General features: G+C 63.9%; 54 protein-coding genes (1 of these 54 running past the window's edge). 30 read left to right on the forward strand and 24 right to left on the reverse strand.

From position 1 onward, the window contains the following. Window positions 1-129 precede the first annotated feature (129 nt). From ACE3QM_RS13020 to ACE3QM_RS13030, 3 genes are all read right to left on the reverse strand, one after another. The gene (locus ACE3QM_RS13020) at window positions 130-1443 is read right to left on the reverse strand and encodes a sodium-dependent transporter (protein ID WP_048408372.1); all 1314 of its coding nucleotides are present in this window, start codon (window positions 1441-1443) and stop codon (window positions 130-132) included. 216 nt (window positions 1444-1659) lie between these two features. Continuing rightward, entirely contained in the window at window positions 1660-3036 is a 1377-nt protein-coding gene (locus ACE3QM_RS13025; RefSeq protein ID WP_374422415.1) for an amino acid permease, read from the reverse strand. A 352-nt stretch (window positions 3037-3388) separates the two neighbouring features. Then, window positions 3389-4765 (reverse strand): amino acid permease, encoded by a 1377-nt coding sequence (locus ACE3QM_RS13030; protein WP_374422417.1) that lies wholly within the window; start codon window positions 4763-4765, stop codon window positions 3389-3391. Window positions 4766-5277: 512 nt separating this feature from the next. Here ACE3QM_RS13030 and ACE3QM_RS13035 point away from each other — a divergent pair. Beyond that, the gene (locus ACE3QM_RS13035) at window positions 5278-6009 is read left to right on the forward strand and encodes a glycine zipper 2TM domain-containing protein (protein WP_374422419.1); all 732 of its coding nucleotides are present in this window, start codon (window positions 5278-5280) and stop codon (window positions 6007-6009) included. A 117-nt stretch (window positions 6010-6126) separates the two neighbouring features. Here ACE3QM_RS13035 and ACE3QM_RS13040 read toward each other — a convergent pair whose 3' ends face one another. The 10 genes from ACE3QM_RS13040 to bioB all read right to left on the reverse strand — a co-directional run bounded on the left by ACE3QM_RS13040 (window position 6127) and on the right by bioB (window position 16823). After that, on the reverse strand, window positions 6127-6984 hold the full coding sequence (locus ACE3QM_RS13040; RefSeq protein ID WP_048408374.1) for a sterol desaturase family protein: 858 nt from the start codon (window positions 6982-6984) through the stop codon (window positions 6127-6129). Between the two features lie 121 nt (window positions 6985-7105). Further along, window positions 7106-7759, reverse strand: a complete 654-nt coding sequence (locus ACE3QM_RS13045) for a glutathione S-transferase family protein (RefSeq protein ID WP_374422421.1) — start codon at window positions 7757-7759, stop codon at window positions 7106-7108. A gap of 90 nt (window positions 7760-7849) precedes the next feature. Then, a complete protein-coding gene (locus ACE3QM_RS13050) occupies window positions 7850-8749 on the reverse strand; it encodes a patatin-like phospholipase family protein (RefSeq protein ID WP_231461598.1) in 900 nt (299 codons plus the stop codon). A gap of 15 nt (window positions 8750-8764) precedes the next feature. Further along, entirely contained in the window at window positions 8765-9313 is a 549-nt protein-coding gene (locus ACE3QM_RS13055; RefSeq protein ID WP_374422424.1) for an N-acetyltransferase family protein, read from the reverse strand. Window positions 9314-9335: 22 nt separating this feature from the next. Next, the gene (bioC, locus tag ACE3QM_RS13060) at window positions 9336-10244 is read right to left on the reverse strand and encodes a malonyl-ACP O-methyltransferase BioC (protein ID WP_048408377.1); all 909 of its coding nucleotides are present in this window, start codon (window positions 10242-10244) and stop codon (window positions 9336-9338) included. Further along, window positions 10241-11005: a pimeloyl-ACP methyl ester esterase BioH gene (bioH, locus tag ACE3QM_RS13065; protein ID WP_231461596.1), complete on the reverse strand. Its 765-nt coding sequence runs from the start codon at window positions 11003-11005 to the stop codon at window positions 10241-10243. Before bioH ends, bioC begins: the two co-directional genes overlap by 4 nt. A 24-nt stretch (window positions 11006-11029) precedes the next feature. Further along, the gene (locus tag ACE3QM_RS13070) at window positions 11030-11659 is read right to left on the reverse strand and encodes a class I SAM-dependent methyltransferase (RefSeq protein ID WP_374422427.1); all 630 of its coding nucleotides are present in this window, start codon (window positions 11657-11659) and stop codon (window positions 11030-11032) included. Beyond that, window positions 11649-14498 carry an EAL domain-containing protein gene (locus ACE3QM_RS13075; protein WP_374422429.1) on the reverse strand — a complete coding sequence of 950 codons (2850 nt, stop codon included), beginning with the start codon at window positions 14496-14498 and terminating at the stop codon, window positions 11649-11651. The genes ACE3QM_RS13070 and ACE3QM_RS13075 overlap by 11 nt, the downstream gene beginning before the upstream one ends. A 72-nt stretch (window positions 14499-14570) precedes the next feature. Beyond that, window positions 14571-15725, reverse strand: coding sequence for an 8-amino-7-oxononanoate synthase (gene bioF / locus ACE3QM_RS13080; RefSeq protein ID WP_231461594.1), 1155 nt, complete (start codon window positions 15723-15725; stop codon window positions 14571-14573). Between the two features lie 114 nt (window positions 15726-15839). Then, window positions 15840-16823, reverse strand: a complete 984-nt coding sequence (bioB, locus tag ACE3QM_RS13085) for a biotin synthase BioB (protein WP_048408382.1) — start codon at window positions 16821-16823, stop codon at window positions 15840-15842. 144 nt (window positions 16824-16967) lie between these two features. Here bioB and ACE3QM_RS13090 point away from each other — a divergent pair, with 144 nt between their 5' ends. The 3 genes from ACE3QM_RS13090 to ACE3QM_RS13100 all read left to right on the forward strand — a co-directional run bounded on the left by ACE3QM_RS13090 (window position 16968) and on the right by ACE3QM_RS13100 (window position 19188). Continuing rightward, a complete protein-coding gene (locus ACE3QM_RS13090) occupies window positions 16968-17678 on the forward strand; it encodes a ComF family protein (RefSeq protein WP_374422432.1) in 711 nt (236 codons plus the stop codon). A gap of 40 nt (window positions 17679-17718) precedes the next feature. Further along, the gene (locus ACE3QM_RS13095) at window positions 17719-18183 is read left to right on the forward strand and encodes a tRNA (cytidine(34)-2'-O)-methyltransferase (protein WP_081555202.1); all 465 of its coding nucleotides are present in this window, start codon (window positions 17719-17721) and stop codon (window positions 18181-18183) included. Between the two features lie 132 nt (window positions 18184-18315). Further along, complete coding sequence (locus tag ACE3QM_RS13100; RefSeq protein WP_048408385.1) at window positions 18316-19188, forward strand: septal ring lytic transglycosylase RlpA family protein; 873 nt, start codon at window positions 18316-18318, stop codon at window positions 19186-19188. Between the two features lie 178 nt (window positions 19189-19366). On the opposite strand, the gene yihA is transcribed toward ACE3QM_RS13100, so the two are convergent. After that, on the reverse strand, window positions 19367-19999 hold the full coding sequence (yihA, locus tag ACE3QM_RS13105) for a ribosome biogenesis GTP-binding protein YihA/YsxC (RefSeq protein WP_048408386.1): 633 nt from the start codon (window positions 19997-19999) through the stop codon (window positions 19367-19369). Between the two features lie 91 nt (window positions 20000-20090). Here yihA and ACE3QM_RS13110 point away from each other — a divergent pair, with 91 nt between their 5' ends. The 6 genes from ACE3QM_RS13110 to ACE3QM_RS13135 all read left to right on the forward strand — a co-directional run bounded on the left by ACE3QM_RS13110 (window position 20091) and on the right by ACE3QM_RS13135 (window position 26552). After that, window positions 20091-20708, forward strand: a complete 618-nt coding sequence (locus ACE3QM_RS13110; RefSeq protein ID WP_048408387.1) for a cytochrome c — start codon at window positions 20091-20093, stop codon at window positions 20706-20708. Between the two features lie 199 nt (window positions 20709-20907). Further along, window positions 20908-22929: a cytochrome c biogenesis protein ResB gene (locus ACE3QM_RS13115; protein WP_231580950.1), complete on the forward strand. Its 2022-nt coding sequence runs from the start codon at window positions 20908-20910 to the stop codon at window positions 22927-22929. Continuing rightward, window positions 22929-24074 carry a c-type cytochrome biogenesis protein CcsB gene (gene ccsB, locus ACE3QM_RS13120; protein WP_374422437.1) on the forward strand — a complete coding sequence of 382 codons (1146 nt, stop codon included), beginning with the start codon at window positions 22929-22931 and terminating at the stop codon, window positions 24072-24074. Before ACE3QM_RS13115 ends, ccsB begins: the two co-directional genes overlap by 1 nt. Before the next feature lie 134 nt (window positions 24075-24208). Further along, window positions 24209-25789, forward strand: a complete 1581-nt coding sequence (locus ACE3QM_RS13125; protein ID WP_231461590.1) for a TerC family protein — start codon at window positions 24209-24211, stop codon at window positions 25787-25789. Beyond that, on the forward strand, window positions 25776-26135 hold the full coding sequence (locus ACE3QM_RS13130) for a GIY-YIG nuclease family protein (RefSeq protein ID WP_374422439.1): 360 nt from the start codon (window positions 25776-25778) through the stop codon (window positions 26133-26135). The genes ACE3QM_RS13125 and ACE3QM_RS13130 overlap by 14 nt, the downstream gene beginning before the upstream one ends. Window positions 26136-26210: 75 nt before the next feature. After that, window positions 26211-26552: a hypothetical protein gene (locus ACE3QM_RS13135; protein ID WP_048408390.1), complete on the forward strand. Its 342-nt coding sequence runs from the start codon at window positions 26211-26213 to the stop codon at window positions 26550-26552. A 203-nt stretch (window positions 26553-26755) separates the two neighbouring features. Here ACE3QM_RS13135 and ACE3QM_RS13140 read toward each other — a convergent pair whose 3' ends face one another. From ACE3QM_RS13140 to ACE3QM_RS13165, 6 genes are all read right to left on the reverse strand, one after another. Further along, window positions 26756-27490, reverse strand: a complete 735-nt coding sequence (locus tag ACE3QM_RS13140) for an amino acid ABC transporter ATP-binding protein (protein ID WP_048408391.1) — start codon at window positions 27488-27490, stop codon at window positions 26756-26758. 5 nt (window positions 27491-27495) lie between these two features. After that, window positions 27496-28167 carry an ABC transporter permease subunit gene (locus ACE3QM_RS13145; RefSeq protein WP_374422441.1) on the reverse strand — a complete coding sequence of 224 codons (672 nt, stop codon included), beginning with the start codon at window positions 28165-28167 and terminating at the stop codon, window positions 27496-27498. Beyond that, window positions 28167-28907, reverse strand: coding sequence for an amino acid ABC transporter permease (locus ACE3QM_RS13150; RefSeq protein WP_374422443.1), 741 nt, complete (start codon window positions 28905-28907; stop codon window positions 28167-28169). The genes ACE3QM_RS13145 and ACE3QM_RS13150 overlap by 1 nt, the downstream gene beginning before the upstream one ends. Before the next feature lie 150 nt (window positions 28908-29057). Then, window positions 29058-29963 (reverse strand): glutamate/aspartate ABC transporter substrate-binding protein, encoded by a 906-nt coding sequence (locus tag ACE3QM_RS13155; RefSeq protein WP_048408393.1) that lies wholly within the window; start codon window positions 29961-29963, stop codon window positions 29058-29060. 126 nt (window positions 29964-30089) lie between these two features. Continuing rightward, window positions 30090-30887, reverse strand: coding sequence for a 16S rRNA (adenine(1518)-N(6)/adenine(1519)-N(6))-dimethyltransferase RsmA (gene rsmA, locus ACE3QM_RS13160; protein WP_231461584.1), 798 nt, complete (start codon window positions 30885-30887; stop codon window positions 30090-30092). Between the two features lie 177 nt (window positions 30888-31064). Beyond that, entirely contained in the window at window positions 31065-32189 is a 1125-nt protein-coding gene (locus ACE3QM_RS13165) for a multidrug effflux MFS transporter (RefSeq protein WP_197081368.1), read from the reverse strand. Between the two features lie 302 nt (window positions 32190-32491). Here ACE3QM_RS13165 and ACE3QM_RS13170 point away from each other — a divergent pair, with 302 nt between their 5' ends. The 19 genes from ACE3QM_RS13170 (at window position 32492) to ACE3QM_RS13260 (ending at window position 52770) form a co-directional block, all read left to right on the forward strand. Then, window positions 32492-33088 (forward strand): nucleoside triphosphate pyrophosphatase, encoded by a 597-nt coding sequence (locus ACE3QM_RS13170; protein WP_231461583.1) that lies wholly within the window; start codon window positions 32492-32494, stop codon window positions 33086-33088. A 17-nt stretch (window positions 33089-33105) separates the two neighbouring features. Then, window positions 33106-34602, forward strand: coding sequence for a ribonuclease G (gene rng / locus ACE3QM_RS13175; protein WP_048408397.1), 1497 nt, complete (start codon window positions 33106-33108; stop codon window positions 34600-34602). Window positions 34603-34611: 9 nt separating this feature from the next. Further along, window positions 34612-35322, forward strand: coding sequence for a TIGR02117 family protein (locus ACE3QM_RS13180; RefSeq protein WP_374422448.1), 711 nt, complete (start codon window positions 34612-34614; stop codon window positions 35320-35322). 36 nt (window positions 35323-35358) lie between these two features. Continuing rightward, window positions 35359-36141 carry a serine O-acetyltransferase gene (cysE, locus tag ACE3QM_RS13185; protein WP_374422450.1) on the forward strand — a complete coding sequence of 261 codons (783 nt, stop codon included), beginning with the start codon at window positions 35359-35361 and terminating at the stop codon, window positions 36139-36141. Continuing rightward, entirely contained in the window at window positions 36138-36944 is an 807-nt protein-coding gene (locus ACE3QM_RS13190; RefSeq protein WP_374422453.1) for a DUF3658 domain-containing protein, read from the forward strand. Before cysE ends, ACE3QM_RS13190 begins: the two co-directional genes overlap by 4 nt. Window positions 36945-37089: 145 nt before the next feature. After that, complete coding sequence (locus ACE3QM_RS13195; protein WP_374422455.1) at window positions 37090-37932, forward strand: isopenicillin N synthase family dioxygenase; 843 nt, start codon at window positions 37090-37092, stop codon at window positions 37930-37932. Between the two features lie 290 nt (window positions 37933-38222). Then, a complete protein-coding gene (locus ACE3QM_RS13200) occupies window positions 38223-38453 on the forward strand; it encodes a DUF2061 domain-containing protein (RefSeq protein WP_231461580.1) in 231 nt (76 codons plus the stop codon). A gap of 116 nt (window positions 38454-38569) precedes the next feature. Further along, a complete protein-coding gene (locus ACE3QM_RS13205) occupies window positions 38570-39097 on the forward strand; it encodes a GbsR/MarR family transcriptional regulator (RefSeq protein WP_374422458.1) in 528 nt (175 codons plus the stop codon). A 114-nt stretch (window positions 39098-39211) separates the two neighbouring features. Next, entirely contained in the window at window positions 39212-39583 is a 372-nt protein-coding gene (locus ACE3QM_RS13210; protein WP_231461579.1) for a hypothetical protein, read from the forward strand. After that, window positions 39580-40419, forward strand: a complete 840-nt coding sequence (locus tag ACE3QM_RS13215; protein ID WP_374422460.1) for a complex I NDUFA9 subunit family protein — start codon at window positions 39580-39582, stop codon at window positions 40417-40419. The genes ACE3QM_RS13210 and ACE3QM_RS13215 overlap by 4 nt, the downstream gene beginning before the upstream one ends. After that, window positions 40416-40784: a DoxX-like family protein gene (locus ACE3QM_RS13220; protein WP_374422462.1), complete on the forward strand. Its 369-nt coding sequence runs from the start codon at window positions 40416-40418 to the stop codon at window positions 40782-40784. Before ACE3QM_RS13215 ends, ACE3QM_RS13220 begins: the two co-directional genes overlap by 4 nt. Continuing rightward, window positions 40781-41251: a DUF2269 family protein gene (locus ACE3QM_RS13225; protein WP_374422464.1), complete on the forward strand. Its 471-nt coding sequence runs from the start codon at window positions 40781-40783 to the stop codon at window positions 41249-41251. Before ACE3QM_RS13220 ends, ACE3QM_RS13225 begins: the two co-directional genes overlap by 4 nt. 70 nt (window positions 41252-41321) lie before the next feature. Beyond that, window positions 41322-43412 (forward strand): acyltransferase family protein, encoded by a 2091-nt coding sequence (locus ACE3QM_RS13230; protein WP_374422466.1) that lies wholly within the window; start codon window positions 41322-41324, stop codon window positions 43410-43412. A gap of 121 nt (window positions 43413-43533) precedes the next feature. Then, window positions 43534-45690, forward strand: coding sequence for a UvrD-helicase domain-containing protein (locus ACE3QM_RS13235; protein ID WP_374422468.1), 2157 nt, complete (start codon window positions 43534-43536; stop codon window positions 45688-45690). A gap of 75 nt (window positions 45691-45765) precedes the next feature. After that, window positions 45766-47481 carry a tetratricopeptide repeat-containing response regulator gene (locus ACE3QM_RS13240; RefSeq protein WP_048408409.1) on the forward strand — a complete coding sequence of 572 codons (1716 nt, stop codon included), beginning with the start codon at window positions 45766-45768 and terminating at the stop codon, window positions 47479-47481. Beyond that, on the forward strand, window positions 47469-48209 hold the full coding sequence (locus ACE3QM_RS13245; protein WP_374422471.1) for a LytR/AlgR family response regulator transcription factor: 741 nt from the start codon (window positions 47469-47471) through the stop codon (window positions 48207-48209). Before ACE3QM_RS13240 ends, ACE3QM_RS13245 begins: the two co-directional genes overlap by 13 nt. A gap of 222 nt (window positions 48210-48431) precedes the next feature. Beyond that, window positions 48432-50132, forward strand: a complete 1701-nt coding sequence (locus ACE3QM_RS13250; RefSeq protein WP_374422474.1) for a hydrogenase maturation protein — start codon at window positions 48432-48434, stop codon at window positions 50130-50132. 241 nt (window positions 50133-50373) lie between these two features. Beyond that, on the forward strand, window positions 50374-51828 hold the full coding sequence (locus ACE3QM_RS13255; RefSeq protein WP_053074208.1) for a sensor domain-containing diguanylate cyclase: 1455 nt from the start codon (window positions 50374-50376) through the stop codon (window positions 51826-51828). 492 nt (window positions 51829-52320) lie between these two features. Next, window positions 52321-52770: a hypothetical protein gene (locus ACE3QM_RS13260; protein WP_048408414.1), complete on the forward strand. Its 450-nt coding sequence runs from the start codon at window positions 52321-52323 to the stop codon at window positions 52768-52770. Here the strand turns inward: ACE3QM_RS13260 and ACE3QM_RS13265 are convergent. From ACE3QM_RS13265 to ACE3QM_RS13280, 4 genes are all read right to left on the reverse strand, one after another. Then, the gene (locus ACE3QM_RS13265) at window positions 52767-53393 is read right to left on the reverse strand and encodes a hypothetical protein (RefSeq protein WP_048408415.1); all 627 of its coding nucleotides are present in this window, start codon (window positions 53391-53393) and stop codon (window positions 52767-52769) included. The genes ACE3QM_RS13260 and ACE3QM_RS13265 overlap by 4 nt on opposite strands. A 181-nt stretch (window positions 53394-53574) precedes the next feature. Beyond that, window positions 53575-54036, reverse strand: coding sequence for a YiiD C-terminal domain-containing protein (locus tag ACE3QM_RS13270; RefSeq protein WP_048408416.1), 462 nt, complete (start codon window positions 54034-54036; stop codon window positions 53575-53577). Then, the gene (locus tag ACE3QM_RS13275; protein ID WP_374422477.1) at window positions 54017-55987 is read right to left on the reverse strand and encodes a prolyl oligopeptidase family serine peptidase; all 1971 of its coding nucleotides are present in this window, start codon (window positions 55985-55987) and stop codon (window positions 54017-54019) included. Before ACE3QM_RS13275 ends, ACE3QM_RS13270 begins: the two co-directional genes overlap by 20 nt. A 109-nt stretch (window positions 55988-56096) precedes the next feature. Continuing rightward, window positions 56097-56351 carry a hypothetical protein gene (locus ACE3QM_RS13280; RefSeq protein ID WP_369799189.1) on the reverse strand — a complete coding sequence of 85 codons (255 nt, stop codon included), beginning with the start codon at window positions 56349-56351 and terminating at the stop codon, window positions 56097-56099. On the opposite strand from ACE3QM_RS13280, the gene ACE3QM_RS13285 reads away from it, so the two are divergent. Continuing rightward, window positions 56253-56688 carry the 5' portion of a YcnI family protein gene (locus ACE3QM_RS13285; protein WP_374422480.1) on the forward strand. Its footprint extends 56 nt past the window's final position, so 436 of the gene's 492 nt are visible here — the first part of the coding sequence; the start codon lies at window positions 56253-56255; the stop codon falls past the right edge of the window. The two genes, ACE3QM_RS13280 and ACE3QM_RS13285, sit on opposite strands and share 99 nt — an antisense overlap.

Genomic DNA, 56688 nt, shown 5'->3' on the forward strand with positions numbered 1-56688 from the left:
CTCGCTTTTGTGTACAGATTCATCGTCTAGGGCTTGGGGCGGGGGCTGTGAGCCGCTGACCAGACCCCCCGTAACAACCCGCGCTCGCGGTGCGCCGTTGCGGGGCGCGCGGCAGGCATTGCCCTAGGCTCAGATATTGTAAATCAGCACCAGGCCGATCAAGGCGGGCGCGACCCAGCAGTAGATGAAGCGCACGCCGGCGCTCAGCGCCACGGGTAATTGCAGCTCGGCGCGCATGGTCGGCCAGATCACCCAGCCGGCGAAGCAGGCGGTGCCGATGCCGCCCAGCGGCAGCAGGATGTTGGACGCGGTGTAGTCCATCAACTCGAACACATTGCGACCGAACAGCTTCCAGTCCGCCAGCACGCCGAAGGACAGCGCCGCCGGAATGCCGGCGCAAAACACCAGCAGGCCGATCGCCAGCGTCGCCTTGCGGCGGCTGACGCCCCATTCATCGATGGGAAACACCGCCACCAGCTCCAGCAAGGATACCGACGAAGTCAGCGCCGCCATCAGCAGCAGCAGAAAGAAGGCCGCCGCCAAGCCTTGGCCGAAAGGCAGGTGATTGAACACCACCGGCATGGTCATATAGGTCAGGCCTGGTCCAGCCTGCGGATTCAGGCCGAAGGCGTAGATCGCCGGAAAAATCATCAAACCGGCCAGGACCGAGGTCAGCGTGGTCAGGCCGGTGACCCACAACGCGGCGCCGCCCAGCCGCGTGTCCGGGCCCAGGTAGGAGCCATAAGCGATCATGCAGCCGGCGCCCACCGACAAGGAGAAAAAGGCCAGGCCCAGTGCTTCCACCAGCATGCCCGGCGTCACCTTGGAGAAGTCCGGCGTCAGCAGCGCCGCCACGCCGGCCTCCGCGCCGGGCAGGGTCAGCGAGCGCGCGATCAGGCCCAGCATCAACAGGAACAATAAGGGCATCAACACCTTACCGGCGCGCTCAATCCCCTTCTGCACCCCGCACATCACCACCAACAGGGTCAGTCCGGCAAACAGCGCATGGGTCAGCAGGGATTCGAAGGGATCGGACACATAATCGCCGAACAAGCGCGCCAGCGCCGCTGGGTCATTGCTCATCACCCGGCCGTCCACCGCGCGCAGCAGATAACCCAGCGTCCAGCCGCCCACCACGCTGTAAAAGGAAAACACCAGGAAGCCGCACAGCACGCCGGCGTAGCCCACCAGCTTCCAATGACGCGAGCCCAGCCGCGCGAAAGCGCTCACCGCGCCGCAGGCCGCCGCGCGGCCGATGGCGATCTCGGCCATCAGCAAGGCGATGCCCAGGGTGAAGGTCAACAGCAGATAGATCAGCAGAAACGCGCCGCCGCCATTCATCGCGGTGACGTAGGGAAACTTCCAGATGGAGCCCAGGCCAACCGTGGCGCCGGCCGAAGCCAGAATGAAACCGAGGCGGGAACCCCATTGCGTGCGAGACATGACAACTCCTGAGTCAGAACGATTTGCCGCCGCACGGGGTAACGCTGGATACAACTAGGCCGCCCATGACGGCGGCCCGGAAAGCAGATACGAACATCCCTGGCGCGCCGATTAGCTGCGCCACCACCACGACTTGGTCTGGAAAGGGATGATCTGCTTCATAAGTTTGGAAGCATGCCGGTTTACGCACCAGTACGTCAAGCCCGGCATGCGCGCTCACGCCTTGTCGACGGCCAGACCGGCCGCGTCCGCCCCCATCCGCTTCAGCCGGAAACCCAGCCACAAAACCAGCAGCCAAGCCGGCAATACATACACCGATACCGCAATGCCCGGCGTGAACAGCATCACGCCCAGGATCATCAGCATGAAGGCCAGGCACAGCCAATTGGCGAACGGATGCCACAGCGAGGCGAACACCAGCTTGCGGCCGCCCTGGGCGCGGCGAAACTTCAGGTGGGTCAGGCTGATCAGCGCCCAATTGATCACCAGGGCGGTGACCACCAGCGACATCAACAAGGCCAGCGCGCCGCTGGGCAGCAGGTAGTTGAGCACCACGCCGGCGAAAGTCGCCAGCGCCGACAGCAAGGTGGCGTTGACCGGCACCCCGCGCTTGTCCAGCTTGGCCATGCCCTTGGGCGCATTGCCCTGCTGGGCCAGGCTGAACAGCATGCGGCTGGTGGCGTAGACGCCGCCGTTGTACACCGACAAGGCCGCGGTCAACACCACGAAATTAAGCCCGTGCGCGGCGAAGCCGGCGCCGATCTGCTCGAAAATCATCACGAAGGGGCTGCCGCCGGCGGCCACCTTGCTCCACGGGTACAGGGACAACAGCACCAACAGCGAGCCGATGTAGAAGATCAGCACGCGGTAGATCACCTGGTTCACCGCCCTGGGAATGGTTTTCTGCGGGTCTTGGGTCTCCGCCGCCGCCATGCCGATCAGCTCCAAGCCGCCGAAGGAGAACATGATCACCGCCATCGTCATGAACAGGCCGCCTACGCCATGCGGAAAGAAGCCGCCGTCGCTCCACAGATTACTCACCGAAGCCTGCGGGCCGCCGTTGCCGGACAAGAGCAGATAGCCGCCGAACACGATCATCGCGATCACCGCGCCCACCTTGATCAGCGCGAACCAGAACTCCGTCTCGCCATAGTATTTGACGCTGCTCAGATTGACGCCGGTGATCGCCACGAAGAAGACCAGCGCGGTGACCCAGGTGGGCACATCCGGCCACCAATAGCGCACGTACTCGCCGGCGGCGGTCAGTTCGGCCATGCCGGCCAGCACATACAGCGCCCAATAATTCCAACCGGACAGGAAGGCGGGGAACTTGCCCCAGTAGCGGTCGGCGAAATGGCTGAGCGAACCAGCCACCGGCTCCTCGGCCAGCATCTCGCCCAATTGGCGCATGATCAGGAAAATGATGAAGCCGGCGACGGCGTAGCCGAGAATCATCGCCGGTCCGGCCGCTTTCAACACGCTGGCCGAGCCCAGGAACAGACCGGTGCCGATCGCGCCGCCCAGCGCGATCAATTGGATATGGCGGTTTTTCAGCTCGCGCTTCAAACCGGTGGAAGTGGGGGTAACGCTCACCTTGGCGCCTCCTGCTGATTAGTGAATGGAACGGTGTTGCTTCATCAATGCAGCAAGGCCCTCACCACTCGCCAATTAGACAAAAAGTCCAATACAGCCTGTAAGACATTCCCAGCAGATACATCAACTTCAAACAAACCACGATCAGACTAAACAAAATACGACATAAGGTCAAAAGTCTTTTTCAATACATTTAGAATCCATCCAAAGATGACAGCCCTTGTCATGAACAAATAGACATTATGTCCAAAATCGCAACGCCAACTCAGTGTTCCACTCACCCAAAAAGGCAGGGCCGCCCAAATCAGGCGGCCCTGCCGATGCGCCCACTGCGTGAGCGCGGAAGCCCTACTCAGGGTGTCTGACGCGCGGGTTCCCCCGTCGGCGCGCCCTTGGCGCGATAGCCTACCCACAGCAGCCCCAGCCATATCGGCAACACATAGACCGATACCGCGGCGCCCGGAGTCAGCAGCAGGATCAACAGAATCATCGCCATGAAAGCCAGGCAGATCCAGTTGGTCAGCGGGAACCAGAACGATTTGAACACCAGTTGCTCGCCGGCCTCGACCTTGGCGCGGCGGAACTTCAGATGGGTCAGGCTGATCATCGCCCAGTTGGTCACCAGCGCAGCCACCACCAAGGACATCAGGATGCCCAAGGCCTCGCCCGGCAGCACATAGTTGAGGATCACGCAGGCGAAGGTCGCCAACGCCGACACCAGGATCGCCGACACCGGCACGCCGCGCTTGTCCACCTGCATCAAGGCCTTGGGCGCGTTGCCCTGTCTGGCCAGGCCGTACAGCATGCGGCTATTGGCGTAAACGCTGCTGTTGTACACCGACAGCGCCGCGGTCAACACCACGAAGTTGAGCAGATTGGCGGTGAGGCCAGAGCCGATCTGCTGGAAAATCATCACGAAGGGACTGCCGCCGGACGCGACCTTGCTCCACGGATACAGCGACAGCAGCACCACCAGCGAACCGATGTAGAAGATCAGGATGCGGTAGATCACCTGGTTCACCGCCTTGGGGATGGTGGTGCGCGGGTTATCCGCCTCGGCCGCGGTCAGGCCAATCAGTTCCAGACCGCCGAAGGAGAACATGATCACCGCCATCATCATGAACAAGCCGCTGAAGCCATGCGGGAAGAAACCGCCATCGCTCCACAGATTGCTGAACGAGGCCTGCGGACCGCCGGTGCCGGTCAGCAGCAAATAGCCGCCGAACAGAATCATCGCGATTACCGCCACTACCTTGATCAGCGCGAACCAGAACTCCGCCTCGCCATAGACCTTGACGTTGGCCAGGTTGATGCCGTTGATACAGACGAAGAACACCAGCGCCGATACCCAGGCGGGCACATGCGGCCACCAGTACTGCACATAGGCGCCGACGGCGGTGAGTTCCGCCATGCTGACCAGGATGTACAGCACCCAGTAGTTCCAGCCGGACAGGAAACCGGCGAAATCGCCCCAGTAGCGGTAGGCGAAGTGGCTGAACGAGCCGGCCACCGGCTCCTGCGCCACCATTTCGCCCAGTTGGCGCATGATCATGAAGGCGATCAGGCCGGCGATGGCATAGCCCAGGATCATCGATGGGCCAGCGGCCTTCAGCACGCTGGCGGAGCCCAGGAACAGCCCGGTGCCCACCGCGCCGCCTAGCGCGATCAATTGGATGTGGCGGTTTTTCAAACCGCGCTTCAAACCGGCTTCGGTTGATATCTCAGTCAAGGCAAGCCCCTCAATCATCATTTCCCAGCAACATTAATACCAACAGCATGACAATTCAGGCAAGCCGCGTCGATTCTGTTGCAAACATCGACAAGCAGAACATTAAGCACTCAAGCCGAGCTTGCGTCAAACCAAGCGATTGAAGTTTTATGCCTTATACGCGTCATAAATTGAACACAATGGAATTAAATTCGATTAATTGAACAAAAACTTTGCTCTAATTGCCGAAAATCCCCCAGACTACTGCGAACTTATGCCAAGCCGCCCGTCAGCCCTTTCATCCAGCCAAATCGCATAAAAGCAAGTGAATGCTCGCGCATATATTGATATAAATCAAATTCATACCCGGCATCACTTAGTCTCGAGGCCAGCGGAAACGCTAACGATTCGCCACTTTTAGTAACAAATGGAAAACATTTGATTTGCAACTGTCTGCCACTATGAAGTGTCTGAATTTCATCTCACTCATCATGATTACGGCCGCATAGACGGCCCCGTTTTGGAGACGAAGCATGAAACAATCCGTATTGATCGCCAGCGTGCTGGGCGGCGGCATCGCCCTAGGCGGCCTGGGCGTGGCCGGCTTCCAGGCCATCAAGTCCAACCCGCAAACCGCCGCCGCGCCGCAACAGCAAGTCGCCAGCGCGCCGGTCGCCGCTTCCGCTCCCGCGGCTAGCCTGCCCCCGGCCGTGGCTTCCGCGCCGGCGGTGCTTGCCGCAGCTGCGCCCGCAGCCGTGGCCGCCACGGACAAACCGGCGGCGAAACCCGCCGAACCCAGCGCGCCGGCCAAGCCCGCCGCTCCGGTCCACGCCACCCACGCCCGCATTCTGGCGGTGACGCCGATCAAGGAAACCGTCAACGCGCCCAAGCAGGTCTGCCACCAGGAGCAAGTGACGCATCAAGCGCCGGTCCAGGATCAGAACCGCATCGCCGGCTCGGTGATAGGCGGCGTGCTCGGCGGCGTGCTCGGCAACCAAGTAGGCGGCGGCAACGGCAAGAAAGCCGCCACCGTGATCGGCGCGCTGGCTGGCGGCCTGGCCGGCAACAAGGTGCAGGAAGGCATGCAGCAACGCGACCAGGTCAGCAGCACCCAGACCATCTGCAATGAGGTGAACGAAAGCAGCGAGAAAGTCGTTGGCTACGACGTCAAGTATTCGCTGGACGGCAAGACCGACACCGTGCGCATGAACCACAAGCCCAAGGGCAAAACCTTGCCGGCCAAGAACGGCAAGGTACTGGTTTAAAACCTGCCCACGATCTGTTGCGCATCGGCGATACCGCGTTGAAACGTTCTTCAAGCGACAAACCATCCTGATGCCACCACGCAAAAGCGGACCTCCCGGTCCGCTTTTTTCATGCCCTCAGCGCCAGCGCGCGGCCGCCGCTTCCGCCTCTTCCGGTGGGCCGAACAATACCGTCCAGCGGTCTTTCCAATTGGGCGCGCGCCAGGCCTCGCGCAGCATGTCGCGCCATTCCACCACGCTGACCCATAGCGGATTGAAGCTGTTCACCGGCTTGACCGTGCCGTAGTCGCAGGGATCGTCGGCGCTTTCCTCGACATAGCTGCCGAACAGGCGGTCCCAGATCACCAGCACGCCGGCGTAATTGTGGTCGATATAGCGCGGATTCTTGGCATGATGGCCGCGATGGATGGACGGGGTATTGAACACATATTCCAGCCAGCCCAGCTTGGGGCAGGCCTGGGTATGCACGAAGAACTGGAAGGCCAGGTTCAGCAATACCACTCCGACCACCTGTTCGGGCGGGAAACCCAGCCAGGCCAGCGGCAGCCAGAACACCCACATGCCGGCCAATGGATACATCAGGCTCTGGCGGAAGGCGGTGGTGAAATTCATGCGGGTGGAGCTGTGATGCACGCTGTGCGCAGCCCACAGCCAGCGCACGCGGTGGCTGACGCGATGGAACCAGTAATAGAGGAAATCCTGGCCGATGAACAACAGCAGGAAGCTGAGCCAGGAATCGGCGAACTGAAACAGCCGGTGCTGCTGGTAAATCCACGCGTACAAGGGCAGCACCAACACCCAGGCCAGCTTGTCCGCCCCCTGGTGCAGCAAGCCCAGGCAGGCGCAGCACACCGAGTCGCGCCAGTCGTAAAGGCTGAGCCGGCCCTGGCGACGCAAATACCACAGCTCGCCGGCGACGCAGGCCAGGAATACCGGCGCCAATGCCAGCAGCAGCAGCTGAATATCGAACTTCATCACCGCCTCCCGCTTGGGAATGGTGTTCGCGCTAACGCAAACACTTGATTGGAGTTTGAACTCTATAATTGCTCAAACGCCGCATTCCGGCAAGCGGCTCAGCGGTGCCCCACGCTCTATCCTACTGCTGTTGACGCGCGCGGAACGCGCTCAATGCCGCCTCGCGCTCGCTCCAGCAGCGGTTCACGCTCTTGCGGGCGGACAGTTGCTGCAGATAATTGTCACGCTCGGGGAAGGCTGCGGTGATGTCCTCGCCCAACAGCGCCTGGCTCATCTGCGCCAGCGCCGGCAGAATACAGGCGGCGCTGATGTCGGCGTGGCTGAAATCCTCGCCACAGGCCCAGGGGCCATAGTCCAGCATCTGGCCGGCGGCGGCCAGGCCGCGCGCCACCTGCTGGCGGGCCGTGTCCACGGCATTGGCTTCCAGCGGGCTGCCGAACAGCCAATGGCGGTACAAGGGCAGCGCCGGCATCAACACGTACAAATCCAATATCGCGCTCAATTGGCGCGCGTGAGCGCGGCCGTTCGGCGTCGGCGGCAGCAGGGAGGCGGTGGGATAGGCGTCTTCCAGCCATTCCAGGATCACCGATGATTCCGCCATCGCGTGGCCGCCCACTTCGACAAAGGGAATCTTGCCCATCGGGCTCTTCGCCAGCAGTTCTTCTTGCTGCGAAGGGGCGGTGAGGATTTCTTGGAAGTTGACGCCCTTTTCCAGCAAGGCGATTTTGACCTTGTTGTAATAAGGGGACAGCGCTGCGCCGTAAAGCTTGATCATCCAGGTCTCCAGGCGGGCCGGAGCCCGCGGTTGCTGATGGTGGCGGCCGGCCATGCTGCGGTGCAGGGCCGGCCCGGCAGCATTATGCCATTACTTATTCATGGCAACGGCTTTTTGCTGCAGCAATTGCCGGATTTGCGGCAAGGCCGCCTGCGCCGCGCGTTCCCCTTCCAGAATGGCCTGGTGGCGCGCGTCGAACTGGGCGGAGCCGATGTCCTGCACCTGCGGGCGGATCACCACGTCGGCCTGCTTCAGTTCCTGCGCCAGCGCCGGACCGTTCATGATGTTCAGGCTTTGGTCCAGCATGGACAGGAAACCGGTGGCGGCGCCCTTGCGCGGCCGCGCCGAGATGTCGACGGCGATGACGAAGTCGGCGCCCATCTCGCGCGCGGCGCTGACCGGCACCGGGCTGACCAGGCCGCCGTCCACATAGCTCTTGCTGCCTATCTTCACCGGCAGGAACACATTGGGGATGCTGGCCGAGGCGCGCACCGCCTGGCCGGTGTTGCCCAGGCGGAATACCACTTTGCGGCCGCTGTCCAGCTCGGTCGCCACCGCGCCGAACGGGCGCGGCAGCTGCTCTATGCTCTTGTTCGCCACTTGGGCGTTGATCCAGTTCTGCAGCTTCTCGCCCTTGATCACGCCCTTGCTCGACAAGGTCCAGTCGGTGAGGTTGGATTCGTCCAGCTGGATGGCGCGGCTCTGCAGCTGCATGCCGCTGAGGCCGGACGCGTACAGGCTGCCGACCACGCTGCCGGCGCTGGTGCCGGTGATCAGGTCCGGCTTGATGCCGGCCGCTTCCAGCACCTTGATCACGCCGACATGGGCGAAGCCCTTGGCCGCGCCGCCGCCTAGCGCCAGCCCGATCCTGGGTTTTTGCAGCGGCTTGGGCGGCTGTGCCGCCGGCGGAGGGGACAAGGTGGAGCAGGCAGCCAGCAGCGCGGCCATGCTCGCCAGCAACCAGGGCCGGAGTATGTGTTTGCTAATCATGATTCCATCAGGCTTTCAGACATCGGCGGCAATCAGCGCCGCCCCAACGGACGCGGAATCCAGCATCACATAGTTCAGATGCCGCGCGCCCTCCAATTCGAAATAGCATTCGCCGTGGACGTCCATCTCCAGCCGGCGGTAGAACGCGATCGCGCGCTCATTGCCGTGCCACACCGTCAGCCACAGGCGAGCGGGTTCCGCCAGGGCGAGCGCCCAACGCCGCGCCGCTTCCAGCAAGCGCCGGCCCAGGCCTTCGCCGCTACGGCTTTCCACCAGATAGAGCCGCTCGACTTCCACGGTGGCGAAGTCGCAGCCCTGACAGCGGCTGTCCCGCTTCAACAGCGCGTAGCCGATCAGGAAATCATCCTGTTCCATCACCAGCAGATGATGCACGGGATCGGCGATCAAGGCCTCGAAATTCGCCGGCGTGAATTCGCTCAACACATAGTTGGCCATGTCCCGACGCACGCCATCGGTGACATAGGTACTGAGCCACACCTGGATGGACAGGGCGGCGAGACAACTCGCGTCCCCTGGGCGCGCTGCGCGGATTTCCACTCCCATTCAGGGCTCCTGATTGCGCCGTCTATTCGGCGCGCGGCGGTTTCTTGACGAACTCGATCACCTGGCGGCCATCGTCGCTGACCTTGGCCAGCTTCTTGCCGCTGCCCTTCCACGCATGGCCGTACACCACTTCGTAGGTGGCCGGCAGCTTGCCGTCGCGGCGCCGGTCCTCATAAGCCGCCTCCACCCGCTGCCAGGCATGCTTGCCCATCAGGCCGCGGCCGCGGCCGCTGGTGGCGTTGTGCGCGCCTATCGCTTTCAGGTCGGCCATCACATCGCGCGCGCGGCCATAGGTCAGCACGATTTTTTCCATGTCCATCACCGGCTCGGCGAAACCGGCGCGCATCAGCGCGTCGCCCAAGTCATGCATGTCGATGAACTGGTTGACGTGGGTGGCGCGGTCGATGCCGGCGAAGGCATCGCGCAGCTCGTGCAGGGTGTCCGGCCCCAGCGTGGAGAACATCAGCATGCCTTCCGGCTTCAGCACGCGGCGGAATTCGGCGAACACCTTGTCCGGCACATTGACCCACTGTATCGCCAGGCTGGACCAGATCATGTCCACGCTGGCGTCGGCCAGCGGCAGCCGTTCGATGTCGGCCACCACCTGCCACGGCAGGCTGGGGCGGAACAGCTTCTTCAGCAAGCCGTCGCCGCTTTGCTGCTTGGCGCGCGAGGCCTGCAGCATCGCCCGCGCCAGGTCCAGTTCCAGTACCCGCGCCTCCGGATACTGGCTGCGCAATTGCGCCGCGCCGTAGCCGGTGCCGGCGCCGGCGTCCAGCACCACTTGCGGCTGGAACTTGATGTACTGCAGCCGTTCGGCCATCCGGTCGGAGACTTCGCGCTGCAACACCGCGGCGGAATCGTAGCTGGCCGCGGCCTTCTCGAATGAGGCGCGCACCCGCGCCTTGTCGGTGTAGAACGCTTCTGTCATGCGTGGGCATCCAAATGCTGGGCAAGCGCGGCGAGGAACTCGGCCTCGTGCGACAAGAACGGCGCATGCGACGCTTGCGGGAATTCATAAAGCCGGGCGTCGGCCAGCTCGGCGGCCAGCCAACGGCCGGCGCCGATCGGGGTAATGGCGTCGCGGACGCCGTAGAACAAGCCCACCGGGCAGCGGATGCGGCCAGCCAGCGCGCGCGCATCGGCTTCCAGCAGCAATTCCAGCGCCGGCAGCAGGCCTTGCGGCCGGCCATGGGAGAACAACTCCGCGCGCAAGGCCTTCAAGGTGTCGCGCGCCGACGGCGCGCCCATCATCTGCAAGGCGAGAAAACGCTCCAGCGTTTGCTCGAAGGCGCCGTCCAGGCTGGCGGCCACCGCCTCGATGGATTTGCGCTCCTGCGCGTGCGGCCAACTCTCGTCGCGCACGAAGCGCGGGCTGGTCGCCACCAAGGCCAGGCTCTTTATCTTGTCCGGATGGCGAGCGGCCCAATGCTGGGCGACCAGGCCGCCCAACGACCAGCCCACCACCTGCGCCGGCAGCGGAAAGGCCTGGTCCAGCAGATCGGCCACCGCGTCGGCGTCGAAGGAGGCCAGCGGGGCGGAAGCGCCGTGGCCCGGCAGGTCGACCAGATGCACGCAATGGCTGGCGGCCAAGCGCTCCGCCACGCGGCTGAACACGCCGCCGTGCAAACCCCAGCCGTGCAGCATCACCACGTCCGGGCCCTGGCCCAGCGTTTCAACAAACAGACTCATGGACGATTAAATGAGGGGAAACCGTCATTTTCGCAAGATCGCGATGCGAAAGAAACCTCCAAGGCCGGCATCTTCGTCATGAACCTTGCGCAAGCGACACCCCGCCAGGATATCCGCCAGCCTCCGGTTGATATCGGTGGCGATCACGCGCGACAGCAGATTGCCGGCGCTGCGCAATAGCGAGGGCCGCTGATCGTCGTGCAGGAACTTGTCGAACACCGCCACCCGGCCGCCGGGCTTGAGCACGCGCTCCACTTCGCGAATGCAGGCCCGCGGGTCCGGCACCACCGCCAGCGCCAGGTGCAGCACCACCGCGTCGAAGCTGGCGTCGGCGAACTCCAGCGCCTGCGCGTCCATCACCCGGGCATCCACCTCCATGCCCAGCGTCGCGGCGTGGGCGCGCAAGCGCGCCAGCATGCCGTCGGAGATATCGATGGCGACCAGGTGGCGACAACGCACCATGAAGTCCAGGTCCAGGCCGGTGCCGGCCGCCACCAGCAGGATGCGCTCCTCCGGTTGGGGATTGAGCAGCGCGATGGAACGGCGCCGGCGCGCGGCGAAAGCCTGCGCCAGCCGGTCGTAAACCGGCGCGTACAGATTGTAGCGCCAGCGGTTGAAAACCTGCGGCCAGCGCCGCCAGCGGCTAGGCTCCATGCTGGAACTCCCGACGGAAGCGCGCCAGCCGCTCCCAGTCCATGCCCTGGGCCGGCGCCGGGGCGGCGAAATAGAAACCCTGCAGCTTGCCGCAGCCCATCTCCTTGAGCATGGCCAGCTGGGCGGCGGTTTCCACGCCCTCGGCCACCACGTCCAGGTCCAGCGCCTTGGCCAGCGCCAGAATCGCGCGCACGATGGCCACCGATTCCTGCTGACGGTCGAGATCGAAGACAAAGGACTGGTCTATCTTCAACACGTCGAAACGAAAGCGGTGCAGATAAGACAGCGCGGAATAGCCGGTGCCGAAGTCGTCCAGCGCCAGCCTCACGCCCAATTCATGCAGCGCGTGCATCACCGTGGCCGCGATCTCGGGCTGGTCTATCAGCGCGCTCTCGGTGATTTCAAGATGCAGCATCGCCGGCGGCAGGCCGTAATGGCGGATGCGCTCGCCTATCCAGCCGGCCAGTTCCGGATCGTGGAAATGCGCCGAGGACAGATTGATGTGCAAGGCCACTTCCGGGCCCACCCTGCCTTGGGCGCGCCACAGTCCCATCTGCGCGCAGGCGGCGTTCAGGATGTAGCGGTCCAGCCGGGTGATCAGCCCGCTTTCCTCGGCGATGGGCAGGAACAAGCCGGGCGAGATCAGGCCGCGCAGCGGATGCTGCCAGCGCGCCAGCGCCTCGAAGCCGACCAGTTCACCGCTGTGACCGTCGATGAAAGGCTGGAAATACGGCTGCAACTGCCCTTCCTCTTCCAACGCGCGACGCAGTTCGCTCTCCAGCGCCAGTTGGTCCGCCTGGTTGATGCGCAGCTCGTGATTGAACAGGGTATAGCCCTGCCGCCCCTGCTGCTTGGTGCAGTACATCGCGTGATCGGCGTCGCGCAGCAGGTCGTCGGCCTTGTGATAATGCTCGAGATCGGCCAGCACCACGCCGACGCTGGCGGTGGAAAACACCTCGCGGCCGGCCAGAATCACCGGCCGATCGAACTCGTTGACGATGCGCTGCGCGATGCGCTCGCAGTCGCCGCCGCCATCCATGCCGAACATCAGCACCGCGAACTCGTCGCCGCCCAGCCGCGCCAGAAAGTCGTAATGGCGCAGGCAGGTACGGATGCGCGCGCCGGCCTCGAACAAAAGATGGTCGCCGGCCAGGTGACCAAGGGTGTCGTTGACCAGCTTGAAACGGTCCAGATCGATGAACAGCACCGCGAAGCGCTCGCCGCTGCCATGGATATACGCGTCCCAGGCCCGGCGCAGGGTCTTGGAGAAATAGCTGCGGTTGGGCAACTTGGTCAGCGGATCGTGCAGGCTGTCGAACTCCAGCTGGGCGTTGACCGCGTCCAGCTCGCTGGTGCGTTCGCGCACCCGCTGCTCCAGTTCGGCGTAGGCCGCTTGCAGGCTCTCCAAGGCCTTGACCCGGGTCAGCGCCGCGCCGATATGGTTGGCGACGAACTCCAGCACTTCCTGATCGCGGAAGTTATAGCTCACGTCCTCGTCGTAACTCTGCACCGCCAACACACCCAAGAGATCGGTGCCGCAATACAGCGGCACGCCCAGCCAGCTCTTGGGCCGCGGCAAATCGGCGCTGGCTTCCGATTGGCGGTTCTGTTGCGAATAGGGGTCGATCAGCAAGGGGCGGCCGCTATGCAGCACCTGCTCGATAAAGCCCTTGCCCGGACGGTGCGGCTGTAACGGCGGCGCGTACTCATCTGCGCAATAGGGAAAGCTGATGCGGTCTTCCAATTGATCGTACAAGGCCACCAGGCAGTTGCGCGCCGGCACCATCTCCGCCAGCAAGCGGTGCAGGCCGCCGAGGAAGGCTTCCAGCGACAGACTGGTATTCGACAACTCGGCGATGCTGAACAAGGCGCCCTGGAAACGCTCGGCGCGCTGGCGCTCGGCCACTTCGGCGCGCAGCCTCGCGTTGGCGCCTTCCAGCTCGCTGGTGCGCAGCCAGACCTGGCGCTCCAATTGGCTGCGGTGCAGCACCCGTTCCAACACGAAGCCGACATGGCGGGCGGCGAACAGGAACAGCTGCTGCTCGGCCGAGGTCAATTGCGTCTGATTTTCGTACAGCTGCAGCACCACCGCGCCTATCACATGGCCGCCGGCATTGAGCAAGGGCGCGCCCATCCAGCTGGCCGGCAGCAGCCCTTGCCGGCTCAGTCCCTCCTGCTGACACACTTCCAGCAAACGCTCCCGGCTCAGCACCACCGGCTTGCCACCGCGTATCAGCCAGGCGGTCAGCGACGGCGCCTGGCCGGCCAGCGGGAAGACGGCATCGCTGGCGGGAGGAGCGGGATCGCGCTGGTCGACATAGAACGGGAAGTGGATGACTTGGGCCTCGTCATCGTACAAGGCAATGTAGAAATTGCTGGCGTCCATCAGCCGCATCATCTGCCGATGCAGGCAGGGCAGCACTTGATCGATGGTGCCGCACTCCTCGGCCAGTTGCGAGATATCGAGCAAGGCGTCGTTGGCCGCGCGCGACGCCGCCTGTTCCGCGCCCAGCCGCGCGCACAGCAAATGGGCGCACAGCAGCGCGGCGGCCTCGTTCAACGCCGGCCCGGCATCGCCGCGCCACACCAGCCAGCCCAGCAATTGCTCGCCGGCGCGCAAAGGCATCGCCTCGCAGCCGGCTTCCAGCCGGCCGCCGCCGGCCAGCGTTTCGGCACTGGGCAGCGCATCGGTGGCGCCGATGGCGGCCAGCAATTGCCAGGCCTCGCCCAGCTGCCGCCACACCGCGGCAATGCGCACCCCGCCCTGCCCTTGCAGCAGAGACAGCGCCATCGCGGCGGCCTGCTCAGGCGTCGCCAGATATTCAGCCATGCTCTTCATGTGATTATCGTAGTATGAGTTAGCTGGAAAATCCGGCCATGCCGGCGCGCCCCTCCCCATGGGCGCGCGGACTCAGGGCGCCGCGTCGCCCCGAATACAGGACAACAAGCGCTGCAAGTGCTCCGGCTCATGCATGGCCGACAAGGACAGGCGCAAACGCGCCGCGCCTTCCGGCACCGTGGGCGGGCGAATCGCCGGCACCCACAGCCCGTGATCGCGCAGGCGGCCGGCCAACGCCAGCGCCTGTTCATCGCTACCTATGATAAGTGGCTGAATCGGCGTCCGGGAAGCCCCTACGGAGTATTCTCCTCCGGATAGTCCGCATCTAATGGTTTCGATCGACGCCCTCAAGCGCGCGCGCCTGTCGTCGGCCGCCTCTATCAAACGCAGGCTGGCCAAGATCGCACAGGCCAACGCTGGCGGCTGGGAGGTGGTGTAGATATAGCTGCGCGCCGAATTGATCAGCCAATCGATCAGCTCGCCGCCGCCGGCGATGAAGGCGCCGGCCACGCCGGCGGCCTTGCCCAGTGTCGCCATATAGATCAGCCGCGGGCTGGATAGGCCGTGCTCGGCCAGCGCGCCGCGCCCCTCGCCCAGCACGCCGAAACCATGCGCGTCATCCACGTACAGCCAGGCATCGTAACGCTCGGCCAAGGCCAGCAGCGCTGCCAGCGGCGCCTCGTCGCCATCCATGCTGTATACCGACTCCACCGCGATCAGCTTGGTTTTGGCGTCGGACTCGGCCAGCAGCCGCTCCAGCTGCGCCAAGTCGTTGTGATGGAAACGCTTGAACTCGGCGCGGCTCAGCCGGCAGGCGTCGTTCAGCGACGCATGGTTCAGACGGTCGGCGAACACCGCGTCGCCGCGGTCCAGCAGGCTGCTGACAATCGCCAGATTGGCCGCGTAGCCGGAGCCGAACAATAATGCCGCCTCTTGGCCGACGAATTCCGCCAGCGCCTCTTCGGCCTCTTGCTGCACGCTGAAATGACCGGCCAGCAGATGGGAAGATCCCCCGCCCACGCCCCAGCGCTCAAGGCCCTGCTGCGCGGCGCGCACCAGCGCGGGATGGTCGGCCAGTCCCAGATAGTCGTTGCTGGCGAAAGAAAGATAGGAACGTCCGTCCACCACCACCTCGACCCCTTGTGGGCTATCGATGACCGCGCGTTGGCGGCGGCGGTGGGTGGCGGAAAGGTCCAACAGGGCGGCAGGCAGGTCTTGAAGGCGCATATCGGCTCAAATATCCCGTGAAAAGGGCTTGGCGGCGGCCGGCAGGCCGAGCGCCGAAGCTACTCCTTATATATACATTTTTTACATCGCCCGCGAATCCGCCGCCCAAACCACTCAAAGCGGCGCCAGATCAAGCTTTTCCAGCAGTTGCCGGTCGGCGTCCACTTCGGGGTTGCCGGTGGTCAGCAGCTTGTCGCCGTAGAAGATGGAATTGGCTCCGGCGAGGAAGCACAAAGCCTGGGTGGACTCGTCCATTTCACGGCGACCGGCGGACAAGCGCACATAGGTTTTGGGCATCACGATGCGGGCTACGGCGATGGTGCGCACAAACTCGGTCCAGTCCAGCGGCGCGGCGCCTTCCAGCGGCGTGCCCTCTACCTTGACCAACTTGTTGATCGGCACCGATTCCGGCTGCGGCTCTAGATTCGCTAGCTGTGCAATCAGACCCGCGCGATCGTTGCGGGTTTCATTCATGCCAACAATACCACCGCAGCACACCGACAAACCGGCATTGCGTACTTTTCCCAAAGTGTCGAGTCTGTCCTCGTAGTCGCGCGTGGCTATGATATCGGAATATTTGTCCGGTGAGGTATCCAGATTGTGATTGTAATAATCCAGGCCCGCAGCCTTCAGCTGTTCGGCCTGGCCCTCCCTCAGCAAACCGAAGGTGGCGCAGGTTTCCAGACCCAGTGCCTTGACCTCCTTCACCATTTCCAGCGTTTTCTGCAGGTCCGCGTCCTTGGGGCCGCGCCAGGCGGCGCCCATGCAGAAACGGCCGGCGCCATTGGCCTTGGCCGCGCGCGCGGCGCTCAATACCTCGTCCACGGTCAGCATCGGCTGATTGGGTACCGGGGTGTCGTGATGCGCCGACTGCGGACAATAACCGCAGTCCTCGGGACAGCCACCGGTCTTGATGGAAATCAGCGTCGACAGCTGCACCTTGGTCGGGTCGAAGAACTGGCGGTGGATCTCGGCGGCGCGAAACACCAGCTCCATGAAGGGCAGCGCCAACAGCGCCTCGATTTCCGCCACAGCCCAGCTGGCGGACTCGCGGTGCGGGGTGGCGGAAGGCTTGAATTCGATAGCGGAAGAATGCATGGTCAATCCTGGCAGTGGTCTCGTCCCGACGGAGGAAGCCCTTGATCGATCAAAGGAATTCCGGATTGCGCCGCCGGGATCGTCGGAATGCCACGCCCGGCCGGGCGTGGAGCGAATCAGCCGCATCTTGCTGGGGAGGGACGGATGCTGTCAAACCTAACGCAGCTCATAATTGACAAGTGCACAATATTTAATCAACCCTGCCTGCTCTGCGGCGACTGGCGCGCTCGGCTTGGTTTTTGCACCGCTTGCCGCGAACAACTGCCGCGGCTGCCCGTCACCCAATGCGCGCGTTGCGCCGAGCCCCTGGCCGCGGCCGGCCTGTGCGGGCAGTGCCAACGCCGCCCTCCCGCCTTCGACGCGCTGCACGCGCCCTATTTGTTCGACTACCCGATCGCTGCGCTGATCCATGCGTTCAAGTACGGCAAGCAACTGCAAATGGGCGTGGCGCTGAGCAGTCTATTGGCTGATTTCGCCGCCGGCCACGCCCATGAATATCACTTTGTCATTCCCGTTCCATTGGCAAAAGAACGACTTGCCGAACGCGGTTTCAACCAAAGCCATGAGCTGGCGAAAGCAATCACTGTTACAATGGCAAGCCGTTTGAGCGCGGACTTGTGTTGGCGAAAATACAACACTCGGCCGCAAGCCTCGCTCGGGCGCGCCGAACGCCGGAAAAACCTCCGCCATGCTTTCGGCGTAAATTGCCGCTGTGACGGGCTTTCCATCGCCATTGTCGATGACGTCGCCACCAGCGGCGCCACCCTGTCGGCACTGGCCGAAATTTTGAAAAAACAGGGGGCAAAACGGGTCGATGGCTGGGTGCTCGCCAGGGCCTTTTCTCCTAAAACTTGACCAAGATTTTGATTCTTTGGAACAATCCAGCCTGCCAACGATGTTCACTGTAATTCTTTTTCAGCCGGAAATACCGCCCAACACGGGCAATGTGATTCGTTTATGTGCCAACACCGGCTGTGAACTGCATCTGGTCAAGCCCATGGGCTTCCCTTTGGAGGATGCCAAGCTGCGACGCGCGGGACTCGATTATCACGAGTACGCTCGCGTTGTGGTTCATGAGGATTGGGCGGCTTGTCAAGAGACTTTGCGCGGACGGCGGATTTTCGCCGCCACCACCAAGGGCTCCGAGCGCCATGACCGGATTTCCTATCAACCTGGGGACGTTTTTTTGTTCGGTCCCGAATCCCGCGGTCTGCCGCCTGAAGTGCTGGAGTCATTGCCTCCGCAGCAGAGGATTCGTTTGCCGATGCGTCCCGAATCAAGAAGTCTCAATCTTTCGAACGCGGTCGCGGTGACAGTGTTCGAGGCTTGGCGACAGCTCGATTTCGCAGGGGGAAGCTGAAGCGGTTCGCAGATCGGCCCAACAAGGGACTCTGGAAAGCCTAGCCCAAGCGCTTGCGGGCAAGCGTTTAGCGTCATGATGTTCAACGGCGCGCAAGGTTTTGCAGTGGTTCCGACAGCATAAGGGAGATCTATGCAATCAGTACTCCGATGGCTGTGGCTTGTGTTCGTCAGTCTCGTACTCGTGGCCTGTTCCACCGTGAAGACGGCCAGCGCCACCAACCAGTCGGCGTCCTCGTCGACCGGCAACAAGAAAACCGTTGCCAAGAATGGAGCTTATTTCCAGAACGATGGTCCCGCCGACCATATTCCGGTCAACCTGAACTTGGTGCCGGACGCCGTGCCGCAGGAAGAGCCGCTGATCAAGTCAGCCAACCTGCCCTATACGGCGCTGGGCATGAGCTTCCGCCCCGACACGCGCGAAAAGCCCTATCAAGCCACGGGCCGCGCCTCCTGGTACGGCAAGCAGTTCCATGGCCGCAAGACGTCCTCCGGCGAACGATACGATATGTTCGCGATGACCGCAGCCCACCCGACATTGCCGATCCCGAGCTATGCCCGGGTCACCAATCTGAACAACGGCAAATCGGTGGTGGTGCGCGTCAATGATCGCGGCCCCTTCCACCGGAACCGCCTGATGGACCTGTCCTACGCCGCGGCCTACCGCCTGGGCTTCATCAAGCAAGGCAGCGCCAAGATCGCCATCGAGCGCGTATGGCCGGACGCCGGCGGCGAGAACATCGCCAGCACCCGTCCCGTCAGCGCCGCGCTGCGCGCCGAGGACACGCCCAAGTTCCTGCAGCTGGGCAGCTTCTCCAAGCTGTCCAACGCCGAAGCCATGGTGCAGAAGATGCTGGGCGAGATGGACGACAAGTACGAGTCCAAACTCGGCATCGTGAACCAGGAAGGCGTCTACAAGGTTCGCCTGGGGCCGTTCCGCTCCAGCGACGCGGTGCGCAACGCCGCCGAGAACCTGCATGTGGAGACCGTGGTCACCAGCCTGTAAGGCTTCCACGCAGTCATAAAGCAAAGGCGAAGGATGATTCCTTCGCCTTTGTCGTTTTCGTCGCCCATAAAAAACCCCGGCAAGCTGCTGCCGGGGGTAAGCCTGATCAATCAGGCCCCGCTCAGGGAGGCAAGCGGGAGGTGTTGGCCACCTGCTAGCTTAGGTCCGCGGCCGCGGCTTAAAGTTCCGGCTCCGCCTCGTCCTCGGCGGCCGGCTGTCCCAAGTGCTGGTCGAACCAGTTGTTCACCACTTGCTCCACTTCCTCCACGCCGCTCTTCTTCAGGCTGGAGAACATCTGCACGCTGACGTCCGGATAATCGTTCAGCTCGCGCTTGACCAGCGCCAGCACCTTGGACTGCTCCTGGCGCGACAGCTTGTCGGCCTTGGACAACAGGATGTGCACCGGCCGCCGGGTCACGCGGAAGAACTCCAGCATCTTGCGGTCCAGCTCTTTCAAGGGATGACGCGCGTCCATGATCAGCAGCAGGCCGATCAGGCTCTGGCGCGATTGCAGATAGCGGCCCAACAGTTCCACCCAGTGCGCGCGCACCGCTTCCGGCACCTCGGCATAGCCATAACCGGGCAAATCGACTAGAAAACATTCGTTGCCCAGCTCAAAAAAGTTAATGTGCTGAGTACGGCCCGGCGTCTTGGAAACCCGCGCCAGGCGGGCATGATTGGCCAGGGTGTTGATGGCGCTGGACTTGCCGGCGTTGGAGCGGCCGACGAAAGCGACTTCGGCTCGCGTCGGCGGCAAGTCCTTCATATGATTGACAGTGGTATAAAATCTGGCGTTTTGAAAAGTCGACATAGTAGTAAGGGTGAAATCAGTTGGTATAGAATAGCAGGTTTGAAATTGCCACTTTTACAGATATTTAGGGATAGCCCCTAAAGGAGCGACCATGAAACGTATGATGCTGTTGGCGATGGCGGCTGCAACCCTGGCCGGAAACGCGTTGGCGGCGGCCCCGGTAGCCGCCAAGGCCGACCCGGTGAAGGCCAAACAGATCGTCGAAACGGTTTGCGCGGCTTGCCACGGCACCGACGGCAACAGCGTAGCCGCGGCCAATCCCTCGCTGGCGGGTCAGAACGCGCATTATCTGTACACCCAGTTGAAGGCGTTCAAGGAAGGCGTACGCAAGAACCCGACCATGCTGGGCATGGCTTCCACGCTGTCCGAGGACGATATGCGCAATGTCGCCGCCTACTACAGCGAGCAGAAGCCCAAAGATCGCGAAGCGTCCGACAAGACCCAAATGCCGCTGGGCGCCAAGATCTACCGCATCGGCAACAACGGCACCCACGTGCCGGCCTGTATGTCCTGCCACGGTCCCTCCGGCAAAGGCCTGCCCGACCAATACCCGCGCCTGGGCAGCCAACACGCCGGCTACATCGTCAAGCAGCTGAACGACTTCAAAGCCGGCGCCGATCGCAAGAACGGCCCGATGCAGGATATCGCCAGCCGCATGAGCGACGCGGAAATGAAGGCCGTGGCCGAATACATTTCCGGCCTGCGCTGAGCGCCAATGCCGGCCGGCCGCGCCGCCGTCGCGGCCGGCCGGACATGACGGCCCGCAAGGGCCGCGCCGTGTTGGGAACTCCGCGCCGCTTGCGCCAGACGGCGCCATCCGCACTTCGAGACGCGCCGGCAACTTTGTCCGGCACCCCGGCTCAAAAGGGAAGACCCGTTCACGGGCTTTCCTTTTTGCACTTTACGCCATGATGAAAAAAACTAGCCGCAACGGCCTGGCGCATGCCTGGTATGAATTGCTCAGCTCGATGCGCTTCGCCATCGGCCTGCTGACGATACTGGCCATCGCCTCGATAATCGGGACCGTGCTCAAGCAGAACGAGCCTTATCCCAACTATGCCTTCGAGTTCGGTCAATTCTGGTTCCAGGCCTTCGAATGGCTGGGCTTATACGACGTCTACCACTCCGCGTGGTTCCTCACCATCCTCGCCTTCCTGGTGATTTCCACCAGCTTGTGCATCCTGCGCAACGGTCCCGGTTTCATCAAGGACATGCGCGCCTTCCGCGAAAAAGCCTCCGACAACTCGCTGGCGGCGATGAAGCACAGCGCCAGCTTCCCGGCCGCCGGCTTCGACGCCGACGCCGCGCGCGCCTATCTGCAGGCGCAGGGCTTCCGCGTCAAGGAACAGGCGCGCGACGACGGCCTGATGCTGGCGGCCAAGAAGGGCGCGGCCGGCAAGCTCGGCTACTTCTTCGCCCACATCGCGCTGGTGGTGATCTGCATCGGCGGCCTGCTGGACGGTAACCTGCCGCTGAAAATCGCGGAGCTGGTGGGCAGCGTGGTGCCGGAGACCCGCGACATCCCGCAAAGCCAGATTCCGGCCGCCAGCCGGCTGGACGCCAGCAATCTGTCCTTCCGCGGCAATGTCACCATCGCCGAGAACAAGAGCGCCGACGTCACCTTCCTCAACGCCGGCAACGGCTACCTGGTGCAGGAACTGCCCTTCATCATCACGCTGAAGAAGTTCCATGTCGATTACTACAGCAACGGCATGCCCAAGCTGTTCGCCAGCGACATCGTGGTCACCGACAAGGCCAGCGGCAAAAGCACCGAGGCCACGGTCAAGGTCAACCACCCGCTGATCGTGGATGGCGTCGCCATCTACCAGTCCAGCTTCGGCGATGGCGCCTCCCCGCTCACCTTCAAGGCCTGGAACCTGGCCGCGCCGCAATCGCGCCCGGTGGAGGTCAAGGCGGTGTCCATGTCCAGCCAGCCGCTGAAGGCCAATGGCAAGGATTACACGCTGGAGCTGGGCGAATTGCGCGTGTTCAATATCGAGAACACCGGCAAGCCTCAGGACGGCGCGCCGCGCACCCTGTCGCAGCGCATGCAGGACGCGCGCGAGGTCAAACAGGACAAGCAGTTGAAAAACCAGGGCCCATCGATCAGCTTCAAGCTGCGCGACGCCCAGGGCCAGGCGGTGGAATACCTGCACTATATGGCGCCCATCCAGCAGGACGGCGCCAGCTACCTGATGGCCGGCGTGCGCAAGACCGTGGCAGAACCGCTGCAGTACGTGCGCATCCCGCTGGACGACGAGATGAGCGTGGAACGCTTCATGCGCTTGCGCGCCGCGCTGCTGGATCCGGCGCGCTATGATGAAATCGCCCGCCGCGCCGCGCAAAAGGCGCTGAAGGGCGACGCCATCAGCCCGGCGATGCAGCAGCAGTTCACCGACAGCGTCAAATGGGTGCTTGCGCGCTTTGGCGACAGCGGCTTCATCGGCCTGGAGAAATTCCTGGACGATAGGGTGCCGCAGGATAAACGCCAGGCGGTGGCGCAGACTTACATCAAGATCCTGCAAGGCGCGGTAGTCGATGTGATGGCGGTGGCCGATGAAAAAGCCGGCCAGAAACCGATGCCGCTGGACAGCGGCCATTACCGCTTCCTGCTGGACAGCCTGGTGGCGGTCAGCGCGCTGCATGATTACGGCACGCCGGTGTTCCTGCAGCTGGACGGCTTCGAGCAGGTACAGGCCTCTGGCCTGCAACTGACCCGTTCGCCGGGCAAAACCCTGGTCTACCTGGGTTCGCTGCTGCTGGTATTCGGCATCATCCTGATGTTCTACGTGCGCGAACTGCGCCTGTGGGTGCGCGTCAACAGTACCGAAGTACGGGTGGCGATGACGTCGAACCGGCATAATCGCGACCTGGACGGCGACTTTGCGCGCCATACTCAACTCATCAAACAGCTGGTACGAGGTGCATGATGGAACTGGCCCACGCTTCTTTCTCGCAGCAGCCGCTTTTGAAACGGCTGAACCTGGCCGACTGGCTGTACGCGCTGCTGGTGCTGGCCGCCGCCGGCTACAGCTATGTGCTGTACAACCATTACATGGACGTCTACGAGCAGGCCATCCTGGCCGGCTCGGCGCTGGGCCTGATCGGACTCGGCTGGTTCTGGAAATCCTGGCGCTGGTTCTTCCCGCTGGCCGGCTGTATCTCGCTGCTGGCGATACAGGTCTACCAGCATGAGCTGGCGCGCGGCCAAACCGCCTTCCTGCTCAAATACATGCTGTCCAGCCAGTCCTCCATCATGTGGATGTGCACGCTGTTCTTCCTGGCCGCCTTCGCCTACTGGTGCGGGCTGCTGACCCGCTCCGACACGCTGAACCGCATGGGCAGCGGCCTGACCTGGGCCGCGGCGGTGATGGGTCTCGCCGGCTTGTTCACCCGCTGGTACGAAAGCTATCTGATCAGCCCGGACATCGGCCACATCCCGGTATCCAATCTGTACGAAGTCTTCGTGCTGTTCACGCTGATCACCGCGCTGATGTATCTGTACTACGAAGCCAAGTACGCGGCGCGCCAGATGGGCGGCTTCGTGCTGCTGGTGATCTGCGCCTCGGTCGGCTTCATCCTGTGGTATACCTTCGACCGCCAGGCCCATGAAATCCAGCCGCTGATCCCGGCGCTGCAATCCTGGTGGATGAAGATACACGTGCCGGCCAACTTCGTCGGCTACGGCGCCTTCGCCATCGCCGCCATGCTCGGCGTCGCCGAACTGCTGGCGCTGAAGGGCTGGCTGCGGGACAAGCTGCCGCCGGCCGAAGTGCTGGACGAGGTGATGTACAAGGCCATCGCCGTCGGCTTTCTGTTCTTCACCATCGCCACCATCCTGGGCGCGATGTGGGCCGCCGACGCCTGGGGCGGCTACTGGAGCTGGGACCCGAAGGAAACCTGGGCGCTGATCGTATGGCTGAACTACGCCGCCTGGCTGCACATCCGCCTGGTCAAGGGCTGGCGCGGCGCGCCGCTGGCGTGGTGGGCGGTGGGGGGCTTGCTGGTCACCAGCTTCGCCTTCCTCGGCGTCAATATGTTCCTGGCCGGCCTGCACTCCTACGGCGGCCTGTGAGCCGAGTGGACGAACCCCGCCGCGGCGGGGTTTTTTCATGAGTTCCGCGCATCGGACAAGGGAATTTTGTTAATCCCACTCCGACTGTGCTATTTTTACCCCGTTTTTATTTATAAGGAATTTGCGCTTTCATCATGGACGTTTCGTGGCTGTCTGATCCTTCTGCCTGGCTGGGCCTCCTCACGCTGATCATCCTGGAGGTGGTGCTAGGCGTTGACAACCTGATCTTCGTCGCCATCCTGGCGGAAAAACTCCCCCCGCACCAACGCGACCGCGCGCGCATCACCGGCTTGTCGCTGGCCCTGATCATGCGCCTGATCCTGCTGGCCAGCATTTCCTGGCTGGTCACGCTGACCGCGCCGCTATTCCACGTGTTCAGCCAGCCCTTCTCCGGGCGCGATCTCATCATGCTGGGCGGTGGCGTGTTCCTGCTGTTCAAGGCCACCACGGAATTGCACGAACGCCTGGAAGGCGTGGATGAAGTCAAAAGCAACGGCCAGAAAGCCTATGCCGCCTTCGGCACCGTCGTCGCCCAAATCCTGGTGCTGGACGCGGTGTTCTCCATCGACTCGGTGGTCACCGCCATCGGCATGGCCGAACACCTGCCGGTGATGATGCTCGCCGTCATCATCGCCATGATGATGATGATTGCCGCCAGCAAGCCGCTGACCGCCTTCGTCAACGCCCACCCCACCGTGGTGATGCTCTGCCTGGGCTTCCTGCTGATGATCGGCTTCAGCCTGGTGGCGGAAGGCTTCGGCTTCCATATTCCCAAGGGCTATCTGTACGCGGCCATCGGCTTCTCGGTGCTGATCGAAGCCTTCAACCAGGTGTCGCAGGCCAACCGCATCCGCTATCTGAACCGCAGCCAGTCGCTGCGCGAACGCACCGCCAACGCGGTGCTCAGCCTGATGGGCAGCAAGCTGACCAGCCCCAGCGCCGACGAAGGCAAGGTGGAAGACAGCAAGGATGCCGAAGCCCAGGAAGCCTTCGCCCAGAACGAGCGCGCGATGATACACAGCGTGCTGACGCTGGCGGAGCGGCCTATCCGCGTGATCGCCACCCCGCGCGCCGACGTGCACCGCCTGGACCTGAGCCAGGGCCAGGACGCGCAGCGCAAGGTGCTGCGCGACAGCCCCTACTCGCGGCTGGTGGTGATCAAGGATGGCAGCATAGACGAGCCGCTGGGCATCGTCGCGCGCAAGGATCTGCTGACCCAGCTGCTGGACGGCGGTGAAATGAATATCGACGCCGCGCTGCGCCAGCCGCTGGTGCTGCCGGAAACCGTCACCGTGCTCAAGGCGCTGGAAAGCTTCCGCCAGCATTCGGCGGACATGGCCTTCGTGGTCAACGAGTTCGGCAGCCTGGAAGGCATCGTCACCCAGAAGGACCTGATGGAGGCGATTGCCGGCGAGTTCCCGGAAGAGCACGAGCGCCACGAGCGGCCGGCCATCATGCCACTGGCCGACGGCAGCTACGACGTGGAAGGCAGCCTGGAGCTGGTGACGCTGGAGCAGCACATCGTGCTGGGCGATTTCGAGGATGAAGACTTCCACACCGTGGCCGGCCTGCTGATGGACTGCCTGGAACGCATTCCGCGCGAGGGCGATGAAATCACCGTCGGAGAATGGAAGCTGCGCGTCACCTTGCAAAAAGGCAACCGTACCGAGCGGGTGCTGATCAGCCCGCTGGCCAATCTGGATGCCAGCATCTAAGTCCGCCGTTTCCACGCAGACACAGGGCCGGGGCACTCCCCGGCCCTGGTTTTTATATGTGCTGCGCTGCCGCGACGGCGCGCTCTACACCGGAGTCACCACCGATGTGGCGCGCCGCTACGCCCAGCATGCCGCGGGCAAGGGCGCGCGCTACACCCGGCTCAATCCGCCGCAAGCGCTGGCCCTGGTGCTGGTCTGCGCCGGCCGCTCCGAGGCGCTGAAGGCCGAACACGCGTTCAAGCGCCTGGACCGCGCCGCCAAGCTGGCCTTTCTGCAACGACACGCTCCCGCGGACGGGGATTTCCCAGTTTTCATGTCTCCACCGGCCTGCGGCAACACAGATTAACCAGCCTTAACAAACACTTGCGGCATTCTCTCCTAGGCTCACATCTGGCAGTCATTGCCATCCAAGGAGATCAAGATGAAAACGAACGCTCGCCCCCTCATGCTGGCCAGCCTGCTCGCCGCCAGCCTATTGTTCGCCGCCCAGGCCCGGGCCGAATCCGAATGGCAGAAAGAGCATCCGCGCCGCGAGGAAATCAATCAGCGCCTGCACCATCAGGACCACCGTATCAATCGGGAGCTGAAGGACGGCAAGATCAGCCGCGACGAAGCTCGCAAGCTGCACCGCGAAGACCGCGACATCCGCCAGCAGGAACAAGGCATGGCCAAGATGGACCACGGCCACATCACCAAGCAGGAGCAAAACACGCTGAACCAGGAAGAAAACCAGGTCAGCCAACAGATCAAGAACGGCAACTGATCGCGCCGTCCAAAGAAAAAGCCCGCCAAACGGCGGGCTTTTTCTTTGACCAGAATCTGGCTTAGAACCTGTTTACGATCTGCTACGCGTCGGCGATACGGCGTTGAAACCAAGCTCAAAATGCTCATGTACCACGTGTACATTCCGCTTTTCCGCTCGTTTTCGCCTTGTCTCGCCTTAGCTCGCGAGATCGTAAATGGTTCTTAGTGCTGCAGGATCTTGGACAGGAAGTGACGGGCGCGCTCGGAGCGGCCATCGATATCGCCAAAGAATTCGTCCTTGTCGCAATCCTCGACGATGTGGCCCTGGTCCATGAAGATCACGCGATTGGCCACGCGGCGGGCAAAGCCCATCTCGTGGGTCACGCACATCATGGTCATCCCTTCGTGCGCCAGCTCGGTCATCACGTCCAGCACCTCGTTGATCATCTCCGGGTCCAGCGCGCTGGTCGGCTCGTCGAACAGCATCGCGATCGGGTCCATCGCCAAGGCGCGCGCAATCGCCACCCGCTGCTGCTGGCCGCCGGACAACTGGCTGGGAAACTTGTCGGCGTGCGCCTTCAGGCCCACCCGGTCCAGCAGTTTCAGGCCCTTGTCGCGCGCCTCGTCCTGGCCGCGGCCCAACACCTTGACCTGGGCGATGGCCAGGTTCTCGGTGATGGACAAGTGCGGGAACAACTCGAAATGCTGGAACACCATGCCGACGCGGCTGCGCAGCTTGGGCAGATCGGTCTTGGGATCACCCACCGAAATCCCGTCGACGATGATCTCGCCTTTCTGGAACGGCTCCAGCGCATTGACGCACTTGATCAGCGTGGACTTGCCGGAACCGGACGGCCCGCACACCACCACCACCTCGCCCTTGGCGACCTGGGTGCTGCAATCGGTCAACACCTGGAACTGACCGTACCACTTGCTGACTTGCTTCAGGGAAATCATTGCGCTCATACAGCCAACCTTTTCTGCATGCGCTTCACCAACACGGAAGCGCCGAAACTGATCACGAAATAGACTGCGCCGGCAAACAGCAGAAACTCATGCGGCAAGCCGACGATATCGCCCTTGGAGCGGGCGGTATTGAGGAAATCCATCAAACCGACAGCGTACACCAGCGAAGTGTCCTGGAACAGGATGATGGACTGCTGCAACAGCAGCGGCGTCATCTTGCGGAAGGCCTGCGGCAGGATCACCAGCCGCATCACCTGGCCGTAATTCATCCCCAGCGCGTAGGCGGCGCCGGCCTGGCCCTTGGGAATGGCCTGGATGCCGGCGCGCACGATCTCGGAGAAATACGCCGCCTCGAACATCACGAAGGCCACCAGGCAGGAGGTGAACGCGCCCACCGGCTCCAGATTGCCGGTGATCCAGTTCAACAGCATGGGCACCACCAGGTAGAACCAGGAGATCACCAGCAGCAGCGGAATCGAACGGAAGTAATTGACGTAGAACTTGGCCAGCGGCGACAGCACCCGGTTATCGGACAGCCGCGCCAGGGCCAGCAAGGTGCCCAACACCACGCCGCCCAATACCGCCATCACCAACAACTTCAGGGTCAGCTGCATGCCCTGCCACAATCCCGGCAGCGCCGGAACGATCTGACTGAAATCCAATTCCATCACTTGCCCCCCATCATGCCGGGAATGCGCACGCGCCGCTCGATCCAGGCCATCAGCGTCATCAAGCTCATATTGAGCACGAAATAGATGATGGTGGCCAGGGTGAAGGCCTCAAAGATGTTGGCGGAAAACTCCGCGGTCTGCTTGGTCTGCGCCAGCAGTTCCATCAGGCCGATCAGCGAGGCCACCGAGGAGTTCTTGAAAATATTCAAAAACTCGCTGGTCAGCGGCGGGATGATGATGCGGAAAGCCTGCGGCAGCAGCACGTGGAGGTAGACCTGCGGCAGGGTGAAACCCATGGCCTGCGCCGCATTGCGCTGGCCGCGCGGCAAGGCCTCGATGCCGGTGCGCACCTGTTCGCACACCCGCGCCGCGGTGAACAGCCCCAGGCACACCACCACCGACAAAAAGGCGGAAGTGGCCGGCGCCAGGTCCTGCTTGAACCAGGTCTGCATGCCCTCGGGCAGCAGATCCGGAATCAGGAAGTACCAGACAAAGAGCTGCACCAGCAAGGGCACATTGCGGAACAACTCGACATAGGTGGCGGCGATGCCGGCCACCCAGCGATTCGGCACCGTGCGCATCACGCCCAGCACCGAGCCCAGCGCCAAGGCGATCGCCCAGCCGGCCAGCGCCACGGCGATGGTCCAGCCCAGGCCGGTGACGAACCAGTTCAGATAGATTTCGCTACCCACCCCGGTGGACTTGAAAAACACCATCCAGTCCCAGTGGTAATTCATGCTTCACTCCCACAACGCCAGCCCGCCGGCTGCCGGCGGGCCGCGGCCGGCGCACACGGCCAGCCACACACAAAGAAAGCGGGTACGGCCGCGCGCCCCGGGCTCCGCGCGACAGCGAGGAGGACGGGGCGGCGACGCGCCAACCGCGACTTACATCTGCTCGGCAGACTTGTCGGTCGGCTTGGCGATCAGCTCCTTGAATTCATCGGACATCGGGAAGTTCAGGTTCAGGCCCTTGGGCGGCACCGGGCTGGTGAACCACTTGGCGTAGATCTTGTTGACCTCGCCGGACTTGAAGGTATTGCTCAGCGCGCTGTCCACCACCTTCTTGAAGGCGGCGTCTTCCTTGCGCAGCATGCAGCCGTAGATCTCGTAGGACTGGGCCTTGCCGGTCACCACCCAGTTGGCCGGATTCTTGGCCTTGGCCATTTCGCCGTACAACAGCGCGTCGTCCATCATGAAGGCGGCGGCGCGGCCGGATTCCAGCATCAGGAAGGATTCGCCGTGGTCCTTGGCCGAGATGATGTTCATGCCCATCTTCTTGTCGGCGTTCATCGCCTTGATCAGACGCTCGGAGGTGGTGCCGGCGGTGGTCACCACGTTCTTGCCCTTCAGATCCGGGAAATCCTTGATGCCGGAGGTCTTGGCGGTCAGCAAACGGGTGCCGATCTCGAAGATGCCCACCGAGAAGCCCACTTGCTTCTGGCGTTCCACATTATTGGTGGTGGAGCCGCACTCCAGATCCACGGTACCGTTCTGCACCAGCGGAATCCGGGTCTGGGAGGTCACCAGATTGTACTTGACCTGCAGGTTCGGCATTTTCAGCTCTTTTTTCACCTGCTCGACCACTTTATTGGCCAGGTCCACCGAATAGCCCACCGGCTTCTGGTTGTTGTCGTAGTAGGAAAACGGGATCGAGGCATCGCGGTTGCCCAGCACGATCACGCCGGAATCTTTGATCTTCTTCAAGGTGCCGGTCAACTCGGCGGCCATGGCCGGAGCGGCGCAGAAGGCGCCCAGAGTGGCGGCACAGATCAGGGTAGAGCGAATACGCATGAAGTTTCTCCTTGTTCACTTCCTGTGATAGACAATCCCCGCCGATCAAGCGGCGGGAACGGACGACTCTTTGTAGTGCGGCGGGCGCTGAACGCCCGCTCGTATTTTTTGGTGTGTAAGACCCGCTTACTGACGCTTGGCCTTGTGGCCCTTCGCGCTCAGATAATTGGCCAGGCGGACGTAATCCTCCACCGGCAGGTTTTCCGGGCGCAGGCCGGGGTCCAACTCCAGCGCGGCGAAGCCGTCCGCGTCCAGCAGGCCCTTCAAATTGTTCTTCAGCGTCTTGCGCCGCTGCGAGAACGCCGTGGTCACCACTTGCTCCAGCAAAAGCTCGTCGCTGGCCACGCCGCAACGGCCCGGCGCCGGAATCATCCGCACCACGGCGGAGTCCACCTTCGGCGGCGGCCAGAACGCTTCCGGCGGCACGTGCAGGATGTTCTCCATTTCAAAACGGTACTGCAACATCACCGTCAGCCGTCCGTAATCGGCGGTGGACGGTTCCGCCACCATGCGCTCGATCACCTCTTTTTGCAGCATGAAGTGCATGTCGGTGACCTTCTGGCCGTAAGTGGCCAGATGGAACAGCAGCGGCGTGGAAATGTTGTACGGCAAATTGCCGACTATCTTCAGCTTGCCTTCCGCCACCGAGGCGAAATCGAAAGCCAGCGCGTCGCCGGCATGTATGCTCAGACGCTCGGCCGGAAACTCCGTCTGCAGGCGGCTGATGATGTCGCGGTCGATCTCAACCACGTGCAAATGCTTGAGCGCGGCCAGCAGCGGCTTGGTGATCGCGCCCAGGCCGGGGCCTATTTCGATGACGACATCGTCCGGCTGCGGATTCACCGCATGCACGATATTGGCGATGACGCTGGCGTCCTGCAGGAAATTCTGGCCGAAACGCTTGCGCGGAATATGTTTGTTCATGAAACCTGCTAATCAGTGCGAAAGAGCGGAGAAGCGCCGGGCGGCTTGCCGCCGCGCTTCATTGTAGAAGTCAATTTTCAAGTTTGGGCCAATTGTCTGCCGATTGTAGGCTGCCAGACAAGCGCTAAAGCGGGACCGGCGCCACAAATCTCACAATACATGTCAAACGCTTGAAAATCAGTGGGTATTTTCCCGAATCGCCGCCGTCGAACGGGTCAGCCAACGGCAGGCGCCGGCCAAGAGCAATACCGTCGCGCCCAGCGCCCACTCGCCCGGCAACGGCAAGGCGGCAAGGCCGGCCGACACCGCCGATGCGAACAGCATCTGAGCGCAGCCGAGCAAGGCGGCGGCGCGGCCGGCGGCCTGGGAGAACGGCGCCATCGCCATGCCGCTGGCCGGCCCCAGCGTCCAGGCGAAACCCACGCTCAGCACGCCTATCGGCAGCATATAGTGCCAGGCGCCCGGCTGGCCGGACAAAGCCAGCAGCAAGACCCCGGCCAGCAGCATGATGTTGAGGCCGTAGCGCAGCATGGCCTTCTGGCCGAAACGGCCGATCAGCTTCAGGCCGAGGAAGCTGGCCGCCATCACCAGCAAGGCATTGCCGCCGAACAGCAGGCCGAAGGTGGTGGTGCTGATGCCGCCGCGCTCGATCAACACCATCGGCGCCAGCGTCACATAGCTGACGATCAAGGCCAGCGCGGTCGCGCAGCAAGCGCCGTAACGACGCAGCGCCGGGGTGGCCAGCACCTGGCGCATGCCCATCGCCGGGCCGGCGGCGCTGGAAGCCGCGGGCCGGGTTTCCGGCATCTTCCAGGCCAGCCACGCGCTGGCCAGCACCGCGCTGCCGCCCAGCACCAGGAAGCAGGACTGCCAGCCCCAGCGCGCGGTCAGCCAGCCGCCCAACAGCGGCGCCATCGCCGGTACCACGTTCAGCGCGGCGTTGAGCAGGCTATAGCGCTGCGCCGCGGCATTGCCGGAAAAACAATCACGCACCAGGGTGAACGCGCACACCGAGCTGGCGCTGGCGCCCAGGCCCTGCAGCATGCGCAAGGCCAGAAAGCCGCTCAGGCTGTCGCTGCGGCTGGCGCCAAACGCGGCCGCCGCGTACAGCAACAGGCCGCCCAGCGCCACCGGCTTGCGGCCGAAGCGGTCAGCCATCGGACCGAACAGCAACTGTCCCAGCCCCAGGCTGAAGATGAACACGCTGAGACTGAGCGCGACATCGGCCTGGAAATGCAGTTGCATCGCCGGCATCGCCGACAGGTAAAGATCGATGCCCAAGGGATTGAACAGGATCAACAAAATGGCCGCCAAGGTGGCGGCACGGGCATACGGGGGAGGGCTAGCGTTCGGCATCGGGGTATGACGGCAGGGGCATCGGAAGCAAACCGGCATGATACCGGGGACAGCGCCGCGCCGCAGCAGAGCCCTGGAAAAAAACCCGCCCGCGCGCCGCGCCCATGTCTTTAAAAACAGCGAATTGACACCATTTAAACCCGACCGTACCGGCCTGAAAACGCCCGGAGCCTGACGGATTCGATGGTTGCGGCATCACGCGTCTGGTAACCTAGGCAGCGACCCAAAGAACAAATGAGCAGACTATCATGACCGCAAATGACACCCGGATTTACCTGTCTTCCGGCAGCCCGCGCCGCCGCGAAATTCTGGAACAGCTGGGCATGCACCTGGAGCGCATCCACGCCGATATCGATGAATCGGTGCTGCCCGGCGAGTCCGCCGTCGCCTATACCGAACGGCTGGCGCTGTCCAAGGCCGAAGCCGGCTGGCGGGTGGTGATGTCCTGCGGTCTGCCGTCGCGGCCCTTGCTGGCCGCCGACACCACGGTGGCGATGGACGGCGAAATCTTCGGCAAGCCGGAAAACGCCGACGACGCCCGCCGCATGCTGCGCGCCTTTTCCGGCCGCAGCCACCAGGCGATCACCAGCGTGGCCGTGCGCGAGGACGACAAGGTGCGGCTCAAGACCTCGGTCACCGATGTGTTCTTCCGCCCGCTCAGCGAACAGGACATCGAACGCTACCTGGCCAGCGGCGAGCCTTTCGACAAGGCCGGCGCCTACGGCATCCAGGGCAAGGCCGGCGTCTTCGTCGAGCGCATCCACGGCAGCCATAGCGGCGTCATGGGCTTGCCCATCTTCGAAACCGCGGCGCTGCTCGGCGAATTCGGCTTTCAATTTCCTTAAGCGCGCGGGGGACCACCATGCTGCATCAATCGATACCCCTGCCGCGCGATCTGCCGCGGCCCAAGGAACAGATCCTGGTCAACATCACGCCGCAGGAAACCCGGGTCGCGGTGCTGGAAGACGCCGTGGTCCAGGAACTGCACGTGGAACGCGCCGCCAGCCGCGGCATCGTCGGCAACATCTATCTGGGCCAGGTCAAGCGCGTGCTGCCCGGCATGCAGAGCGCCTTCATTGAAATCGGCCTGGAGCGCGCCGCCTTCCTGCACATCGCCGATGTGCTGGAGCAACGCCAGCACCCGACCGAGCCGCAACGCATCGAAAAAATGCTGTTCGAAGGCCAGACCGTGCTGGTGCAGGTGATCAAGGATCCGATCGGCACCAAGGGCGCGCGCCTGTCCACCCAGATATCGCTGGCCGGCCGCTTCCTGGTGCATCTGCCGCAGGAAGAACACATCGGCGTTTCGCAGAAAATAGACAGCGAGAACGAACGCCACAGCCTGAAATCCCGGCTGGAAAAGCTGCTGCCGGCCAACAGCCCGCGCGGCTACATCATCCGCACCAGCGCCGAGACCGCCCGCGACGACGAACTGGCCGCCGACATCGGCTACCTGTCCAAGCTGTGGTCCGACATCCGCCACAAGTCCCAGCACCTGCCGGCGCAAAGCCTGCTGTACGAAGACCTGCCATTGGCGGTGCGCGTGCTGCGCGACATGGTCAGCGGCTTCACCGACCAGGTGGTGGTGGATTCCACCGAGAATTACAGCCGCATGGTCGAGTTCGCCGAGCAATACGTGCAGATCGCCGTGGACAAGATCGAACGCTATAGCGGCGAACGCCCTCTGTTCGAACTGCACGGCATCGAGGCCGAGATCGACAAGGCGCTAGCGCGCCGCGTCAACCTCAAGTTCGGCGGCTACCTGATCATCGACCAGACCGAGGCGATGACCACGATAGACGTCAACACCGGCGGCTTCGTCGGCAACCGCAACTTCGACGAAACCATCTTCAAGACCAATCTGGAAGCCACCCAGACCATTGCGCGGCAACTGCGGCTGCGCAACCTCGGCGGCATCATCATCGTCGACTTCATCGACATGGACAACGACGAGCACCAGTCCGCGGTGCTGGCGGAGCTGGCCAAGGCGATGGCGCGCGACCGCACCCGCGTCACCCTCAACGGCTTCACCAGCCTGGGCCTGGTGGAAATCACCCGCAAGCGCACCCGCGAGAGCCTGGCCCACGTGCTGTGCGAGCCCTGCCCCACCTGCCAGGGCCGCGGCGAGATCAAGACCGCGCAGACCGTGTGCTACGAGATCCAGCGCGAGATCGTGCGCGAGGCGCGCCAGTTCGACGCCAAGGGCTACCGCATCCTGGCCGCGCAATCGGTGATCGACATGTTCATAGACGAGGAATCGCAAAGCCTGGCGATGCTGATCGACTTCATCGGCAAGCCGATCTCCCTGTCGGTGGAAGCCACTTATACCCAGGAGCAGTTCGACGTCGTCCTTCTCTAAGCTCCGCCCATGACAGCAACCTTGCCCCCGCGGCGGCCGCGCCTGTTCCGGCGCGCGCTGCGGTGCTTGCTATGCCTGCTGGCCCTGCCGCTCCTCTACCTGTTGACCGCGCTGGTCCTGGGCCTGTTGCCCGCCAACCGCGACTGGCGCGCGCCGGCCGCCGGTATTCCGGTCTATCTCGACAGCAACGGCGTGCACGCCGGCCTGCTGCTGCCGCGCCGCGCCGCGGGCATGGACTGGGACAATGAGTTTTCACCGCAGCATCCGCGCCTCCGGCCTAATCTGGACAAACAGACCTATGTCGGCATAGGCTGGGGCAGCCGCAGCTTTTTCCTGGACACGCAGAATTGGTCCGACCTCACCCCCGGCAACGCGCTCTACGCGCTGTCCGGCCTGGACGGCACCGTGCTGCACGTGGAATACCTGCCGCCGCCGCGCGAAAACGCCGCCACCCGGCGCATCCTGCTCACGCCCGAACAATACCGGCGGCTGACCGGCTACATCCGCGCCGCCATCGCCCGCGACGGCGCCGGACAGGCCGTCTGGATGCAGGGCTATCATTACCATGAGCAGGACGCCTTTTACCTGGCCAACGGCCGCTACAGCCCATTGACCACCTGCAACCAGTGGGTGCGCAACGCGCTGGACGCCAGCGGCGTGCGCACCGCCTGGTGGTCGCCGTTCGACCGCGCGCTGTTCTGGCAATTGAAAGACCGCTGAGGCGCGCGCCGCCGCAGCTCAAGGGAGTTTTGCAAGATGAACGAAGCAAACGGCGATCCGCTCTGGCTCGCCATCCGACAGGAAGCCACGCAAGCCGCCCAGGATGAACCCATGCTGGCCAGCTTCCTGCACATGACCGTGCTGCGCCACAACACCCTGGAAGACGTGCTCGCCTTCCACCTGTCCAGCAAGCTCGCCAGCCCGGTGATGGATGCCCGCGCGCTGATGGAACTGTTCCGCGAAGCGCTGGACGCCGACCCGGCCATCAGCGCCGCCGCGCGCGCCGACATCAGCGCCTGTTTCGACCGCGATCCGGCTTGCGACAACTACTCCACCCCGCTGCTGTATTTCAAGGGCTTCCACGCCATCCAGTGCCAACGCATCACCCACTGGCTGTGGCGCGAAGAGCGTAAAACCCTGGCGCTGTTCCTGCAAAACCGCATCTCCGAAGTCACCGGCGCCGACATCCACCCGGCCGCGCGCATCGGCCAGGGCGTGATGCTGGACCACGGCACCGGCGTGGTGGTCGGCGAAACCGCCGTCATCGGCGACAACGTCTCCCTGCTGCAAGGCGTGACCCTGGGCGGTACCGGCAAGGAACACGGCGACCGCCATCCCAAGATCGCCGACGGCGTGCTGATCGGCGCCAACACCTCCATCCTCGGCAACATTCTGGTGGGCGCCTGCGCCAAGATCGGCGCCGGCAGCGTGGTGCTGGAAGACGTGCCGGCCCACACCACCGTGGTGGGCGTGCCCGCCCGCGTGGTGGCGCGCGCCTGCGAAGGCACCCCGGCGCTGGACATGGACCAGCGCGTGTGAGCGCGAACCGCCTGCATGTCGCCGTCGGCGACTCCGGCGCCGGCATGCTGCAGGCGCTGCGGCGCGATGGCCTGCTCGACGGCGAAGTGCTGGCCTTCATCGAAGACCTGAGCGCCGGTCCGCTGCTGGACGCCGACGCCATCGATCAAGGGCTGCGCCTGGCCTGGCACCAACAACTGCTGCAAGCCCAGCCCTGGCTGCCGGAATACGAGGACGATTGGCTGCGCCGGCATCAGGCCAGCCGCAGGGCGCTGCTGCGGCTGCTGGAACAGCCGCGCCCGCTCACCGTCTGGCTGGGCCGCAACGCCGGCGACCACCTGGCGCTGGCGCTGTTGGCCGAGCAACTGCCGGCGCACTGCCCGCTGTCCGTCGTCGCCGTGCCGGAACCGGCCTGGCAAGCCGGCGACGAGATGGCGGAATGGAGCTTGGCCATGCTGCCGCTGGAACGGCTGGCCGCCTGCCTGCCGCAGCAACGCCCGCTCAGCGCCGCGGAACGGCAAGCGCTGGCCGCGCAATGGCGCCACTGGCGCGAACACGGCCTGGGCCTGCGCCGCTGGCAGGGCAACGCCATCGTCGAAGCGCCGCTAGAGCATTACGATGCGCTGCTGCTGGAACAGATCGGCGCGGACCCGCTCGCTATCCAGCGCCTGGTCGGCGCCGCGTTCATCCGCATTCGGGAAGCGCTGGTTTCATCCGATTTTCTGTTCTGGCGCGTGCAGCAACTGCTGCGCGCGGGCCGATTCTGCGCCGAAAGCGCGGCTGGAGCGGCGGGTTCTTCCCCGCGAATCCGCCGCTGCGCCTGAAGCCCAGTTGCTACAGCGCGACATCTGTCCTGAAGGACTACAGCAAGCGCTTGGTGATGCACAGGCGCGCGGGTAAAATCCCAGCCCTTGACGCCTGCCCCGCCATTGAATGGCAGCGTCCTGCAATCCTCAGGAACCCCACCCCATGAACGTCAGAGTTGTCGATCACCACGCACCGGACGCCGCGGAACAATTCACCCGCTCCTTGCACGAAACCGGCTTCGGCGTGCTGGTCAATCATCCGGTACCCCAAGACCTGGTCGAAAAAATCTATGCGGACTGGCTCGCCTTCTTCAACAGCCAGGCCAAATACGATTACGCCTTCTCCATGGAACGCCAGGACGGCTGGTTCTCGCCGGAAGTGTCGGAAACCGCCAAGGGCGCAACCCTGAAAGACATCAAGGAATACTTCCACATCTACCCCTGGGGCCGCGTGCCGCCGCAGCTCAAGGCCGATACCGACCGCTACTACGCCATCGCCAACCAGCTGGCGCAGGAACTGCTGTCCTGGGTGCAGCAATACACCCCGGCCCACATCGCCGCCCATTACACCGAGCCGCTGTCGCACATGATCGCCGACAGCCAGAAAACCCTGTTGCGCGTGCTGCGCTACCCGCCGCTGACCGGCCAGGAACCGGCCGGATCGCTGCGCGCCGCCGCCCATGGCGACATCAATCTGCTGACCATCCTGCCCGCCGCCAACGAGCCCGGCCTGCAAGTGCAGGACAAGCAGGGCGAATGGCTGGACGTGCCCTGTGATTTCGGCACCCTGGTGGTCAATATCGGCGACATGCTGCAAGAAGCGTCCGCCGGCTACTACCCGTCCACCCAGCACCGCGTGGTCAACCCCAGCGGCGAAGGCGCGAGCAAGAACCGCATCTCGCTGCCGCTATTCCTGCACCCGCGCCCGGAAGTGGTGCTGTCCGAGCGCTATACCGCGGACAGCTATCTGAACGAGCGTCTGCGCGAACTGGGCGTCAAGATGTAAGAACCTGTTTACGTTCCGCCGCGCGTCGCGCGGCGTAACACAGAGGCTGCGGCTTCGCAGCCTCATCCACCGTCTCCCTGCCACAACGCCTTGTCTCGCCGGCACTCGCGAGATCGCGAACAGATACCAAGTTCCTCGCAGCAGCGGCCTTCCTGCTACCGCCAGCAGCCATCCACAATCAAAACAAAAATCTCATTAGTAAAATGCTATCGCTCTAAGCAAAATATTCAACTGGCCCACACAAATGATAATGACTACCATTCAATAAATACTCAATGTGGAGCCCCGCCATGCTCAAGACCATCACCTTCGCTATCTGCCATTTCACCGTCGCCTTCAGCGTGGCGTATCTGCTGACCGGCAATATCGGCGTCTCCAGCCTATTGGCGCTGGTGGAACCCCTGGTCAACACCGTGGCCTACTACTTCCACGAAAAAGTATGGGACCGCATCCGCGGCCGCAAGGCCCAAGCCGCCGAAACCGGCTCAGCCGGACACAACGTCCTGTTCCACCAGCACTGATGCCAACAACGCCGCGCCCTTTGTCTGGCGCGGCCCTTTCTCCGCGCCCCCGCCTTACTTCATGCCAATCAATTTCTGTGTTGACAGAAATTTCGGAAACAACTATTGTTTCTGCCATGGAACTGACACCCGTATCTCAACGCTTCGTGCTGCACTGGGGCGAAATGGGCACCCGCTGGGGCGTGAACCGCACCGTCGCGCAAATACACGCGCTGCTGTTCATCACCGGCCGCCCGCTGAACGCCGAAGAACTGGCCGACACCCTCAATGTGGCCCGCTCCAATATCAGCAACAGCCTGAAAGAACTACAGAACTGGCAGCTGATCCGCATCGTGCACGTGCTGGGCGACCGCCGCGACCACTTCGAGACCTCGGGCGACGTCTGGGAACTATTCCGCATCATCGTCGCGGAGCGACAACGCCGCGAAATCGAACCCACCTTGCAGGTGCTGAAGGAATGCATCGACAGCCCGGATTTCCAACAGGAGAGCCCGCTGGCGCAGGAACGCATCCGCAACACCTGGCAGTTCATGGACACGCTGACCTCCTGGACCCGTGAAATGCTGCGGCTGTCCACCGCCACGCTGAGCCGGGTGTTGAAGATGGGCGCCAGCATCCAGAAGCTGCTGGGACGGGATAAATAAGTTCGCCGCGCACGCGGGCGGCGCCGGGCGGCCTTGCGCCGCCGGAAACCCCGCGCATTTTTTTGCCATCACATTTCTGTTTTGACAGAAATTTCAGAAACAAAGGATAACACCATGAGCGGATTCATCATCAGCATGATCATCGTCCCCCTGCTGTGCAGCCTACTGTGCTGGTGGCTGCTGGCCGCCCCCTTGCGGCAAGTGACCCAGGCGCTGTGCGAACACGGCTCTGGCGGGCCGTTCTGGCAGCGCGCCTTCCTGATACTGATCCTGGCCGGTCCGCTGCTGGCCGTGCTGCTGCTCGCGCCGGACGCGCCCTCCAGCTCCCTGTGGCAGGACATCCGCGGCATCCTGATGTGGGCCTTGCTGGGCGTGGTGGCGCAGTTGCTGGTGCTGCTGCGCCTGGTCTGGCGGCAAGTGGCGCCGCGTCCCGGCGCCCATCAGGTCCAAGCCGCGCCGGTCGCGCCCCAGGAGGCTGCGCAATGAAGATACTGCTCTTGGGAGGCAGCGGCTTCATCGGCCGGCCGCTGCGCCAGCGGCTGGAACGGGATGGCCACCAGGTCAGCGCGCCCTCGCATCGACAGCTGGACCTGCGTCAGCCGCGCGCCGACTGGCGCCACTGGCTGGAAGGCGTCGACGTGGTGGTCAACGCCGCCGGCCAACTGCTGGACCAGCCAGCCGGCGCGCTGGAAGCCATCCACCACCTGGGGCCGTTGCAACTGGCCAGCATGGCCTACCAGGCCGATGTGCGCCGCTGGGTGCAACTGTCGGCGCTGGGCGCCGATCCACAGGCCGCCACCTTGTTCCTGGCCAGCAAGGGCCGCGGCGACGCCGCCCTGCTGGCCAGCGGCCTGGAAGCCCGCATTGCGCGCCCCTCGCTGATCTACGGTCCGCAAGGCGCCAGCAGCCGCCTGCTGCTGCAACTGGCGCGGCTGCCGCTGTGGCTGCTGCCCGACGGCGGCGGCCAATGGCTGCAGCCGGTGGCGCGCGACGATGTGATCGACGGACTGGCGCGGCTGGCCGTGGCCGACGACGCGCCCGAAGGCGTGATCGATTTCGTCGGCGCCGAAGCGCTGACCCTGGCCGACTATCTGCGGCAACTGCGCCAATTGCAGGGCAAGCCCTCGCCCGCCTACATCCTCAACCTGCCGCCGCAGGCCAGCCGGGCCTTGGCCACCCTGGCCGAACGCTGGCCGAGCAGCCTGCTCAGCCGCGACACCCTGGACATGCTGAGCCGCGGCAGCTGCGGCGATCCCACGGCGCTTGGCGCGCTGCTGCAACGCGCGCCGCTGGCCAGCCGCCAATTCCGGGAAGCGCCATGAGCCCCTCCACCCGCGGCATCGAATACGCGCTGGCGGCGCTGTGGCTGTGGAGCGGCCTGCAACCGCCGCTCAGCGGCTGGGACGCCTCCATCGCCCTGCTGCAACGGCTGCCGCTGCCGGCGGCCTGGGCCGCGCCGCTCTTCCTCGCCGCCTGCGGCCTGGATATCGCCTTCGGCCTGCTGACGCTGTGGCGCCCCTGCCGCGCCCTATGGCTGGCCCAGGCCGCCGTCGTCGCCGGCTACAGCCTGGCGCTGGCGCTCTGGCTGCCGGAAAACTGGCTACATCCGTTCGCGCCCCTAGTGAAAAACCTGCCCATCCTGGCCATGCTGCTATGGCTGGGCGCCCGCCGGGAGATTTCCAGATGAACGACTATCTCATCGTCAAGACCCTGCACATCCTGTCCGCCACCCTGATGGTGGGCACCGGCTTCGGCTCGGCCTTCTATATGTTCTTCGCCAACCGCGGCCGCCAAAGCGCGGCGCAGGCAGAAGTGGCGCGGCTGGTGGTGCGCGCCGACTGGTGGTTCACCACGCCGGCGGTGATTTTCCAGCCGCTGTCCGGCCTGTGGCTGGCGCGCCAGGCCGGCTGGCCGCTCAGCAGCGGCTGGCTGCTCGCCTCCATCGGCCTGTTCCTGTGCGCCGGCCTGTGCTGGCTGCCGGTGCTGCGACTGCAAACCCGCATGGCGGCGATGGCCCGCGCCGCGGTCGCCGCCGACCAGCCGCTGCCGGCGCGCTACTGGCGTTACGCCCGCTATTGGGAATATCTGGGCTATCCGGCGTTCTGCGCGATGCTAGCCATCTACTTTCTAATGGTGATAAAACCAGGAGGCTGAGCCGGAATACGGATAGAATGTTCTGTTTTTCATTATTCAATCCAGAATCATGGTTTGAACCTTCCGCACTATGTCGCACACTCCTCACTCCTGTATCGACGCCAAAGCTTACCGGCCGGACATCGACGGCCTGCGCGCGCTGGCCGTGCTCAGCGTGGTCGCTTTCCACATCGGCTTGCCCGGATTCGGCGGCGGTTTTGTCGGCGTAGATATATTCTTCGTCATTTCCGGTTTCCTGATCAGCGGCCTGTTGCGGCAGGAATTGCTTGCGCAAGGGCGCATCGACTTCAAGGCTTTCTACGCTCGTCGCATCCGCAGGCTTGCGCCTGCGCTGGCGCTGGTACTGGCCGTCAGCCTGGCGCTAGCCTACTTCGTGATGCTGCCAGACGACCAGATCAAGCTGGGACGGGAGGTCCGTGCGGTCGCTACCTTGTCCGCCAACCATCACTTTCTCAAGCACGCTTTCGATTATTTCGACTCCGACGCCGACCTCAAAGTCTTGCTGCACACTTGGTCGCTGGCGGTGGAAGAGCAATATTATCTGGTCTGGCCCTTGCTGCTATGGGGCGTCTTCCGCCTGAGCAAGGGGAACCGCCATGTCACCGACCTGCGCATGCGCCTAGCGCTGGGCGCGGTCTTGCTCGGATCGCTGGGCTTGAGCTTATGGCTAAGCTATCGCGATACGCCGCAAGCCTTTTACCTGATGCCCGCCCGCGCCTGGGAGTTCGCCGCCGGTGCCCTGCTGGCCTTGCTGCCGCCCCCACGCGGAGGCCGGCGCCTGGCTTTGCCCATCGCCGCGCTGGGCCTGGCGCTGCTGCTGGCGTCCATCGCACTGCTGAATGAACGCATGGTCTTTCCCGGCGTCATCGTATTGCTGCCGGTCATTGGCAGCGTGCTGTTCATTCTGGCCGGTATGCTGGACCCGTCCAATCCGATAAGCCGCCGCATCGGCTCCCACCCCTGGACCAGCATCGGCCTCCTGTCCTACGGCTTTTATTTGTGGCACTGGCCCTTGCTGGCGCTGGGCCGCTATTGGGGCCTGGGTGAACGCGATCTGGGCCGCGACGTGCTCCTAGGCGGCGTCTTGGCGCTGGCTCTGGCTTGGCTGAGTTACCGCTATGTGGAACAACCGCTGCGCCGGGGGCAATGGCGGAAGCTGCGCGACACCAAGTCCACGCTGTGGTCCGGCCTGGGAATCACCCTCGGACTATGGCTGTTGGGCACGGTCGCCATGTATTTGCCCAAGCACTTTCCTTGGCCGGGGCAGCAAAGCATTCTGCAGGCCAAGCGCGACGCTTTCCATTTTGTCGGCGATTGCGGCATGCCGGCCGCAGGCGTTCCCTTGTCCCCGCGCGACCAATGCCTGATCGGCGCGCCCGGCGCGCCGCTTAAACTGCTGGCCTGGGGCGATTCCCACACTGACCATTTGATGCCGCTGTACGACGCGCTGGCCAAGGAGCGCGGCATCGCCATCCTGCGCCGGGTCTACCACGGTTGCCCGCCGCTGGCCGACGCCATGCCGGTGGGCGAAGGCAAAAAACGCAGTTGGTGCCCCAGCTTCGCGCGGGCCGTGCGCGCGGAATTGCCGCAGCTGGCGGCCCAAGGCGTCACCGGCGTGCTGCTCAACGCGCGTTGGAACAGCTATACCGCCCAAGATCTGCCGGGCAGACCGGCCATGACCGGTCTGGTGGCCGCCGGTCTCGAAGGCGTCCCCAGCGTATCCGGCGGCATGAAGGCCGGCATCGCTCCGCTGGACCGCGCCTCCTCACTGCAAGTCCTGGAACAATCGCTAGACCGCAGCGCGCAAGACATGGCCGGCCTGGGGCTGAAAATCGTCCTGGTGCTGCCAGAGGCGGAAATGAGCAAGTCGCCACCGGAATGCGTGGCCCGCTTGGGCGCCGCGGCATGTAACGCGCCGCGCGCGGACGTTGAGAGCCATCGTCTGCAGATTGTCCAGCTGCTGCAACGCGTCGCCGCCCGTCACGCCAATATCCGCTTGTGGGACCCCCTGGATCAGTTCTGCGACGCCAAGACCTGCTTCGCCAGCCGCGACGGCAAAGTGCGTTACCAGGACAAGGATCACATCACCGCCAGCATGGCGCTGACCTTGACGGACAGCTTCCGCCCCAGTTTCGACTGGGCGAGAAACGCTGAACGCTGAACCCGGCCTCTTCAAAATGGCAGCCTCCCGGCTGCCATTTTTGCTTTTCCCCACGCAATGCCGACGATGCCGACGCCTGGTGTAAAATGGCGTTTTGCCTGAACCAGATAGACGCATCGCCATGACAGATCTCCTCGCCGGCCTCAACCCAGAACAACTGCGCGCCGTCACCTGGCCCGCCAAGAGCGCGCTGGTGCTGGCCGGCGCGGGCAGCGGCAAGACCCGGGTGCTGACCACCCGCATCGCCTGGCTGCTGTCCACCGGACAAATCGGCCCCAGCGGCATTCTGGCGGTGACCTTCACCAACAAGGCCGCGCGCGAAATGCAGACCCGGCTGGCAACCATGGTGCCGGTGAACGTTCGCACCATGTGGATAGGCACTTTCCACGGCTTGTGCAACCGCTTCCTGCGCTCCCACTACCGCGACGCCGGCCTGCCGCAAACCTTCCAGATCCTGGACTCCGCCGACCAACAAGCGGTGATCAAGCGCCTGCTGAAAAGCCTGGAGCTGTCCGACGAGAAATTCCCGCCGCGCGCGGTGCAAAGCTTCATCAACGGCAGCAAGGAAGCCGGCCTGCGCGCCGACAGGCTGCCGCCGGCGCTCAATCCCTACGAAGCCAAGCTGGTGGAACTGTACGCCGCCTACGACGCCCAGTGCCGCCGCGAAGGCGTGGTGGATTTCGCCGAGCTGCTGCTGCGCAGCTACGAACTGCTGAGCGCCAATCAGGCGCTGCGCCAGCACTATTGCAGCCGCTTCAGCCACATCCTGGTGGACGAGTTCCAGGACACCAACCGCCTGCAGTACGCCTGGCTCAAGCTCTTGGCCGGCGATGGCGGCTCCTTGTTCGCCGTCGGCGACGACGACCAGAGCATCTATGCCTTCCGCGGCGCGGAAGTGGGCAATATGCGCGCCCTGCTGAATGATTTCTCGGTCAGCGAACCGGTGCGGCTGGAACAGAACTACCGCTCGATGGGCAATATCCTCAATGCCGCCAACGCGTTGATCGAGCAAAACGACGGCCGGCTGGGCAAGAACCTGTGGACCGACGCCGGCGAAGGCGAAAAAATCCGCCTGTTCGAAGCCTACTCCGACGGCGAGGAAGCCGAATTCATCATCGACGAAGTGCGCAGCCTCAAGCGCGACGGCTTCAATCTGTCCGACATGGCCGTGCTCTATCGCTCCAACGCTCAGTCGCGCTTGCTGGAACACGTGCTGGTCAACGCCCAGATTCCCTACCGCATCTACGGCGGCCTGCGCTTCTTCGAGCGCCAGGAAATCAAGCACGCGCTGGCCTATCTGCGCCTGATCGCCAATCCGGAAGACGACAACGCGCTGCTGCGCGTGATCAATGTGCCGGCGCGCGGCATCGGCGCACGCACCGTGGAAGGCCTGCAAGCGGTCAGCCGCGAACAAGGCGTCACCCTGTGGCAGGCGGCCTGCGCCTCCGGCGGCGGCCGCACCGCCGCCAAGCTGGGCGAATTCGTGCTGCTGGTGGAACGCATGCGCGAGCGCGGCCGCGAGCTGCCGCTGGCCGAGGCCGTCAGCCTGGCCATAGACGACTCCGGCCTGCGCGCGATGTACGAGCAAGACAAGAAGGAAGGCGAGGAACGGCTGGCCAACCTGGACGAACTGATCAACGCCGCCACCGGCTTCATGCCGGACGAGCCGGCGCAGGCGCTGACCGAATTCCTCACCGCCGCCAGCCTGGAAGCCGGCGAACACCAGGCCGAAGCTGGCAGCGACGCGCTGCAGCTGATGACGGTACACGCAGCCAAGGGCCTGGAGTTCGATGCCGTCTTCGTCTCCGGCCTGGAAGAAGGCCTGTTCCCGCACGAAAACAGCATGAACGACGGCAAGGGCCTGCAGGAAGAACGCCGGCTGATGTATGTGGCCATCACCCGCGCGCGCCAACGGCTCTACCTGTCCAGCGCGCAAAGCCGCATGCTGCATGGCCAGAGCCGCTACCCGATCCGCTCGCGCTTCGTCGACGAAATCCCGGCGGAACTCACCCACGACCTATCTGCTAAAGTGAAAGCGCCGGCCAAGACAAACGCATCGACAAGCGCATCCTGGCGCACGACCCCCAAGGTGGGCCGCGTGGCGGCCGACAACAGCCAGGGCTTCCGCATCGGCCAATCGGTGGAACACGCCAAGTTCGGCAGCGGCGTGGTGATCAATGCCGAAGGCGGCGGCGAGGATGTGCGCTTGCAAATCAATTTCGCCGAGCACGGCGTGAAGTGGCTGGACCTGCGCTATGCCAAACTGAGCGCCGGCTGAGCCGCTCGCCCCGCTTGAGCGATTTTTGTAAGTCACACTGATGACAGTTTGCGGAGAATCGTCAAAGATAGCGAGATGAGCACAGCCAATACCAACTCGACCACCTTCCAAAGCGTCGCCGCCGCCGCCAAGACCGGCGCCGCGCCGCGGAAGGGCTACGACGACCCGTACAGCAAGCGCCTGTTCCTGATCATCGACAGCCTGCCTGAGATGCAGCGCGCGCTGGCGATGACCCTGTCGTCCTTCGGCGCCGACAAGGTGGAATACGCCAGCAAGGCCGGCGACGCGCTGGCCAAGATGGGCAAATACGAATTCGACGTCGTGCTGTGCGACTACGACCTGGGCAACGGTTACGACGGCCTTTACCTGTTCGAAGAGGTGAAGGAACGCAATCTGATCAAACAGTCCTGCGTGTTCATGATCGTCACCGGCGAGCGCCGCTCCCAGCGCGTGATCTCCGCCGCGGAACTGGCGCCGGACGACTACCTGCTCAAGCCCTTCACCGGCGAAGTGCTGCGCGAACGGCTGGAAAAGGCGATGCGCCGCCGCGAAGCCTTCCGCCTGGTGGATGAAGCCATCATGCGCCACGAATACCTGTCCGCCATCGAAGTCTGCTCGCGCCTGATCGGCGAACGCGGCGAATTCACGCTGGACTTCATGAAACTCAAGGGCTCGCTGGCGCTGAAGATAGGCGACTTCGACAGCGCGCGCTCCTTGTACATGGACGTGCTGCGCCTCAAGCCGGTGCCCTGGGCCAAGATGGGCCTGGCCAAATCGCTGACCGGCCTGAAAGCCTACGACGAAGCGCGGCTGCTGTTCGAAGAAGTGCTCACCGACAACGACCGGGTGATGGAAGCCTACGACTGGCTGGCCAAGCTCTACCGCAACAACCACAATCTGGACGAGGCCCAGGCCACGCTCAAGCAAGCCACCGACATCTCCCCGGTGGTGTTCCGCCGCCAGCAGCAACTGGCGGAAGTGGCCTTGCTCAACAATCAGCTGGAAGTGGCGGAAGAAGCCTGCCAGACCACGCTGGACATCGCCAAATACACCTGGCACCGCAGCCCCACCCACTACGCCGCGCTGGCGCGCGTGCAACTGGCGCGCGGCGACACCGCCAATGTCGGCCGCACCCTGTCCAATCTGCGCCGCGACTACCGCTACAACGAAGAAGGCGAATGGATGGCCGGCGTGGTGGACAGCCAGCTGCAGGACAAAAAGGGCAACCGCGACAAGGCCCGCCAGCTATTCGCCGACGCCGAGGCCAAGTTCCGCCAGTTGGCGCCCAAGCTCAGCAGCGACGCGCAAATGGAATTCGCCCGCGCCTGCTACGCCCAAGGCCACAAGGAATCCGGCAACCACGTGATGCGCGACCTGGTGCGCAACCATCACGACGACGAGGAGCTGCTGGCGCGCTTCGGCGACATGTTCGAAGAAGTGGGCCTGGGCGAGGACGGCCGCCAATTGATCGCCGACAATGTGCAATCGGTGCTGGAGCTCAACAACCAGGCGGTGCGCGAAGCCCAGGCCGGCCAGTTCGACTCCGCCATCGAACGCTTCGTCAAAGCCCACGAGGAAATGCCGCAGAACATCCAGGTCATGCTCAACCTGATCAACGCCACCATGGCCTACGTCCACCGCCAGGGCTGGCACGAAAGCCATATGCGCCGCGCCCACGACATGCTGAGCAAGGTGCGCGACCTCGCCCCCACCAACAATAAATTCCAGAAAATCCTGCAAGCCTGGCGCATGCTGGTGGAAAAGCTGGGCAAGCCGCAATGGGTGCTGTAAGCCCCTGGCAAGACTGGCGCGCGCTGGTGGTGGACGATGAACCGCTGGCCTGCGAGCGCCTGCGCCAGCTGCTGCGCGAGCAAGGCCTGCCCCATATCTACTGCCTGACCGACAGCCGCCAGGCCCAGGCCTGGCTGACGCAGAACGTCGTCGACATCGTGCTGGCCGACATCTCCATGCCCGGCATCAGCGGCCTGGAACTGGCGCAGCAACTGCGCCGCCAGCCGCTGGCGCCGCTGCTTATCTTCACCACCGCCCACGAACAATACGCGGTGGATGCCTTCGAACTGGAAGCCGTCGACTACCTACTCAAGCCGGTGCGGCGCGAGCGGCTGCGCCAGGCGCTGGAACGCGCCGGCCGCCAGCGCGGCGAAGCGCCGCAGCCGGAAGCCAGCTTCACTGTGCGCCAGCGCGATCGCCTGCTACCCATCCCCTTCTCTCAGGCGCGCTATCTCAAGGCCGAGCTCAAATACGTCACCCTGGTCACCCCGGACGCGGAATACCTGCTGGACGAACCGCTGATCGCGCTGGAGCAAAGACTGGGCGACGCCACCGTGCGCATTCACCGCAACTGCCTGGTGATGCGCCACGCGCTGCGCGAGCTGTTCCGCACGCCCGCCGACGGCGAAGAGCAATGGCAGGTGCGGCTGGCCGACATCGAACAAGCGCTGCCGGTCAGCCGGCGGCAACTGGCCGGCATCAAGCAATTCCTGAACCAGCAGGACTAGGCACGCCCTCCCCTCGCCACGCGCCATCATATATACAGACCATAAAGCAAAAGCATCTGTCATTATTTTTGGCATGAAAATGCGTTGTGATTTTCAATCGCATCAAGCTTGACATTAGTCATTTGTCATTATTCAGACTAAAACTATCATCCTCGCCCAAGCACATGGCCGAACCGGCGCACCGCCGCCGGCCATGCATTCCATTTAGGGCAAGGAGCGGTCATGCGGTCATTGAAAATCATCCTGTTGTCGTCGGCGTTCAACGGACTCACCCAGCGCGCCTGGCTGGAATTGCGCCAGTCCGGTCACCAAGTCAGCGTGCAGCTGTTCACCAACGAGCAGGAAGTCAGCGCCAACATCCAGCAATCCGGCGCCGATATCGTCATCTGCCCCTTCCTCAAGGACCGGGTGCCGGAAACCCTGTGGCGCGACAGCAGCCGGCCGGTGGTCATCATCCACCCCGGCATCGTCGGCGACCGCGGCGCCTCGGCGCTGGACTGGGCCATCACCCTGCGGGAAAAACGCTGGGGCGTCACCGCGCTGCAGGCGGTGGAAGAAATGGACGCAGGCCCGATCTGGTCCAGCTGCGAATTCGACATGCCGCCGGAGGTGCGCAAATCCGAGCTCTACAACGGCCCGGTCAGCGACGCCGCCCTGTATTGCATCCGCGACGTGGTGGAAAAATTCGGCACCGGCTTCGAGCCCGAGCCGCTGGACTACAGCCAGCCGCAGGTGCGCGGCCGGCTGCAGCCCAATATGCGTCAGAGCGACCGCGCCTTCCTGTGGCAACAGCCGGCCGCCGAGATCAAACGCCGCATCGACGCCGCCGACGGCCAGCCCGGCGTGCTGACGCAACTGGCCGGCGGCGACTACTACGTCTACGACGCCCACCTGGACCACCGCTCCGGCCAGCCCGGCCAATTGCTGGCGGTGCACGACGACGCCGTGCTGGTCGGCGCCGGCGAGCACAGCCTGTGGCTGGGCGCGCTGCGGCGCAAGCCGGAAGCGGGCGAGGAAACCTTCAAGCGCCCGGCGCGCCACGTGCTGGCCGGCCTGCTGGACCACGTGCCGCGGCTGGACTGGTCGATCGCCACCCACCCGCATTGCGAGGAAAGCTACCAGCCCATCCGCTACCGCGAATACGGCTGCGTCGGCGAACTGACCTTCGAGTTCTACAATGGCGCGATGAGCACCGAGCAATGCCAGCGGCTGAGCGAGGCGCTGCGCTGGGCCAAGGCCCAGGACACCAGCGTGCTGCTGGTGCGCGGCGGCCGCGGCAGCTTCAGCAACGGCGTTCACCTCAATGTGATCCAGGCCGCGCCGGAACCGGGCCTGGAAGCCTGGGCCAATATCCAGGCGATAGACGACGTCTGCCAGGAACTGCTGACCGCGCGCCAATTGGTGGTGGCCGGCCTGAGCGGCAATGCCGGCGCCGGCGGCGTGATGCTGGCGCTGGCCGCCGACCTGGTGTTCGCCCGCGGCGGCGTGGTGCTCAACCCGCACTACAAAACCATGGGCTTGTACGGCTCGGAATACTGGACCTACAGCCTGCCGCGCGCGGTGGGCGCGGAACAGGCGCGGCTGCTGACCGAGGCCTGCCTGCCGCTGAGCGCGCGCGAAGCCTGGCGCCTGGGCATGATTCAAGACATCGGCCCGCATGATCCGCACGACTTCGGCGTCTGGCTGCGCCAAGCGGCCGGCCTGGCGCTGAACGACGAGCGCTTCCGCCAGCACCGCGCGCGCAAGACCGGGCTGGACCTGGAACAGATGGAACGCTGCCGCCAGGCCGAGCTACTGGAAATGCGCCAGGACATGGTGGAGAACCGTGGCCAATTCCTGGAGAAGTGCCGCAATTTCGTGCTCAAGCGCAAAGCCTGCGGCACCCCGCAGCGCTTGATCGCCGACTGGATTCCAACGCGCTGAAACAAGCCCTAGCCATGTCGTCATAAAAACAGCCCGCCCAGCGGGCTGTTTCATGTCATTTTCATGACGAAAAACAACAGTATTGTTTTACGTACAACTACTTAAAACCGGCTTTTTCATCAGTCAAAGCTAAAAAATAAGCCGGCCTTCTTATAAACTCCCTTATCCCCTCTTTCCCCCTTCCTACGGTTGCTACATGCGGACACGGCTGGTTTATGCAGGATGCATCGCGATATGGCTGGTGCTGAGCGCGCTGGTCGCCCTGTCCATCGCCAGCCATGCCTTGCTCAGCGCGGAGCAGCAATTCAACCGCGACGCGCTGCAACTGTCCGAGCAGCTCAATCAAAAGCTGCAAAACAATGAAACCGTGCTGGACAGCTACGCCGCCTTCAGCACCCTGGACCGCCGCCAGGACCTGCCAGCGGAAAAACGCTTCACCCGGCAACTACTGCGCCGCTACCCGCAAATCCTGTGGCTGGGCCATATCGAACGCATCGCGCCCGAGCAATTGCCGCAGCTCAAACAGCGGCTGCGCCAGCTCTACGGCCACGCGCTGCCGCTGCCCGCCGCCAGCGGCGATGCATGGGAACGTCGTTTTGGCGTCTTCCCGCTCTCCTTCATCGAACCGGTGCAGCCGTCCACCTTGCTGGCCGCCGACCTGGGCCGGCTGCAAAGCGTGCGCCGGGCCTTGCAAGACGCGCTGGAAAGCGGACGCATGGAAATCTCCGGCCAGATCAAGCTGCCCGGCCTGCCGGCCGGCTATCTGCTGATCCGCGCGATGGACGACGTGCTCAACACCCCGCTGTCCGCGCCGCTGGCCCCGGCCCACTTCGCCGCCATGGCGATACGCGCCGACAGCCTGCTGCCCAGCCAATTGCCGCTGTCGGACGGCGCCGAAGTGCGCCTATTCCACCGCAGCTCGCCGCCTGGCGCGCCGGTGCTGCTGCACCGCGCCGAAAGCGCCAGCGCGCTGGAGGCCCTGCTGTTTCCGCGGCTGGAAACCCGCCACCCGCTGGGCGGCGCCAACCAGCCCTTATTGCTGACCGTCAGCCAGCAACTGGGCTGGCGTCAGATCGGCGTGTTCGAATGGGGCATGCTGTCCTTCCTGTCCCTGGCCTTACTGGCCGGGCTCTTGCTGGTGGCCCACCATTATCTGCAACTGGCCCATGGCCGCCGCCAGCGCGAAAACCAGCTGTTCTACCTTGCCAATCACGACCGCCTGACCGGCCTGGCCAACCGCAATCTGTTCTACGACCGGCTGCAACACGCCATATCGCGGGTGGATCGCAGCGGCAAGCGGCTGGCCCTGCTATTCCTGGACCTGGACCGTTTCAAACCGGTGAACGACACCTACGGCCACGTCACCGGCGACCGCATCCTGCAATTGATCGCCGCCCGCATCAAGGAAGAGCTGCGCGGCGAGGATACCGTCGCGCGCCTGGGCGGCGACGAATTCGTGGTGCTGATGGAAGACATCGAATCCAACCGCGAGGCGGACAAGATCGTCAACCGCCTGAAGCAGGTGATCCACCAGCCTTACGAAGTGAGCGACAACCTGATCTCCGTGGGCGTCAGCATCGGCATCGCCTATTACCCGGAGGATGGTTTGCTGATCGACGAACTGCTGACGGTGGCGGACCGCAAGATGTACGGCAACAAGCGCGAGATCGCGGCGGCGGGGACGGAAACGGTTTGAACCTGGGCGGCAAGCCGCCACGCGCGCTAGCGCCTCATGCCTTCACTGCCGTCCCGCCCGCGCGCTGTGGATAACCCTACCCAAGCGCCCCTCCTTGTGGATAAGCCAGACGTTCAAGCCACGCCCCCACCCTGTCATGTCAGGGGCAATGATCCTCTCGAAAAGATCATGAACAGGCGCTTCGCACTCCAGACCCCACATCAGCCACTCCAGCTTGACCCAAGCCCCACCCTCGGCAACAATCCCCACGTTGCCGCCCACACGCGGCACACGGGATTGGCGTCTCGTCCTCTACTTACCAACTTCTGCTTACGCGGCGTGCCGTGTGAGCAGCTTTACTATGGCCGTGCCCTTTGGCAGGCGCATGGTGGGGGAGTGCCATGCACTCGCTGGTTTGGTAAGTAGACCAGTACGCCAATCCTGCCACGCGCCTGCCTCACCTCAGCCTTCCCTGGCAGGTGGTTTATCTTGTGTCACAGCAGGAGAAACACCATGCAACAGCCTCAAGCCTTCCCCCGTCGTCGTCGCTACCATCTGCGCTCGCTGGAGCAACAAGAAATTTTGCTGCCCTTCGTCCGCTTCTGCCCCGGCCGCACCTACCCGCATTACTGGCAAATGCCCGCGCCCAGCAAGGATTACCCCGCCGACAGCGCCTATGGCCGCGAATGCGCGGCCCATTTGCTGCAATGGCTGAAGGACAATCGGGAATACGTTGGCAAGGGCCTGCTTAGCCGAGTGGCACGCGATATCGACTTTGACGACCGCAACGGGCGCGGTCAATGGATGGGATTCTTCAACTATCTGGAGCAGCTGCTATTGCTGGGCGCGGACCGGGTCAGAATTTATCGCCATGTCGATGGCCAGCACCAGCTGTATCTGGCGCTGGGCCAGCGGATGAGCGTGGAAGCCCGCTTCCGCCGCATCCGCCTGCGCGCGCGCTAAACCACGCCGCCCTGCCAACAGACGCCGCCGAGTACCGGCTCCACCCAAAAAGGCGGACGAGCGCCCTCGTCCGCCGTCTTGGCCATTTCCACCCAGGCGTCTTGCTTGCTCCACTCGTACAGCACACCGGGCTGGATCAGGTGCAGATAGACGCGCTCGAAGGCGGACGACTCCAGCAGATCATGGGTGGCGGCGGTCAGCGCCGCTTCCTGGATAAAGGCGGGAAACAGGGTGGTGGCGGCCACGCCGCCGAACTGCGGAATATTGGCCGCCAGCAGCAGGCTCAATTCATAACCGGGCTTGGCCGCGTAACGCTTCACGCACTTGGCTTGGATCCGGTATTTGATCGCGGCGATGGGCGCGTTGGGCACGCTGATCGGCGCATCCTCGCCCTGCTGCGCCTGGCGCACTTCGCGCGCGCGCAAACAGCCTTTGCCGCCGCCGAACAAGTGCTCGTCGGCATGCACTTCCGTCACTTCAAAAGCGATGCGCCGGCCGTCGCTGAGGGTGGCGCCGACATCCGGCAGCGGCGGCGGCCAGGACTGCCGGTCCACCGCGTGCAAACCCTTGCGCTGCAATAGACGCAGCACCAGCTCCAGCTCTTTTTGCGCTTTTAAAGCCATCGGCCTCCCCCAGTCCGCGTCCGCCGGCGTTGCGGCGCGGCTGCGGCCGGAACGCCGGGCGCGTTTTCATTGGCTATCGCTCAATCCAACCCGGCACAAGATATTTCTTTTTAGCACAAAAAATAGGCTATTCAGATTGGATTTAAAGTTTAATAAGCGATACCGCGGAGCCGGGGGTGCTTCAGTGCTGGGAATCTCCTTCGCCGGGCAGGACCACGAACTCGCCTTCCAGGCCGCCCACCGCCTCGCCGTCGCACTCCAACGCCACCTCCAGGCGCAGCCGCCCCATGCGCCCGCGCCGCAACGCGCGTTCCAGCTTGTCCCAGGCGGCTTCATCCGGCGCGGCGGCGCGGGCGAGGAAGCCGGCGGCGATGGGCTTGTCATAGCGCATGCTGTTGCCGTGGATGATGACGCGGCCGGGCAGGCCGCGCTCGCGCAAGCGCATGAACACCAGGCACCAGGCGGCGAGGATGGCCACCGCCGAGGCGCTGCCGCCGAACACGGTGGCGCGGTGATTGATATTGGGCGCCAGCGGCGCGTGCAGGATCACCCGCTCGCCGCTGGCCTCGGCCACGCTGACCGCCATCGCGGCGGACAGCGGGATGTGTTGATGGAGGTAATCTTCAAGCGCCTTTGGACTCATGCTTTTCTCCCGATTCGACGCGGCCGGCTTCGGCGGCGCCTCCTCCATTCTGCCCCAAGAGGTGGCGCTGGAAAAACCACAGGCTGTGGCCCAGCTGCAGCACCTGGTTTTCGCGCTTGGCCGCGCCGTGGCCTTCATCGGGGAACAGGATCAGGCCGCCGTCCACGCCCTTGCCGGCCATCGCGCGGTACATTTGCAGCGCTTCGCCCACCGGCACTCGCGGATCGCTGACGCCCTGGATGATCAGCAACGGGTCGCGCAGCTTGTCGATGTGATTGATCGGCGACAGTTGCTCCAGCGCGGCGCGGTCGCGTTCCAAGTCGCCGTATTCGGCGGCGCGCAGCGCGCGGCGGTAGGGCGCGGTGTTTTGCAGGAAGCTGACCAGATTGGCGATGCCGACATTGGACACGCCGGCGTCGTAAGCGCCGGCGAAGATGGTCATCGCCGCCAGCGTGGAATAACCGCCGTAGCTGCCGCCCATCACCCCGACCTTGGGCGCCGCGCCGGCCGCGCCCCAATGGCTGCGGATGTAGCGCGCGGCGTCTTCGATATCGGACAGCACTTGCAGCCGACGCGGGCCGTTGTCGCTGTCCAGCCAGGTTTTGCCATAGCCGATGGAGCCGCGCACATTGGGCTGCACATAGATGAAGCCGGCGTCGACGAAGAGTTGCGCCTGCGGCGAGAAGCCGGCGCGGCTCTGCCCTTCCGGCCCGCCGTGGAAGTTGACCACCACCGGGCAGGGCGTGGCCGCGCAGCGCGTCGGCCGGCGCACGAACATCGGAATCGGCGTGCCGTCGCGCGCCGGATAGCTTTCCAGACTGGCCTTGGCGAAGCCGCGGGTGTCCAGCTCCGGCGCGGACGGCAGCAGCCATTGGCTGAGCTTGCCGCTCTTGCTGTCCCAGACATGGCTGCTGGCCGGCGCGGTGTCGGTTTCCACGCTGAAGTTGACGTAGCGGCCATCGCGGCTGAGGTTGACCACATTGACCTGGGCCGCGCCGGGGAAGGCCGGCAGTTTCAGCGCGCGGTAGCCGCGGCGGCCATCCAGCGCCAGCGCCTTGCCGTAACCGTCCTGGCTCAGCGTGTAGTAGACGCGGCCCTGCTCGCGGTCGATGTTGAGGTTGTCGACATCGCCGCGCGTCTCCGGCGTCAGCGGCTGGAACACGCCGGCGCGCCACAGATAGAGGCGGTGGTATTCGCCGAACTTATTGCTGCGCACCAGGTATTCGCCGTCGCGCAGGCCGAAGTCCATGCGGTAGTCGACGGCTTCGCCCTGGCCCAGCAGCGGCTGCGCCGGCTTGCCGTCCGGTGTCCACAGATAGAATTCCGCGCTGGCATTGCTCAGCGTCTTTTGCAGCAGCAGGCGGCCATCGTCGCGGTGATCGGCGATGCTCCAGGCGCCGCGCTCGCCGAACAGGCGCTCGCGATGGCCGTCGGCCAGCCGGTAACGGTACAGGGTATAGCTGTCGGCCCGCTCGTCGTTGCTGCGGTAGTACAGCCACTGGCCGTCCTTGCTGAGAAACTGGAACTGGGTCTGCACGCCGGGTTTGTGCTGGACTTCGCGCAGCGCGCCGCCGGCGGCGGCTTGCAGATAGAGACCGGGGTTTTCCTCGCCCTTGCGGTCGCGGCTGAGCACCAGCCAGCGTCCATCCGGGCTGACGTCCTGAATCAGGGTGGCGTCTTCGCCACCGGTGAGTTGCACCGGGAAGCGCTGCGGGCCGCCCAGCTTCCACACCTGCGGCACGCCGGTGACGCGCCAGCTGAAGTACAAGGCCTTGCCGTCCGGAGCCAGCACGCCGGCGCCGGGCGCGCGCAGGTCCAGCATGTTCTGCACTTTGCGGCTCAGTTCCGCCGGCAACGGCGCGGCGCGGTAACGCGCCACCTCTTCCGCGCTGACACTGGCGGCGCCGAGGCCGCTGTATGCGCCAGCGGCCCAGCCATGAGTGGAAAGCATCACTAGCGTTGCCGCGGATAAAGCACGAACCATCATGACTGCTCCTGAACGATTGGGCGAGCGGACCAGTATAGCGGCCATGACAATGACGTTACAACTTGCATTATTCTCATGCCGACTCTGCGACACTTTGTCGCATGTGGAAGGAATGAGCAGGCGCTAAACTGATGCGGTCAATCCTCATTCGCATTTGCCGCCCCTGGCCGGCAACGGCGCTAACCTTGATCCGCAAAGAGCTCCAATGAAAAAACTCGCCCTGCTGGCCTTGCTGGCCGCCTCCGGTTCCGCCTTCGCCCACGTCACCCTGGAAACGCCCACCGCCGCCAGCGGCGGCTATTACAAGGGCGTGCTGAAGATCGGCCATGGCTGCAACGGCAGCCCCACCACCGCCATCAGCGTGGAAATGCCGGAAGGCGTGCGCCTGGCGCAGCCGATGCCGAAAGCCGGCTGGGAAGTGGAAGTGAGCAAGGCCGCGGTCAAGCCTTTCGACAACTACGGCCGCAAGGTGAGCGAGGATGTGAACCGCATCACCTGGAAGGGCGGCAAGCTGCCGTCCAATTTCTACGATGAATTCGTGTTCCAGGCCAAGATCGCCGCCCAGCCGGGCAAGCTCTATTTCAAGGTGAAGCAGCAATGCGAGCAGGGCGAAACCAACTGGGCGGACATCCCGGCCGCCGGTCAAGACGCGCATGACTTGAAGA

This window comes from Chromobacterium sp. (genome assembly GCF_041912965.1).
GTDB lineage: Bacteria > Pseudomonadota > Gammaproteobacteria > Burkholderiales > Chromobacteriaceae > Chromobacterium > Chromobacterium aquaticum.

Coding starts and splice junctions, on each gene's coding strand:
- bioF (WP_231461594.1), bottom strand. CDS start 15,725: ATGCGCCTTCAAGACCTGCCTGCCGCCCTGTTGGACCTTTCCGCCACC.
- ACE3QM_RS13170 (WP_231461583.1), top strand. CDS start 32,492: ATGACCGCAAATGACACCCGGATTTACCTGTCTTCCGGCAGCCCGCGC.
- ccsB (WP_374422437.1), top strand. CDS start 22,929: ATGGAACTGGCCCACGCTTCTTTCTCGCAGCAGCCGCTTTTGAAACGG.
- ACE3QM_RS13250 (WP_374422474.1), top strand. CDS start 48,432: ATGCGGTCATTGAAAATCATCCTGTTGTCGTCGGCGTTCAACGGACTC.
- ACE3QM_RS13050 (WP_231461598.1), bottom strand. CDS start 8,749: ATGATTAGCAAACACATACTCCGGCCCTGGTTGCTGGCGAGCATGGCC.
- rsmA (WP_231461584.1), bottom strand. CDS start 30,887: ATGAACAAACATATTCCGCGCAAGCGTTTCGGCCAGAATTTCCTGCAG.
- ACE3QM_RS13260 (WP_048408414.1), top strand. CDS start 52,321: ATGCAACAGCCTCAAGCCTTCCCCCGTCGTCGTCGCTACCATCTGCGC.
- ACE3QM_RS13110 (WP_048408387.1), top strand. CDS start 20,091: ATGAAACGTATGATGCTGTTGGCGATGGCGGCTGCAACCCTGGCCGGA.
- ACE3QM_RS13215 (WP_374422460.1), top strand. CDS start 39,580: ATGAAGATACTGCTCTTGGGAGGCAGCGGCTTCATCGGCCGGCCGCTG.
- ACE3QM_RS13265 (WP_048408415.1), bottom strand. CDS start 53,393: ATGGCTTTAAAAGCGCAAAAAGAGCTGGAGCTGGTGCTGCGTCTATTG.
- ACE3QM_RS13020 (WP_048408372.1), bottom strand. CDS start 1,443: ATGTCTCGCACGCAATGGGGTTCCCGCCTCGGTTTCATTCTGGCTTCG.
- ACE3QM_RS13055 (WP_374422424.1), bottom strand. CDS start 9,313: ATGGGAGTGGAAATCCGCGCAGCGCGCCCAGGGGACGCGAGTTGTCTC.
- ACE3QM_RS13225 (WP_374422464.1), top strand. CDS start 40,781: ATGAACGACTATCTCATCGTCAAGACCCTGCACATCCTGTCCGCCACC.
- ACE3QM_RS13040 (WP_048408374.1), bottom strand. CDS start 6,984: ATGAAGTTCGATATTCAGCTGCTGCTGCTGGCATTGGCGCCGGTATTC.
- yihA (WP_048408386.1), bottom strand. CDS start 19,999: ATGTCGACTTTTCAAAACGCCAGATTTTATACCACTGTCAATCATATG.
- cysE (WP_374422450.1), top strand. CDS start 35,359: ATGAACGAAGCAAACGGCGATCCGCTCTGGCTCGCCATCCGACAGGAA.
- ACE3QM_RS13035 (WP_374422419.1), top strand. CDS start 5,278: ATGAAACAATCCGTATTGATCGCCAGCGTGCTGGGCGGCGGCATCGCC.
- ACE3QM_RS13210 (WP_231461579.1), top strand. CDS start 39,212: ATGAGCGGATTCATCATCAGCATGATCATCGTCCCCCTGCTGTGCAGC.
- ACE3QM_RS13220 (WP_374422462.1), top strand. CDS start 40,416: ATGAGCCCCTCCACCCGCGGCATCGAATACGCGCTGGCGGCGCTGTGG.
- ACE3QM_RS13200 (WP_231461580.1), top strand. CDS start 38,223: ATGCTCAAGACCATCACCTTCGCTATCTGCCATTTCACCGTCGCCTTC.
- ACE3QM_RS13075 (WP_374422429.1), bottom strand. CDS start 14,498: ATGAAGAGCATGGCTGAATATCTGGCGACGCCTGAGCAGGCCGCCGCG.
- ACE3QM_RS13045 (WP_374422421.1), bottom strand. CDS start 7,759: ATGATCAAGCTTTACGGCGCAGCGCTGTCCCCTTATTACAACAAGGTC.
- ACE3QM_RS13130 (WP_374422439.1), top strand. CDS start 25,776: ATGCCAGCATCTAAGTCCGCCGTTTCCACGCAGACACAGGGCCGGGGC.
- ACE3QM_RS13275 (WP_374422477.1), bottom strand. CDS start 55,987: ATGCTTTCCACTCATGGCTGGGCCGCTGGCGCATACAGCGGCCTCGGC.
- ACE3QM_RS13205 (WP_374422458.1), top strand. CDS start 38,570: ATGGAACTGACACCCGTATCTCAACGCTTCGTGCTGCACTGGGGCGAA.
- ACE3QM_RS13150 (WP_374422443.1), bottom strand. CDS start 28,907: ATGAATTACCACTGGGACTGGATGGTGTTTTTCAAGTCCACCGGGGTG.
- ACE3QM_RS13230 (WP_374422466.1), top strand. CDS start 41,322: ATGTCGCACACTCCTCACTCCTGTATCGACGCCAAAGCTTACCGGCCG.
- ACE3QM_RS13140 (WP_048408391.1), bottom strand. CDS start 27,490: ATGATTTCCCTGAAGCAAGTCAGCAAGTGGTACGGTCAGTTCCAGGTG.
- bioC (WP_048408377.1), bottom strand. CDS start 10,244: ATGACAGAAGCGTTCTACACCGACAAGGCGCGGGTGCGCGCCTCATTC.
- ACE3QM_RS13155 (WP_048408393.1), bottom strand. CDS start 29,963: ATGCGTATTCGCTCTACCCTGATCTGTGCCGCCACTCTGGGCGCCTTC.
- ACE3QM_RS13100 (WP_048408385.1), top strand. CDS start 18,316: ATGCAATCAGTACTCCGATGGCTGTGGCTTGTGTTCGTCAGTCTCGTA.
- ACE3QM_RS13135 (WP_048408390.1), top strand. CDS start 26,211: ATGAAAACGAACGCTCGCCCCCTCATGCTGGCCAGCCTGCTCGCCGCC.
- ACE3QM_RS13095 (WP_081555202.1), top strand. CDS start 17,719: ATGTTCACTGTAATTCTTTTTCAGCCGGAAATACCGCCCAACACGGGC.
- ACE3QM_RS13240 (WP_048408409.1), top strand. CDS start 45,766: ATGAGCACAGCCAATACCAACTCGACCACCTTCCAAAGCGTCGCCGCC.
- rng (WP_048408397.1), top strand. CDS start 33,106: ATGCTGCATCAATCGATACCCCTGCCGCGCGATCTGCCGCGGCCCAAG.
- ACE3QM_RS13145 (WP_374422441.1), bottom strand. CDS start 28,167: ATGGAATTGGATTTCAGTCAGATCGTTCCGGCGCTGCCGGGATTGTGG.
- ACE3QM_RS13180 (WP_374422448.1), top strand. CDS start 34,612: ATGACAGCAACCTTGCCCCCGCGGCGGCCGCGCCTGTTCCGGCGCGCG.
- bioB (WP_048408382.1), bottom strand. CDS start 16,823: ATGCATTCTTCCGCTATCGAATTCAAGCCTTCCGCCACCCCGCACCGC.
- ACE3QM_RS13195 (WP_374422455.1), top strand. CDS start 37,090: ATGAACGTCAGAGTTGTCGATCACCACGCACCGGACGCCGCGGAACAA.
- ACE3QM_RS13090 (WP_374422432.1), top strand. CDS start 16,968: ATGCTGTCAAACCTAACGCAGCTCATAATTGACAAGTGCACAATATTT.
- ACE3QM_RS13070 (WP_374422427.1), bottom strand. CDS start 11,659: ATGGAGCCTAGCCGCTGGCGGCGCTGGCCGCAGGTTTTCAACCGCTGG.
- ACE3QM_RS13280 (WP_369799189.1), bottom strand. CDS start 56,351: ATGGCCGATCTTCAGCACGCCCTTGTAATAGCCGCCGCTGGCGGCGGT.
- ACE3QM_RS13235 (WP_374422468.1), top strand. CDS start 43,534: ATGACAGATCTCCTCGCCGGCCTCAACCCAGAACAACTGCGCGCCGTC.
- ACE3QM_RS13125 (WP_231461590.1), top strand. CDS start 24,209: ATGGACGTTTCGTGGCTGTCTGATCCTTCTGCCTGGCTGGGCCTCCTC.
- ACE3QM_RS13270 (WP_048408416.1), bottom strand. CDS start 54,036: ATGAGTCCAAAGGCGCTTGAAGATTACCTCCATCAACACATCCCGCTG.
- bioH (WP_231461596.1), bottom strand. CDS start 11,005: ATGAGTCTGTTTGTTGAAACGCTGGGCCAGGGCCCGGACGTGGTGATG.
- ACE3QM_RS13245 (WP_374422471.1), top strand. CDS start 47,469: ATGGGTGCTGTAAGCCCCTGGCAAGACTGGCGCGCGCTGGTGGTGGAC.
- ACE3QM_RS13115 (WP_231580950.1), top strand. CDS start 20,908: ATGATGAAAAAAACTAGCCGCAACGGCCTGGCGCATGCCTGGTATGAA.